Source organism: Streptomyces sp. cg40, from assembly GCF_050320165.1.
Classification (GTDB): Bacteria; Actinomycetota; Actinomycetes; order Streptomycetales; family Streptomycetaceae; genus Streptomyces; species Streptomyces hokutonensis.
The window spans coordinates 2405651-2462647 of sequence record NZ_CP190128.1; the positions used below are offsets into that span (position 1 = coordinate 2405651).

47 protein-coding genes and 4 pseudogenes (2 of these 51 only partly in view) are annotated in these 56997 nt (G+C 69.4%); 25 read left to right on the plus strand and 26 right to left on the minus strand.

What is annotated here, in order from left to right; all coding sequences use genetic code 11:
- The 4 genes from kdpB (ACQHII_RS10610) to ACQHII_RS10625 all read right to left on the minus strand — a co-directional run.
- Positions 1 to 74, minus strand: partial view of a potassium-transporting ATPase subunit KdpB gene (kdpB, locus tag ACQHII_RS10610; protein ID WP_427925283.1) — the start only. It extends 2029 nt beyond the left edge of the window; the window shows 74 of its 2103 coding nt (coding positions 1-74); it begins with the start codon at positions 72 to 74; its stop codon lies beyond the left edge, outside the window.
- Positions 75 to 103: 29 nt separating this feature from the next.
- Complete coding sequence (gene kdpA, locus ACQHII_RS10615; protein ID WP_427919052.1) at positions 104 to 1768, minus strand: potassium-transporting ATPase subunit KdpA; 1665 nt, start codon at positions 1766 to 1768, stop codon at positions 104 to 106.
- 8 nt (positions 1769 to 1776) lie between these two features.
- Positions 1777 to 1866 carry a K(+)-transporting ATPase subunit F gene (gene kdpF / locus ACQHII_RS10620; protein WP_037659531.1) on the minus strand — a complete coding sequence of 30 codons (90 nt, stop codon included), beginning with the start codon at positions 1864 to 1866 and terminating at the stop codon, positions 1777 to 1779.
- 257 nt (positions 1867 to 2123) lie between these two features.
- Entirely contained in the window at positions 2124 to 3965 is a 1842-nt protein-coding gene (locus ACQHII_RS10625; protein WP_427919053.1) for an APC family permease, read from the minus strand.
- Positions 3966 to 4246: 281 nt separating this feature from the next.
- Between ACQHII_RS10625 and ACQHII_RS10630 the strand changes: the two genes are divergently transcribed.
- Positions 4247 to 4792 (plus strand): hypothetical protein, encoded by a 546-nt coding sequence (locus ACQHII_RS10630; RefSeq protein WP_427919054.1) that lies wholly within the window; start codon positions 4247 to 4249, stop codon positions 4790 to 4792.
- A 28-nt stretch (positions 4793 to 4820) separates the two neighbouring features.
- Here ACQHII_RS10630 and ACQHII_RS10635 read toward each other — a convergent pair whose 3' ends face one another.
- Positions 4821 to 5624: a DUF4118 domain-containing protein gene (locus ACQHII_RS10635; protein WP_427919055.1), complete on the minus strand. Its 804-nt coding sequence runs from the start codon at positions 5622 to 5624 to the stop codon at positions 4821 to 4823.
- Positions 5624 to 8119 carry an ATP-binding protein gene (locus ACQHII_RS10640; RefSeq protein ID WP_427919056.1) on the minus strand — a complete coding sequence of 832 codons (2496 nt, stop codon included), beginning with the start codon at positions 8117 to 8119 and terminating at the stop codon, positions 5624 to 5626. Before ACQHII_RS10640 ends, ACQHII_RS10635 begins: the two co-directional genes overlap by 1 nt.
- Positions 8120 to 8356: 237 nt before the next feature.
- On the opposite strand from ACQHII_RS10640, the gene ACQHII_RS10645 reads away from it, so the two are divergent.
- Complete coding sequence (locus tag ACQHII_RS10645) at positions 8357 to 9931, plus strand: Na+/H+ antiporter (RefSeq protein ID WP_427925284.1); 1575 nt, start codon at positions 8357 to 8359, stop codon at positions 9929 to 9931.
- Positions 9932 to 9960: 29 nt separating this feature from the next.
- On the opposite strand, the gene ACQHII_RS10650 is transcribed toward ACQHII_RS10645, so the two are convergent.
- On the minus strand, positions 9961 to 10575 hold the full coding sequence (locus ACQHII_RS10650) for a DUF1707 SHOCT-like domain-containing protein (protein ID WP_427919057.1): 615 nt from the start codon (positions 10573 to 10575) through the stop codon (positions 9961 to 9963).
- Positions 10576 to 10666: 91 nt separating this feature from the next.
- Complete coding sequence (locus tag ACQHII_RS10655; protein WP_427919058.1) at positions 10667 to 12079, minus strand: hypothetical protein; 1413 nt, start codon at positions 12077 to 12079, stop codon at positions 10667 to 10669.
- A gap of 632 nt (positions 12080 to 12711) precedes the next feature.
- Between ACQHII_RS10655 and kdpB (ACQHII_RS10660) the strand changes: the two genes are divergently transcribed.
- From kdpB (ACQHII_RS10660) to ACQHII_RS10685, 6 genes are all read left to right on the plus strand, one after another.
- Complete coding sequence (kdpB, locus tag ACQHII_RS10660) at positions 12712 to 14865, plus strand: potassium-transporting ATPase subunit KdpB (protein ID WP_427919059.1); 2154 nt, start codon at positions 12712 to 12714, stop codon at positions 14863 to 14865.
- 343 nt (positions 14866 to 15208) lie between these two features.
- A complete protein-coding gene (locus ACQHII_RS10665) occupies positions 15209 to 16018 on the plus strand; it encodes an SDR family NAD(P)-dependent oxidoreductase (protein ID WP_427919060.1) in 810 nt (269 codons plus the stop codon).
- Between the two features lie 309 nt (positions 16019 to 16327).
- Complete coding sequence (locus tag ACQHII_RS10670; protein WP_427919061.1) at positions 16328 to 17677, plus strand: aminotransferase class I/II-fold pyridoxal phosphate-dependent enzyme; 1350 nt, start codon at positions 16328 to 16330, stop codon at positions 17675 to 17677.
- Between the two features lie 189 nt (positions 17678 to 17866).
- Positions 17867 to 19822 (plus strand): amino acid transporter, encoded by a 1956-nt coding sequence (locus ACQHII_RS10675; RefSeq protein WP_427919062.1) that lies wholly within the window; start codon positions 17867 to 17869, stop codon positions 19820 to 19822.
- A 116-nt stretch (positions 19823 to 19938) separates the two neighbouring features.
- Positions 19939 to 20457, plus strand: a complete 519-nt coding sequence (locus ACQHII_RS10680; protein ID WP_427919063.1) for a hypothetical protein — start codon at positions 19939 to 19941, stop codon at positions 20455 to 20457.
- Between the two features lie 149 nt (positions 20458 to 20606).
- Positions 20607 to 20888 carry a hypothetical protein gene (locus ACQHII_RS10685; RefSeq protein ID WP_427919064.1) on the plus strand — a complete coding sequence of 94 codons (282 nt, stop codon included), beginning with the start codon at positions 20607 to 20609 and terminating at the stop codon, positions 20886 to 20888.
- Between the two features lie 77 nt (positions 20889 to 20965).
- Here the strand turns inward: ACQHII_RS10685 and ACQHII_RS10690 are convergent, their stop codons facing one another.
- Positions 20966 to 21265 (minus strand): hypothetical protein, encoded by a 300-nt coding sequence (locus ACQHII_RS10690; protein ID WP_427919065.1) that lies wholly within the window; start codon positions 21263 to 21265, stop codon positions 20966 to 20968.
- Positions 21266 to 21391: 126 nt separating this feature from the next.
- Here ACQHII_RS10690 and ACQHII_RS10695 point away from each other — a divergent pair, with 126 nt between their 5' ends.
- Together ACQHII_RS10695 and ACQHII_RS10700 are read left to right on the plus strand one after the other, a co-directional pair.
- Positions 21392 to 21727, plus strand: coding sequence for an ArsR/SmtB family transcription factor (locus ACQHII_RS10695; RefSeq protein WP_427919066.1), 336 nt, complete (start codon positions 21392 to 21394; stop codon positions 21725 to 21727).
- 1 nt (position 21728) lies between these two features.
- Entirely contained in the window at positions 21729 to 22439 is a 711-nt protein-coding gene (locus ACQHII_RS10700) for a cation transporter (RefSeq protein ID WP_427919067.1), read from the plus strand.
- Positions 22440 to 22537: 98 nt separating this feature from the next.
- On the opposite strand, the gene ACQHII_RS10705 is transcribed toward ACQHII_RS10700, so the two are convergent.
- Entirely contained in the window at positions 22538 to 23635 is a 1098-nt protein-coding gene (locus tag ACQHII_RS10705; RefSeq protein ID WP_427919068.1) for a magnesium and cobalt transport protein CorA, read from the minus strand.
- A 63-nt stretch (positions 23636 to 23698) separates the two neighbouring features.
- Positions 23699 to 24724 carry a magnesium and cobalt transport protein CorA gene (locus tag ACQHII_RS10710; RefSeq protein ID WP_427919069.1) on the minus strand — a complete coding sequence of 342 codons (1026 nt, stop codon included), beginning with the start codon at positions 24722 to 24724 and terminating at the stop codon, positions 23699 to 23701.
- A 57-nt stretch (positions 24725 to 24781) separates the two neighbouring features.
- Between ACQHII_RS10710 and ACQHII_RS10715 the strand changes: the two genes are divergently transcribed.
- Positions 24782 to 25189, plus strand: a complete 408-nt coding sequence (locus ACQHII_RS10715; RefSeq protein WP_427919070.1) for an ArsR/SmtB family transcription factor — start codon at positions 24782 to 24784, stop codon at positions 25187 to 25189.
- 11 nt (positions 25190 to 25200) lie between these two features.
- On the opposite strand, the gene ACQHII_RS10720 is transcribed toward ACQHII_RS10715, so the two are convergent.
- The 8 genes from ACQHII_RS10720 to ACQHII_RS10755 all read right to left on the minus strand — a co-directional run bounded on the left by ACQHII_RS10720 (position 25201) and on the right by ACQHII_RS10755 (position 35865).
- Positions 25201 to 25881, minus strand: coding sequence for an MgtC/SapB family protein (locus tag ACQHII_RS10720; RefSeq protein ID WP_427919071.1), 681 nt, complete (start codon positions 25879 to 25881; stop codon positions 25201 to 25203).
- Positions 25882 to 25885: 4 nt separating this feature from the next.
- A complete protein-coding gene (locus ACQHII_RS10725) occupies positions 25886 to 27277 on the minus strand; it encodes a nitrate/sulfonate/bicarbonate ABC transporter ATP-binding protein (RefSeq protein ID WP_427919072.1) in 1392 nt (463 codons plus the stop codon).
- 43 nt (positions 27278 to 27320) lie between these two features.
- Positions 27321 to 29087 (minus strand): ABC transporter permease, encoded by a 1767-nt coding sequence (locus tag ACQHII_RS10730; RefSeq protein WP_427919073.1) that lies wholly within the window; start codon positions 29085 to 29087, stop codon positions 27321 to 27323.
- A 426-nt stretch (positions 29088 to 29513) separates the two neighbouring features.
- Positions 29514 to 30098, minus strand: a complete 585-nt coding sequence (locus ACQHII_RS10735; protein ID WP_427919074.1) for an FHA domain-containing protein — start codon at positions 30096 to 30098, stop codon at positions 29514 to 29516.
- Between the two features lie 107 nt (positions 30099 to 30205).
- Entirely contained in the window at positions 30206 to 31558 is a 1353-nt protein-coding gene (locus tag ACQHII_RS10740) for a vWA domain-containing protein (RefSeq protein ID WP_427919075.1), read from the minus strand.
- Positions 31453 to 31692 carry a zinc ribbon domain-containing protein gene (locus ACQHII_RS10745; protein ID WP_427919076.1) on the minus strand — a complete coding sequence of 80 codons (240 nt, stop codon included), beginning with the start codon at positions 31690 to 31692 and terminating at the stop codon, positions 31453 to 31455. The genes ACQHII_RS10740 and ACQHII_RS10745 overlap by 106 nt, the downstream gene beginning before the upstream one ends.
- Positions 31693 to 31695: 3 nt before the next feature.
- Positions 31696 to 34284 (minus strand): tetratricopeptide repeat protein, encoded by a 2589-nt coding sequence (locus ACQHII_RS10750; protein WP_427919077.1) that lies wholly within the window; start codon positions 34282 to 34284, stop codon positions 31696 to 31698.
- Between the two features lie 231 nt (positions 34285 to 34515).
- Positions 34516 to 35865, minus strand: a complete 1350-nt coding sequence (locus tag ACQHII_RS10755) for a hypothetical protein (protein WP_427919078.1) — start codon at positions 35863 to 35865, stop codon at positions 34516 to 34518.
- 663 nt (positions 35866 to 36528) lie between these two features.
- Between ACQHII_RS10755 and ACQHII_RS10760 the strand changes: the two genes are divergently transcribed.
- The 4 genes and pseudogenes from ACQHII_RS10760 to ACQHII_RS10775 form a co-directional block, all read left to right on the plus strand.
- On the plus strand, positions 36529 to 37650 hold the full coding sequence (locus ACQHII_RS10760; RefSeq protein ID WP_427919079.1) for an ABC-three component system protein: 1122 nt from the start codon (positions 36529 to 36531) through the stop codon (positions 37648 to 37650).
- The gene (locus ACQHII_RS10765) at positions 37647 to 38120 is read left to right on the plus strand and encodes an ABC-three component system middle component 2 (protein WP_427919080.1); all 474 of its coding nucleotides are present in this window, start codon (positions 37647 to 37649) and stop codon (positions 38118 to 38120) included. The genes ACQHII_RS10760 and ACQHII_RS10765 overlap by 4 nt, the downstream gene beginning before the upstream one ends.
- Positions 38113 to 39933 (plus strand): hypothetical protein, encoded by a 1821-nt coding sequence (locus tag ACQHII_RS10770; protein WP_427919081.1) that lies wholly within the window; start codon positions 38113 to 38115, stop codon positions 39931 to 39933. The genes ACQHII_RS10765 and ACQHII_RS10770 overlap by 8 nt, the downstream gene beginning before the upstream one ends.
- 384 nt (positions 39934 to 40317) lie before the next feature.
- Positions 40318 to 40515, plus strand: a pseudogene (locus tag ACQHII_RS10775) (CorA family divalent cation transporter); the annotation flags it as partial.
- Positions 40516 to 40572: 57 nt separating this feature from the next.
- Here the strand turns inward: ACQHII_RS10775 and ACQHII_RS10780 are convergent.
- From ACQHII_RS10780 to ACQHII_RS10790, 3 genes and pseudogenes are all read right to left on the minus strand, one after another.
- Positions 40573 to 40770, minus strand: a pseudogene (locus ACQHII_RS10780) (DUF317 domain-containing protein); the annotation flags it as partial.
- Positions 40771 to 40975: 205 nt separating this feature from the next.
- Complete coding sequence (locus tag ACQHII_RS10785) at positions 40976 to 41680, minus strand: response regulator (protein WP_427925285.1); 705 nt, start codon at positions 41678 to 41680, stop codon at positions 40976 to 40978.
- The gene (locus ACQHII_RS10790) at positions 41668 to 42951 is read right to left on the minus strand and encodes a histidine kinase (protein WP_427919082.1); all 1284 of its coding nucleotides are present in this window, start codon (positions 42949 to 42951) and stop codon (positions 41668 to 41670) included. Before ACQHII_RS10790 ends, ACQHII_RS10785 begins: the two co-directional genes overlap by 13 nt.
- Positions 42952 to 43135: 184 nt before the next feature.
- On the opposite strand from ACQHII_RS10790, the gene ACQHII_RS10795 reads away from it, so the two are divergent.
- The 3 genes and pseudogenes from ACQHII_RS10795 to ACQHII_RS10805 form a co-directional block, all read left to right on the plus strand.
- On the plus strand, positions 43136 to 43708 hold the full coding sequence (locus tag ACQHII_RS10795) for a hypothetical protein (protein WP_427919083.1): 573 nt from the start codon (positions 43136 to 43138) through the stop codon (positions 43706 to 43708).
- Between the two features lie 1010 nt (positions 43709 to 44718).
- Entirely contained in the window at positions 44719 to 45165 is a 447-nt protein-coding gene (locus ACQHII_RS10800; RefSeq protein ID WP_427919084.1) for a hypothetical protein, read from the plus strand.
- An 875-nt stretch (positions 45166 to 46040) separates the two neighbouring features.
- Positions 46041 to 46367, plus strand: a pseudogene (locus ACQHII_RS10805) (transposase); the annotation flags it as partial.
- 62 nt (positions 46368 to 46429) lie between these two features.
- On the opposite strand, the gene ACQHII_RS10810 reads toward ACQHII_RS10805, so the two are convergent.
- From ACQHII_RS10810 to ACQHII_RS10820, 3 genes are all read right to left on the minus strand, one after another.
- The gene (locus ACQHII_RS10810; RefSeq protein ID WP_427919085.1) at positions 46430 to 47152 is read right to left on the minus strand and encodes a response regulator; all 723 of its coding nucleotides are present in this window, start codon (positions 47150 to 47152) and stop codon (positions 46430 to 46432) included.
- Positions 47149 to 48276: a sensor histidine kinase gene (locus tag ACQHII_RS10815; protein ID WP_427919086.1), complete on the minus strand. Its 1128-nt coding sequence runs from the start codon at positions 48274 to 48276 to the stop codon at positions 47149 to 47151. The genes ACQHII_RS10810 and ACQHII_RS10815 overlap by 4 nt, the downstream gene beginning before the upstream one ends.
- A 219-nt stretch (positions 48277 to 48495) precedes the next feature.
- Positions 48496 to 49011, minus strand: a complete 516-nt coding sequence (locus ACQHII_RS10820; protein ID WP_427919087.1) for a hypothetical protein — start codon at positions 49009 to 49011, stop codon at positions 48496 to 48498.
- Positions 49012 to 49243: 232 nt separating this feature from the next.
- Here ACQHII_RS10820 and ACQHII_RS10825 point away from each other — a divergent pair.
- Positions 49244 to 49423 (plus strand): annotated as a pseudogene (locus ACQHII_RS10825) (NADPH-dependent FMN reductase); the annotation flags it as partial.
- A 166-nt stretch (positions 49424 to 49589) separates the two neighbouring features.
- Positions 49590 to 50138, plus strand: coding sequence for a ricin-type beta-trefoil lectin domain protein (locus ACQHII_RS10830; RefSeq protein WP_427919088.1), 549 nt, complete (start codon positions 49590 to 49592; stop codon positions 50136 to 50138).
- 367 nt (positions 50139 to 50505) lie between these two features.
- On the opposite strand, the gene ACQHII_RS10835 is transcribed toward ACQHII_RS10830, so the two are convergent.
- Positions 50506 to 51264 carry a hypothetical protein gene (locus tag ACQHII_RS10835; RefSeq protein WP_427919089.1) on the minus strand — a complete coding sequence of 253 codons (759 nt, stop codon included), beginning with the start codon at positions 51262 to 51264 and terminating at the stop codon, positions 50506 to 50508.
- 500 nt (positions 51265 to 51764) lie between these two features.
- On the opposite strand from ACQHII_RS10835, the gene ACQHII_RS10840 reads away from it, so the two are divergent.
- The 5 genes from ACQHII_RS10840 to ACQHII_RS10860 form a co-directional block, all read left to right on the plus strand.
- Positions 51765 to 53024 carry an MFS transporter gene (locus ACQHII_RS10840; RefSeq protein WP_427919090.1) on the plus strand — a complete coding sequence of 420 codons (1260 nt, stop codon included), beginning with the start codon at positions 51765 to 51767 and terminating at the stop codon, positions 53022 to 53024.
- Between the two features lie 32 nt (positions 53025 to 53056).
- Positions 53057 to 53839, plus strand: coding sequence for a M15 family metallopeptidase (locus tag ACQHII_RS10845; RefSeq protein WP_427919091.1), 783 nt, complete (start codon positions 53057 to 53059; stop codon positions 53837 to 53839).
- 92 nt (positions 53840 to 53931) lie between these two features.
- Positions 53932 to 55086 (plus strand): D-alanine--D-alanine ligase family protein, encoded by a 1155-nt coding sequence (locus ACQHII_RS10850; RefSeq protein WP_427919092.1) that lies wholly within the window; start codon positions 53932 to 53934, stop codon positions 55084 to 55086.
- Positions 55087 to 55350: 264 nt separating this feature from the next.
- Positions 55351 to 56223, plus strand: a complete 873-nt coding sequence (locus ACQHII_RS10855; protein WP_026178816.1) for a LysR family transcriptional regulator — start codon at positions 55351 to 55353, stop codon at positions 56221 to 56223.
- A gap of 167 nt (positions 56224 to 56390) precedes the next feature.
- Positions 56391 to 56997 carry the 5' portion of a hypothetical protein gene (locus tag ACQHII_RS10860; protein WP_427919093.1) on the plus strand. Its footprint extends 332 nt past the window's final position, so the window shows 607 of its 939 coding nt (coding positions 1-607); the start codon lies at positions 56391 to 56393; its stop codon lies beyond the right edge, outside the window.

Below are 56997 nucleotides of genomic sequence, written 5' to 3' on the forward strand. Positions count from 1 at the left end.
ACACGCCCCTCGGGGGACTTGTGCCCGGTGGGCACATCACTGTGCGGCGCCCGGGTCGGAGTGGCTGTGGACATCGAGTCCTCTGACTTCTCTATACGGGTACTCATGACGCCAGCCCCTCGGCCAGCGGACCCAGCGCCAGCGCCGGGAAGTAGGTCAGACCGGTGATGATCAGGATCGCGCCCACCAGCAGACCCGTGAACAGCGGCTTCTCCGTGCGCAGCGTGCCCGCAGTCTCGGGAACCGGCTTCTGCTCGGCGAGCGAACCGGCCAGCGCCAGCACGAACACCATCGGCAGGAAGCGGCCCAGCAGCATCGCAAGCCCGAGCATCGTGTTGTACCAGTCGGTGTTCGCGTTCAGGCCGGCGAAAGCCGATCCGTTGTTGTTCGCGGCCGAGGTGAAGGCGTACAGCACCTCGGAGAAGCCGTGCGCGCCGGAGTTGAGCATCGAGTGCGGCGGGGTCGGCAGCGCCATGGAGGCGGCGGCGAAGATCAGCACCAGGGCCGGGGTGATCAGGATGTAGCAGGCCGCGAGCTTCATCTCGCGGGTGCCGATCTTCTTGCCCAGGTACTCGGGCGTACGGCCGACCATCAGCCCGGCGATGAACACCGCGATGACCGCCATGATCAGCATCCCGTAGAGACCGGAGCCCGTACCACCGGGCGCGATCTCACCCAACTGCATGCCCAGGATGGTGATTCCGCCGCCCAGACCCGTGAACGAGGAGTGGAACGAGTCCACCGCACCCGTCGACGTCAGTGTCGTCGACACCGCGAAGATCGACGAAGCACCGACACCGATCCGGGTCTCCTTGCCCTCCATCGCACCGCCCGCCGCCTGCAGCGCCGGACCGTGATGGGCGAACTCGGTCCACATCATCAGGGCCACGAAGCTCAGCCAGATGGTGGCCATGGTCGCCAGGATCGCGTAACCCTGCTTGACCGAACCGACCATCACACCGAAGGTCCGGGTCAGCGAGAACGGGATCACCAGCAGCAGGAAGATCTCGAAGAGGTTCGTGAACGGCGTCGGGTTCTCGAACGGGTGGGCACTGTTGGCGTTGAAGTAACCGCCGCCGTTGGTGCCGACCTCCTTGATGGCCTCCTGCGAGGCGACCGCACCGCCGTTCCACTGCTGGTGCCCGCCCATGAACTGCCCGACCTCGTGAATGCCGGAGAAGTTCTGGATGGCACCGCAGGCCACGAGCACGATCGCGGCGACGACCGAGAGCGGCAGCAGGATGCGGGTGACGCCACGGATCAGGTCGGACCAGAAGTTGCCCAGCTCACCCGTGCGCGAACGCGCGAAACCCCGCACCAGGGCGACCGCGACGGCGATACCGACGGCCGCGGAGACGAAGTTCTGCACGGCCAGACCGGCGGTCTGCACGACGTGACCCATGGTCTGCTCGCCGTAGTACGACTGCCAGTTGGTGTTCGTCACGAACGACACGGCCGTGTTGAACGACTGCGCCGGATTGACGGAAGAGAAGCCCAACGAGCCCGGCAGGATGCCCTGGAGGCGCTGGAGCAGGTAGAGGAAGAGGACACCGACCGCCGAGAAGGCGAGGACACCGCGCAGGTAGGCGGGCCAGGTCATCTCGGTGTCGGGGTTGGCACCGATGCCCTTGTAGATCCACTTCTCCGCACGCCAGTGCTTGTCGGAGGAGTAGACCCGGGCCATGTAGGTGCCGAGCGGAATGTAGGCGAGAGCCAGTGCGCCTATGAGGGCGAGCAGCTGAAGCACGCCCGCGAGTACGGGACCCATGTCGTGACTCAGAACCTCTCCGGGAAGATCAGGGCGAGGACGAGGTAACCCAGCAGGGCGACGGCCACGATCAGGCCGACAATGTTCTCGGCGGTCACAGCTTCGTCACCCCCTTGGCGACGAGGGCCACCAACGCGAAACCCGCGATCGTGGCAACAACGAAGGCCAGATCGGCCATCGCGAACTCCTGGGGTGAGGTTCGATGAACAGGGACGAGTAGAGGAAAGCGCCTCTTTGGCCGGATCGGGTCACCCGTTTACGGCTCTCTTACGGCGATGCCCACGGCTTTGACGGAACTCTTACGACCCTTGATCCATACCAGCGGGTAGGGCGGGCGTAACGGTCGTTGCCCCGGCTACAGCAGCCGGAAGCGGAGTCGGCAGATCACCGCGTCCGTCTCCCGCCGTACGGCGTGCGCGACGACCGCGCCGCGCTGGTTCTGCAGCAGCCGCTGCCACAGCCGCTCCGGCTCCGCCTCCGGGATGAGCACGGTGACGCGTGTGCCCGGCTCGGCAGCGGTCACCTCACGGACGTAGGCGGCGATGGGGCGGCCCAGCGTGCGGCGTTGGCAGGTGAGCCGGACGAGGGGGATGCCCGGGTCCCAGGCGGCCCAGGAGCGCTCCAGGGCGTGCAGGGCGGCGCGGTCCTCCGGGTCCGGGTAGCAGACGGTCACCGCGCGGACCTCGTCGCCGAGGGAGGAGGCGGCCGTGAGGGCTTCGGAGGTGAGCCGGGTCAGCGAGGAGACCGGCACGATCACCAGCGAGCGCTCGCGGTGCGGGGTCTCCGGTATGCGGCCGAGGCCGAGCCGCTCGCCGATCTGGCCGTAGGCCCGGTGCACGGTCTGGAAGGCGAGCACGAGCAGCGGCAGGGCGATCACGACCAGCCAGGCGCCCTCCGTGAACTTCTCCACCGTGACGACGACGGTCGCCACGCCGGTGAGCAGCGCGCCGAACCCGTTCAGCAGTGCCTTGCCTTGCCAGCCTCTTCCCCGTTCCAGACGCCAGTGCCGGACCATGCCCACCTGGGCGACGGTGAAGCCGACGAAGACACCGATCGCGAACATCGGGACCAGGGTGTTGGTGTCGCCGCCGGAGAAGATCAGCAGCGCGGCCGAGACGAGGGCCAGGGCGAGCACGCCGTGCCGGTGGACCTGGCGGTCGGCCTTCAGGGCGAAGACGTGCGGCGCGTAGTTGTCGCGGGCCAGCAGCTTCAGCAGCACTGGGAGGCCGCCGAAAGACGTGTTCGCGGACAGCGCGAGCAGGATCATCGTCGCGAACTGGATGACGTAGAAAGCCCAGTTGTGGCCGAACGAGGCGTCCGCGAGCTGAGCCAGGACGGTGACGCCCTCGACCGGCTGGAGGTGGAAGCGGCCGATCAGTACCGACAGGCCGATGAGCATCAGGCCGAGGACGGCGCCGAGGGCGACCTCCGCGCGCTGGGCCCGCTTCGCGCGCGGGGCACGGAAGGAAGGGACGGCGTTGGCGATGGCCTCGACGCCCGTCAGCGCGGCACAGCCGGAGGCGAAAGCTTTCAGCAGGAGCAGTGCCCCCACAGTGGTGGCGTTGTGGGCGACCACCGAGGCGTGACCGGCGGCGGTCGCCGTGCTCACGGGGTGGGAGCGGAACAGACCGACGGCGATGAGGACGAAGATCGAGCCGACGAAGACGACCGTCGGCACGATGAACGCCTTTGCGGACTCCACGATCCCGCGCAGGTTGACGCCCGTGACCAGGGCGAGCACCGCCAGGCACAGCCACAGCCGGTCGTCGTAGAGGCCCGGGAAGGCGGAGGTCAGGGCCGCGACTCCGGCCGTGACGGCGACGGCGACGTTGAGGACGTAGTCCAGGACCAGGGAGGCCGCCGCGACCAGGCTTGTGCGCGCGCCCAGGTGGGTCTTCGCGACCGCGTAGGAGCCACCGCCGTCCGGGAAGGCCGCGATGACCTGCCGGTACGACGCCACCAGCACCGCCAGCAGACCGGCGATGGCGAGCGTGACCGGGAGGGTGAAGCCGAGCCCGTGCGCACCGGCGGCGGCCAGCACGAGGACGATCGCCTCGGGGCCGTAGGCCACCGACGCCATCGCGTCGAGCGACAGGGCGGCCAGGCCGGTGACGGCGGTGAGCCGGTGACGTTCGCCGGTATCAGGTGGCTCGTCGCCGGCGGGGACGGCGTTCGGCTCGGTGGTGAGGACGGACATGGGTGCGGGCTCCTTCTTGCCTCGGCCGCGCACGGTGGCTGAGGTGCGCGGCAGCAATCAGGTTCTGTCCGTTTCCGGCCTCCCGCGACGCTTCCTTGCGGCATCTTCGCGCCCAACGGGCCGACTTTGATGCGATCTTGACGGGCGTGTGACGTGGGCGACTGTCATGCAGTCCACCGGGCGACGCGTTCCATGACCGGGAAGCAAGGATTCGCTGGATCTCCGTCAGAGCCGTATCAAGGCGGGCCGATCGGGCTTTCCGGTTCACTACCGTCGGCGCCATGGGACGCCGTGACGACATGCGCGGAGAGCCGCCCGACGGATCCGGTGAGGCGACGAACGACCCCGAGTGGACGCGGGACCTGTGGAGCACCGTCCGTTGCGCCGGCGTACTGCTCGCCCTCCTTCTCCTGGTCGACTGGAGCTCCGGTCGACTCACCCTGTGGCGTGCCACGGTGTGGTTCGCTCTCGCCGGGCTGCTGTTCGTCGTGCTGTGTCCCGACCGGGTGTCCGCGGGCGGGAACTGGCTGGCCTCGCGCCGCCTGGTGCGGGAGCGGCGGGTGCGGACGGATCTGCTGGTGTCGGTCCGCTGCCTGGACGGCATCTCCCAACGGGTCCTGCTGCGGGACGCGTTCGGTGGCCGCGTCGAGATCGACCCCGAGGTCCTGGTGCGCAATCCCCAGCTGTGGTGCCGCCTGGACGAGGGCGCGCGGAAAGCCGCCGCCGACGGGATCCTGCTGTGCGGCACGACCGTCCTGCGGCAGATCTCCCGCCGCGTGGACCGCGAGACCGCCCGTGCCGTGTTCAAAGCCTCCGGCCTGGAGTGAGAGTCAAGCCTCCGGACCGGAGTGAGCGTCAGCCCCTCCTGACCGGTCCGGACGTGTCCAGCGCCGATCCGGCCTGATCGGCCAGTGTCACCGCCACGAGCCGGGCCTGGAGCGGGGGTACCGGTCCCGGGCCGGGAGTGAGCATGAAGCGGCCGAGGTAGTGGCCGTTGCCGTAGGCGCGCAGCTCGATGTCGCCCTCGGGCCAGCCGGCGGTGTCCAGGTCCCACGGGCGCCTGCCCACCGTCACGCCGCCGTCGTTGCGCAGCCGGGGCGGCTGGCCCAGGAGGGTGCCGTACTCGAAGCGGCACGCGCGCAGCCCGAGGAGGTCGGTGAGTTCCCGTCGGACGTGGTCGACCACGGTGTCCGCGGAACCCGACGACTGCGCCAGCTCGGCTGTCCGGTGGATACGGGAGAGGTGGGCCGCGTCCATGACCGTGATGACCTCCAAATGGCGGGCGCGGGCCGCCAGTTGGGACACGATCAGGCCGACGACCAGCAGGAGCACCGCCGTCTCCACGTCGGCGGACGCCGTGATGTCGAAGGTCTCGTACGGCCGCGTCAAAAAGAAGTCGAACCAGGCCGCCGCCGACAGCGCCGCGAGCACACCGGCCGTACGGCTGCCCAGCGCGGCCACCGCGACGACCATCACGACGAGGACGAGGGCGGCGTTCGTGTGCGACAGGTCGGTGCGGAACGGGACGAGTGCGAAGGCCGCCAGGAAGGGGCCGGCGAGGCCCGCCGCGAGGGCGAGCCGGTCCCGCGACGGCCAGGTGTGGGGCGTGGTCCGGGGCCTGCTCCGGTGCAGTTTCCACGTGCTTGTCATCGTGCTCATCACGCACCTCCCACGGTGTGCTCCGTCGGTTCGGCATCCACGCTCTGCGCGGCGAGCGGCAGCGACACGACCATCGTGAGTCCGCCGCCGGGGGTGTCCTCGGGGGTGAGGGTGCCGTTCATGGCCTCGGTCAGACCTCGCGCGAGGGCCAGTCCGAGACCGAGGCCGGTGGTGTTGTCGGTGTCGCCAAGCCGCTGGAAGGGCTCGAAGAGCCGTTCCCGGCCATCGGCGGGGAGACCGGGTCCCCGGTCAACGACCCGCAGTTCCACCCACCCTGCCAGAGCGCTGGCGGTGACCAGCACCTTCTTCCCGGGCGGTGTGTGACGGTCGGCGTTGCCCGCCAGGTTGGCGAGCACCCGCTCCAGCAGCGGCGGATCGACGAGGACCGGCGGAATCGCCTCCGCGCCCACCACGTCCACTCCAGGCACGTCCGCGAGTGCCATGGGCAGCACCTCCTCCAAGCTCGTCGCCCGCAGGTTCAGGGTGAGGGCGCCCGCCTCCAGGCGGCTCAGGTCGAGGAGGTTCTCCACCAGGCGGTTGAGCTTGGCCATGGACTCGTCGGCGGTGGCGAGGAGTTCGTCCCGGTCCTCCGGGGAGAACTCGACGTCCCGGCTGCGCAGCGAGGTGACGGCGGCCCAGCCCGCGGCGAGCGGGGTGCGCAGGTCGTGGCCGACGGCCCGCAGCAGTGCCGTACGCAGCCGGTCGGCGGCCTTCACCGGCTCGACCTCGGCGGCTGCTTCGGCGAGCCGGGCCCGCTCCACCGCCGAGCCGACGTGTGCGGCGAACGCGGCCAGCACCCGGCGCTCGGACGACGACATCGTGCGTCCGCGCAGGGTGAGGAAGGCGCCGGGGCCTGCCGGGACGGCCGTGACGCCGGCCGCGTCGGGCGGCTCCTCCACCAGGTCCGCCGACTCCATGCCGAAGGTCTCGCGCGTCCGCTCCAGCAGGGCCGGGATCGTCGCCTCGCCCCGCACGATGCTGCCGGCCAGGGACGACATGGTCTCCGCCTCTGCCGTCGCGCGGGCGGAACGGCGCGACAGGCGCAGGGACCGGTCCACGACCGCGGCCACGGTGGCTGCCACTACCGTGAAGACCGCCAGGGCCAGCAGGGCGTTCGGGTCGTCCAGGGTGAAGGCGCCGATGGGCGGGATGAACCAGTAGTTGAGCAGCAGCGAGGCCGTCACCGAGGCGATCACCGCGGAGGTGACCCCGCCTATGCAGGCCACGCCCACCACGGCGAGCAGGAACAGCAGTGCCTCACTGGTGAGGTTGAGAGTGCCGCGCAGTTGGGCGAGGGCGATCGTGAGGAGCACCGGCAGCACCAGGCCGGCCACAGGGCCGGCGATCAGCCGGGCCGTCGACAGCGTGCGCCGCCGGGACGGGAGCAGGGTGCCGCGTCCGGCCCGCTCGTGCGTGACCCGGTGCACGTCGATGTCACCGGAGAGTTCGGTGACCGTCTCCCCCGTGCCGGGCCCGGTCAGGAACCGTGCCAGCCGGCCGCGGCGGCTCGTGCCCAGCACGAGCTGCGTGGCGTTCTCGGCGCGGGCGAACTCCACCAGGGTCGTGGCGACGTCATCGCCGACCACCGAGTGGTAGCTGCCGCCCAAGTCCTCGACAAGCCTGCGCTGCCGGGCCAGCGAGGCGTGCGAGACCCCGGCGGCCAGTCCGTCGCTGCGGGCCACGTGCACGGCGAGCAGATCACCGCCCGCGGAACGGTCGGCGATGCGGGCGGCCCGCCGGATGAGCGTGTCGCCCTCGGGGCCGCCGGTGAGTGCGACGACCACCCGCTCCCGCGTCTCCCACACCCCGCCGATACCGTGCTGCGAGCGGTACTCCTGCAACGCCTCGTCGACCCGGTCGGCCACCCAAAGCAGCGCCAACTGCCGTAGCGCGGTGAGGTTTCCGGGCCGGAAGTAGTTGGCGAGGGCCGCGTCGATCTTCTCCGGTGCGTAGATGTTGCCGTGCGCCATCCGCCGGCGCAGGCCCTCGGGCGGTATGTCGACCAGTTCGATCTGCCAGGCGCGCCGTACGACCTCGTCCGGGACCCGCTCGTGCTGCGGCACCCCCGTGATCTTCTCGACCACGTCGTTGAGGGACTCCAGATGCTGGATGTTCAGCGCGGTGACGACGTCGATACCGGCGTCGAGCAGGGTCTCGATGTCCTGCCAGCGTTTGGGGTTGCGGCCGTCGCCGGGGACGTTGCTGTGCGCGAACTCGTCGACGATCACGACCTGGGGGCGGCGGGCGAGGACCGCGGCCAGGTCCATCTCCTCGAACCGTCCGCCGCGGTAGGCGCAGGACGTCCGGGGGACGGCCTCCAAGCCGTCGAGCATGGCCTCGGTGAGCGGGCGCCCGTGGCACTCCGCGAAGCCCACCACCACGTCGGCACCGCGCGCGGCGCGGCGCCGCCCCTCGTCGAGCATGCGGTAGGTCTTGCCGACCCCCGGGGCCGCCCCGAGGTACACCTTCAGTAGTCCGGGCCGTACGTCACTCATCGCCGCCGACGCGCTCCGCTCACTTGGTCAACTCCCCTGCACGCAAGGGCTCCTCCTCCCAAGGAAGCCGCTTCGCGGGGCGGTCCGCGCGACTGTTAGCGGTTCCTTGTCGCCGGTTCCGGAGAACTTGACACTGTCTTGACGTGCCCTGGCACCGATAGGGTGTGATCAGGTGTGCCGGGAAGTCTGGTCGGCCGGGGAGCCATGGCGGTTCTCCGTGAGCCCCAGGGGGACGGCATGCGCGGCGTCGGTACGGTTCTCGCTCTCGTGGTACTCGCCACGATGGTCGCCACGTTCGCGCGCAGGTGGCGCATTCCCGCCCCTTCCCTGCTGGTCGTCGCCGGTCTGGCGGTGGCGCTGCTGCCCGGTACCCCGCATATCGAGATCAGCCCCGAGATCATCGGTCTGGTGGTGCTGCCGCCTCTGCTGTATTCGAGCGCGGAGGACATGCCCTGGCGGGAGCTGCGCGCGGTGTGGAAACCGGTCGGGATCCTCGCGATAGGGCTGGTCCTGGCGTCCGCGGCAGCCGTGGCGGCGGTCGCCGCGCTGGTCACTCCCCTGTCCTGGCAGATGGCGTTCGTGCTGGGCGCGATCCTGGCCAGCACCGACCCGGTCGCCGTCACCGCCCTCGGCCGTCGCCTCGCCCTACCGCCCCGGGTGCAGGTGCTCGTACAGGCGGAGAGCCTGTTCAACGACGCGACCTCGCTGGTGCTGGTACGGGTGGCGGCGGGCATCGCCGTGGCGTCCGCCGCCGCGAACTGGGGCGCGGCCGGGGGCGAGTTCCTGCTGCTCGCAGGCGGCGGCACGGTCATCGGAGCCGCGGTCGCCGGAGTGATCGCCCTGATCCGGCGCCGTACCGAGGACCCGGTGCTGGAGACGGTGATCGCCCTGGTCACCCCGTACGCCGCCTACCTGCTGGCGGAGGTCGCGCACACCTCCGGAGTGACGTCCTGCGTGGTGGCCGGTGTGGTCCTCGGCGGCCGGGGCGACCGGCTCACCAACGCCCGCATCCGCCTCCAACTGCACGCCGTCTACGGCACCGTCGTGTTCCTTCTGGAGAGCGTGGTCTTCAGCCTCATCGGGCTGGCGCTGCCCGACCAGGTCCAGGCCCTGGCCCACGGCGACCGGGCGTGGCCGCTGTACGCCCTCGCCGTCGCCGCCACGGTCGTCGCCGTACGCCTGCTCTGGATCGCGCCCCTGTCGGCGGTCGTCCAGCGCAAGGGCGGTCTGGGCCGGGTGAACTGGCGGGTGCCGATGGTGCTGACGTGGGCGGGCACCCGCGGGGTGATGCCGCTGGCCGCCGCGCTGTCCATCCCGGAGGTCATGAAGGACGGCACACCACTGGCCGACCGGCCGCTGGTCCTGGTCCTGACCACCTCGGTCGTGGTCGTCACCCTCGTCGTCCAGGGCTTCACCCTCGCCCCGGTCGTCCGCCGCTCCGGCATCGCCCTGGAACCCGACCACACCGCCCGCGAGGAGACCGAGGCCCGCTCCCGTCTCGCCCACGCCGGCCTGGCCCGTCTGGAGGAACTCGCGGAGTTGGAGGTCGTACCGGACGTCGCCCTCGACCGGCTGCGCCGTGGCCTCAACGCCCGTCTCGACGACGCCCGCGACCGCCTCACCGAGCAGAACGGCACCTCGGCCGCCACCGAATCCGCCGACCTCGTCTACCGTCAGCTGCGCCTCGACCTGATCGCCGTCGAGACAGTGGAACTCCAGCGCCTCTACGACGCCCACTCCATCAGCGACACCACCCGCCGCCGGCTGCAGCGCTCCCTCGACCTGGAGGAGGCTCGGCTGACGGATGCGTAGGCGGACGCGTGGGGCACCGACTTCGCCCGCTATTTCGCGTCCGACGCCTCCACCCGCACGCTCCCGCCATGCGTCGATCCCGTCACCGTGATCACATGCGTCACAGCTACCCCCGGCACCGCGTGCCGCGAGGCGTTGTCGCGGACCCGTCCGCCGTACGTCGAGATCCCGCTCAGGTCCACCGCGATTCCGGGTGGCACCGTCAGCCGCACACTTCCGCCGTGCGTCGATACGCGGAGCGTGCTCTGCCCGCCCTCCGGCAGCCGCGCCAAGGTGTAGTCCAGCCGCGCCGAGCCGCCGTGCACATTGATTTCGACGACGCGCGGCACCGTCCACGCGCCCTCCCGGAGAAGCTTCTCGCCGTGCACCTGCCATCGCTCCACCTCCCCGTCCGTCGACGCGGGCACGGGGACGGCCGGCGGAGCGGGGGCCGCGACCGGCAGGTCCTCGGTGAGCGGAGCCAGATCCGCGAACGTGCGCGCGGTGAGCGCACGCTCGACCCGCTCCTCCAGCTCATCGATGTCCAGCCGGCCGTCCGCCGCCGCGTCCCGGAGGATCTCCACCATCCGGTCGCGGTCCGCGTGCGAGACGCGCAGCAGAAGCGGATCGCGTTCGGCCCGGCCGCTCGGTTCCTCGATGCTCATGGCCATGTACCTTACGACCCGGCCCGCGCCCCGGGCGAGCACGAACAACCGGGCCCGGCCGCCGACTTGGCGGTCTCACCGGTCGGCACGGTCAGCGGAACTCGGCCAGCCGGGGCCGCAGTCCGAGAGCGGTGAGGACGACCGCCGCGAGCAGCAGCCCGGCTGTCCAGGGGAGCAGGCCGCCGACCGTCGAGCGGCCCGCGTCCACCGAGGACGTGAAGTGGGCGCGGTTGATGCCCGCCACCTTGTCCAGCGCGGTCATCCACGCCCCGAAGTGCGCGTTGGACGTGCCCGGCTCCCACCCCATGCAGAACTCCACCGCCTCCTGTTCCTTCCCGGCGGCCAGCAGCGCACGGATCTTCCGGTCGTCTCGCTGGTAGACGGCGTACGTTTGCACCGTCTTCTCCGCCGCGGCCCGCTCGCCGGGGAAGGTGACGTTGTCCAGCTCGCGGCGGAACTGGCCGGTGAAGCGCAGGTCGTGGTGGTCGGTCTCGTACGCCTGCCAGGTGGTGGCGAGTTCCGAGTCGTACGTCGTCAGCGTGGCGCCCTTCAGGCCGTAGAGCTGCTGGGACTTGGCGAGGAACGCGTCGGCATACTGCCCGCGGCGCTGCGGGTCGAGCAGATAGCGGCTCTCGTCGGCGTTGGCGTCGTAGGCGATCGCGCGGGCGCGGGAGAGGGCGACGACCGAGTCGAAGGCGTCGTGACGGGCCACGCGCAGTTGTTCCGCGGAGGCGGACAGCAGCTGCGTCCCGAGAAGCACCGCGAGCAGCGTGCTGACGGTGGCGGCCAGCGCTCCCGGGTTCAGGGTGCGCCCGAAGCGGCGGGACAGGTACCACTGGAGGCCGCAGAGCACGGCCAGCAGCAGCGCGCCGAGGGCGAGAACGACGGCGCGTTCGGTGCCCAGGCCGGAGCGGGCCGAGGAGTACTCGGTGTCGAAGGCCGCGTTGTTCGAGGCCACCAACGCGCGTGCGGCGGGCAGGAGTTGGGTGCGCAGCAGGTCGGTCGCGCGACGGTAGTCGACCACGGCGCCCGCCTTGCCACCGTGGTGGCCGTCGTTCTCCAGAGCCCGGCCGATCAGCTCCTGGTACTCGGCGAAGCCGTCGGTCAGCGACTCCACCGTCTTCTCGTCGGTCCGACTGCCCTGCGCGGCGACGGCAAGGGTCCGCAGATCGTGCCCGATCTCGCGCCGGGCGTCGCCGTAGAAGCCGACGGCTTTCGTGTACGGCGTCTGCAGGCGCCCCTTGCCCGCGTCACCGTTGGACAGCAGGAGGTTGGCGGCCTGGGCGTCCATGTCGTTCAGGGCCAGGTCCAGGTCGGCCGCGCTGGTGGTGCGGGGCGCGTCGTGGCCGGCCACGCTGCTCCAGGTGCCCAGGGCGATGAGTCCGGCCACCAGCATCAGTACGGCGAGCGCGCAGGCGAGCAGGACCGTGGCCGCACGCAGAAGGCGCAGCCGCGCGGGCACCGATGCCCAGTAGCGGCGGCGCAGAGCGGCCCGCGCGGCCACGGCCCGCTGCCTCGGGAGGTGCCCCGGACCGCCCGTCCGCGACGCCCCTCGCCGCCGCGGTCCGGGGCTGCCTCCCGGCGGGGCGACCACCGGCTCCGGCGACTGTTCGCCGGCCTCCGGCCCATGTAGGTGCGATGTACCGGCCGTGATGGTCACGGTCCCTCCCACGTCACGCCATGGACGGTCGCCCGTCCCCCCGTTGGTGATCAGTCTGCGACCGGATCCGGTCGCCGGCGGACGACGTTGACGCCCCTCTGACGGTCCGCCAGGTTTGTTTGACGGGGCCTTGACGGCGCTCGCGGCGGACCCGTATGAAAGCCGCAAATTCCGCGCCGAGCAGGGTTGTTCGGCCCTGACTCGCGGATAGGTTCCTGTGGTCCGCCGCCGAGGCCGGGGCGTCAACGGCCTCACCGGCTCCGGAGTCTCCGCTCCGAACGCGGCTCGCGGCGGCCAGGTGCGTGTCCCGAAGGCAGGCACCGCGTGTGACGTCCACCGTCTTCCCGCGCCGACGTCCGCGCACCACCGTGCGGTGCCGGGGCCCCGGCACCGCACGGACCCGCGCTCCGCGAACCGTCCAGCGACCAGTCCGTCGGCATGCCGTGACGCATGCCGCGCCGAGCCACGAAGGTGTCATGCATCCCGCCGCGCCCGAGCAGGCCCCGCCGTCCCGCCCCCAGCGCACCACCGGACCCGCACCGGGAGGAGGAGCCCGACGCCGCGCCCCGAGCGGTGCCTTCGAACCCGCCCAGCTCGTCAGGTCCCTCCCCGAAGCACTGCGCAAACTGCACCCGAGGACCCTGGCCAGGAACCCCGTGCTCTTCGTGGTGTCCGTGGGAGCCGCGCTGACCACCCTGTCCGCGCTGCTGCACCCGGCCGTGTTCACCTGGATCATCAGCGTCTGGCTGTGGCTGACCGTGGTCTTCGCCAACCTGGCGGAGGCCGTCGCGGAGGGCCGGGGCAAGGCACAGGCCGAGTCGCTGCGCAGGGCACGTACGGACACGGTGGCACTGCGCCTGCCGGCCTGGCGCTGGGGCACGGACCTGCGCAGCGCCCGCACCGAGGCGGTGGCCGCCACCGAACTCAAACCACTCGATGTCGTGCTCGTCGAGGCGGGCGAGATGATCCCGGCGGACGGCGACGTGGTCGACGGGGTCGCGGCCGTGGACGAGTCCGCGGTCACCGGCGAGTCGGCGCCCGTGATCCGGGAGTCGGGCGGCGACCGCAGCGGCGTGACGGGCGGTACGACGGTCCTGTCCGACCGGATCGTCGTACGGGTCAGCGCCCGGCCCGGGCACAGTTTCCTGGACCGGATGATCGCCCTGGTCGAGGGCGCCGCCCGACAGAAGACCCCGAACGAGATCGCCCTGAACATCCTGCTGGCCTCGCTCACGATCATCTTCCTGCTCGTCGTGGTCACCCTCCAGCCAATGGCTGAATACGCGAACGCGGCCCAGTCGACGACCGTGCTGGTCGCGCTGCTCGTCACCCTCATCCCGACCACGATCGGCGCTCTGCTGTCCGCGATCGGCATCGCCGGCATGGACCGGCTCGTACAGCGCAACGTGCTGGCCATGTCCGGCCGCGCGGTGGAGGCGGCGGGCGATGTGAACACCCTGCTGCTCGACAAGACCGGCACCATCACCCTCGGCAACCGCGAGGCCGCCGCCTTCGTCCCGCTGCCCGGCATCGACGAGGCACAGCTCGCGGACGCCGCCCAGTTGTCCTCGCTGGCCGACGAGACACCCGAGGGCCGATCCGTCGTCGTCCTGGCCAAGAACCGGTACGGCCTGCGCGCCCCCACCGAGGGCGACCTGGCGAACGCCCGGTGGGTCCCCTTCAGCGCGCAGACCCGGATGAGCGGGGTCGACCTGCGCTGGAGCAACGGCGCGGTCTGCGCCATCCGCAAGGGGGCCGCCCAGCAGATCGTCGAGTGGGTGGCGATCTACGGCGGCCAAGTCCCGCCCGAGGCGAGGCAGTACGCGGACGCCGTGGCCGCCGGCGGCGGCACTCCCCTGCTCGTGGCCGTGCACGACTGGGACGGTCCCAGAGTGCTCGGCCTGATCCACCTCAAGGACGTCGTCAAGGACGGCATCCGCGAACGCTTCGCGGAACTGCGCCGCATGGGCATCCGCACCGTGATGATCACCGGCGACAATCCGCTGACCGCCCGCGCCATCGCCGAAGAGGCGGGCGTGGACGACTACTTGGCGGAGGCGACACCCGAGGACAAGCTCGCGCTGATCAGGCGCGAGCAGGAGGGCGGCAAGCTGGTCGCGATGACCGGCGACGGCACGAACGACGCCCCGGCCCTCGCGCAGGCGGACGTCGGCGTCGCGATGAACACGGGCACGTCGGCCGCAAAGGAGGCCGGCAACATGGTCGACCTCGACTCCAACCCGACCAAGCTCATCGAGATCGTCGAGATCGGCAAGCAACTCCTCATCACCCGGGGCGCGTTGACGACCTTCTCCATCACGAACGACGTCGCCAAGTACTTCGCGATCATCCCGGCCATGTTCGCGGGCTCGTACCCGGGCCTGGAGTCCCTGAACGTCATGGGCCTGCACAGCCCGACCTCCGCGATCACCTCGGCGATCATCTTCAACGCGCTGATCATCGTGGCCCTGATCCCGCTCGCGTTGCGCGGTGTGCGCTACACCCCCTCCTCTGCCCATGACCTGCTGCGCCGCAATCTGCTCGTCTACGGCCTCGGCGGCCTGGTGCTGCCCTTCGTCGGCATCAAGCTGATCGACCTGTTGATCTCGGGGGTGCCCGGCCTCGGCTGAGCCGCGTCGCCTAACCCTTCGCCTCGGCCGTCAAGGGCACGTATGCTCATGTCAGAAGGGCATCAGAGAACGGCGGCCGGGCTTGCCCGCCCTGAGGTACGACTTCCATGGAGGACGTGAACAGCGCCTGGCTCCTCTTCGACCGGCCGCCGAGTCCCGCTCGGCCGCCCCGTCGTGCGCCGCGCTGTGCGGAAACACTCGCGTCCGTGTCCCGCTGACGCATTCCGCATCCCCGGGGCGCCGTGATGCCACACGGCGCCCCGCTTCCTGCTCTTCACCCCCGCACGTGACGCCACCCCCTCGGTGAGGCGGTGTGCCACGTGCCGCAACCCCGGATGGAATCATGTCCGACATCACCCTTTCGTCCCGTACCGTGCTCGTCACCGGCGCCACCTCCGGCATCGGACACGAGACCGCCCGGCAGCTCGCCGAGCGCGGCGCCACCGTGCTGCTGCACGGCCGCACCGCCGAGGAGGCCCGCGCCGCCGCCGACCGCCTGATCGCCACAGCGGGCGTCGACGCCAGCCAACTGCGCACGTACGCCGCCGACTTCACCCGGCTCGACGAGGTCGAACGCCTCGCCCACCAGGTGAACGCCGACCACCCGCACCTCGACGTGCTCGTCAACAACGCGGGCATGGCCGCGCCCGAGCGCCACACCGTCACCACCGACGGCAACGAGATCGCCTTCCAGGTCAACTTCCTCGCCCACTACCTGCTGACCTGTCTACTGGAGCCGGCCCTGACGAGCGACCGGGGCGGTCGGGTCGTCAGCGTCTCGTCGGCCCTGCACCGCACGGCCTCCATCTCGTGGGCCGACCCCAACCGCGCCCGCCGCTACTCCCGGCTGGCCGCGTACGCCCAGTCCCAGTTGGCCCTCACGATGTTCGCGGCCGACCCGCGCGTCACCGCGGTCTCCGTGCACCCGGGCGTCTGCGACACCGCGCTGCTGCCCCTGTACGCCCACGAGGGCGTCTCCCCCGCCGAGGGCGCCACGCACGTGGTCCGGCTGTGCGACCCGGCCATCGAGATCGTCAACGGCGCCTACTACGACCACGATGAGCGGGTCGACCCTGCCCCGGCAGCGACGGAGGACCGCACGGTCAAGCGCCTGAACAAGCTGGCGGACCTGCTGGTCGGCCGTAGCGCTTGAAGGCCCGCCGGAAGAAGAAGACCGACCACCGCAAGGGCGCCCAGAGCTGATCGGCCGTCGTACGCGACAGGGGCGGGCGACGAGGAACAGCGAACCCTCGGCCGCCCGCCCCACTCGTACCGCTTCCGCGTAACTCCCTCCCGCGTCAACCCAACGTTAGAAAACGCTTCCAGTCGATCAAGAACGCGTCAGCGCACAGCCGTTGGCGGCACTCGGCGCCATAGCGTCGACGTGGGCCCACCGTCCCGGCGAGACCCGCCCGGACAGCGAGGACCCGCACCTCCCCCACCACAGGAGTAGACGCGACACATGACCACCACCGCGCCCGCCACCCCCACCCCCACCCCGACCGCGCCGGACGACAGCCGTCGGGCCCATGCCCGCGCGAAGGACATCATGCGGTTCCGGACGGTGTCCGGCCCCGACCTGACCACCAGAAACGACGCCTATCTCGCCTGGCAGCGGGACCGCGAACAGGCGGATCTGTGGCCGTACTTCCGCCGCTACGACACGGCCCTGACCACCCGGGCCACCGCGGTGTCCGACACCGGCGTGGTCACCCACGGGCCCAACTTCGGCGGCCAGGACTACCTTTCGCTCACCGGCCACCCCGCCGTCCTCGACGCCGCGCACCAAGCCCTGAGCGACTACGGCCCGCTCACCGCCGGCTCCCCCGCCCTGGGCGGCGCCAACCCGATCAGCAAGGCCCTGGAAGCCGGCCTCGCCAAGGCCCTGCACACCGACCACGTGGCGTTGTTCCCGACCGGCTGGGCGTCCGGCTTCGGCACCATCCGGGCACTCATGCACCGCCGCGACCACATCCTCCTCGACAAGCTCTCCCACGACTCGCTGCGTCAGGGCGCCGCCGCCAGCGGGGCCACGGTGGAGTTCTTCCGCCACCTCGACAACGAAGCCGTACGGCGCCACCTGAAGGGCATCCGCGCCACCGACACCACCAACGCCGTCCTCGTCGTCACCGAGGGCGTGTTCTCCATGGACTCCGACACCCCACACCTGGCCGAACTCCTTGGCATCTGCCGCGAGTTCGGCGCTCAACTGATGGTCGACGTCGCCCACGACTTCGGCGCCATGGGTGAGTCCGGCGGCGGACAACTGGAGGTGCACGGGATCCTCGGTCAGGTCGACTTCGTCGTCGGGGCGTTCTCCAAGACGTTCGCCACGACGGGCGGCTTCCTCGCCACGCCCTCCGCGTCCGCCCGGGAGTACGTGAGGATGTTCGGCGGTCCGCAGACCTTCTCCAGCGCCATCACCCCCGTACAGACCGCCGTCGCCCTCGCGGCGCTGGGCGTCGTGACCTCACCGGAGGGCGCGCGGCGCCGGGCGGCGGTCGCGGCCGTCGCCACCCGCCTGCGCGAGGGACTCACGGCCCGTGGCCTGGAGGTCATGGGTGACGTCGTCTGCCCGGTCGTCCCGGTCCTCATCGGCGACACCCCCACGGGCCGTACGGCCTCCGGCCTCATCGCCCGCGCCGGCCTGATCGCCCACCTGGTCGAACAGCCGGCCGTCGCCTCCGACGCGGCCCGCTTCCGTATGCAGGCCATGGCGGACCACACGGACGACGACATCGACACCGCGATCGACATCCTCGACACCTGCATCCGCGAGGCCCGGCAGAGCGGCATCGCCTCGCCCTGCTGATCGCTCACACCCACCGAGCGGCCGGTCGGATGCTCCCGCAGCGCTTCGCCCGGCCGCTCTTAACGGGGTCTTGACGCGTCTGGACCACACTCCCGTGGGCCCACGCGTCACTCTCTGCTTACGCTGGTGCCGCCGTCCGTGTGATGGCCCGAGCCCCCACGCTGAGCTGCGCACCAGGAGAGCCCGTCGATGGTCACCACCGAACAACCACCGCCGAGCCGACTGCGGACGTGGATGCTGGAGGGCCTGTCCGACATGGGCAGGAACGGCGGCCACACCGGTCCGCACGCCGAGCCGGAGCCCGCGCACAAGGGCCAGCGCTGGTGGCGCGTGATGTGCCTGACCGGCGTCGACTACTTCTCCACCCTCGGCTACCAGCCGGGCATCGCGGCCCTCGCCGCCGGACTGCTCTCGCCGGTCGCCACCTTGGTGCTCGTCGTCGTCACCCTGGCGGGCGCCCTTCCGGTGTACCGGCGGGTGGCGGAGGAGAGTCCGCACGGCGAGGGCTCGATCGCGATGCTGGAGCGGCTGCTGTCGTTCTGGAAGGGCAAGCTGTTCGTCCTCACCCTGCTCGGCTTCGCCGCGACCGACTTCCTGATCACCATCACCCTCTCGGCCGCCGACGCCTCGACCCACCTGATCGAGAACCCGCACCTGACCAGCACCCTGCACGGACAGCAGATGGTGATCACCCTGGTCCTGGTCGCCCTGCTCGGCGCGGTGTTCCTCAAGGGCTTCATGGAGGCCATCGGTGTCGCGGTGGTCCTGGTCGCGGTGTACCTGGCGCTCAACACGGTCGTCGTGATCGTCGGCATGTGGCACGTGCTCACCGAGGGACACGTGGTCACCGACTGGACCAGCGCCCTGACCACCGAGCACGGCAACGTCTTCGCGATGATCGGCGTCTCCCTGCTGGTCTTCCCCAAGCTGGCGCTGGGCCTGTCCGGCTTCGAGACGGGCGTGGCCGTCATGCCGCACGTCGAGGGCGACGAGGACGACACCGAGGAAAACCCCAAGGGCCGTATCCGCGACACCAAGAAGCTCCTCACGGCCGCCGCCCTGATCATGAGCGTGTTCCTGATCGCCACCAGCTTCATAACGACCGTGCTGATCCCGGAGAAGGAGTTCAAGTCCGGCGGCCAGGCCAACGGCCGCGCGCTCGCCTATCTGTCGCACGAGTACCTGGGCAACGCCTTCGGCACGGTCTACGACGTCTCGACCATCGCCATCCTGTGGTTCGCCGGCGCCTCCGCGATGGCCGGCCTGCTCAACCTGATGCCGCGCTACCTCCCCCGCTACGGCATGGCCCCGCACTGGGCGCGGGCCGTCCGCCCGATGGTGATCGTCTTCACTCTCGTCGCATTCCTGGTCACCTGGATCTTCGACGCCAGCGTCGACGCCCAGGGCGGCGCCTACGCCACCGGCGTCCTGGTCCTGATGTCCTCCGCCGCGATCGCGGTCACCATCTCCGCCCGCCGCGCCCAGCAGCGCAACTGGACCATCGGCTTCGCGGCCGTGTCAGCCGTCCTCCTCTACGTCACCGTCGCCAACGTCGTCGAACGCCCGGACGGCGTCAAGATCGGCGCCTGCTTCATCGCCGGCATCATCCTGGTCTCCCTGCTGTCCCGACTGGCCCGCGCCTTCGAACTCCGCGTGACGAGCGTGCAGTTGGACGACATGGCGGAACGATTCATCCGCGACATGTCCCACCGGCGCATCCGCTTCCTCGCGAACGAGCCCGGCCGCCGCGACAAGGCCGAGTACCGCGACAAGATCGAGCAGATGAGGGCCGACAACGACCTGCCGGAGCAGGAGGACTTCATCTTCGTCGAGGTCACGGTCACCGACGCCTCCGAGTTCGAGTCCGGCATGACGGTACGCGGCGAGGTCCTCCACAACCGCTACCGCGTCCTGACCCTGGAGTCCTCCTCCGTCCCCAACGCCCTCGCCGCGCTGATGCTCCACGCCCGCGACACCACCGGCTGCATCCCGCACATGTACTTCGAGTGGACCGAGGGCAATCCGTTCGCCAACTTCCTCCGCTTCTTCCTCTTCGGCCAGGGCGAGGTCGCCCCGGTCACCCGAGAGGTCCTGCGCGGGGTGGAGCCGGACCGCAAACGCCGACCGCGCGTCCACACGGGCTGAGGACGTCGTCGGCCACCGACACCCGCGTCAGGATCCCGTCAAGAATCGCCCGCTCGCCGCTAGGACCCCGTCAGGGGCAATCGCCGGACCCCGCACGGGCGCCTAGCGTCAACGACATGCGACGGAGCGGACCGGCAGGCTCGGCCGGCGACCGCCACTGGCGTGGCAGCGCACGGCTCGCGGTGAGCTGCGCCCTGTTGTTCTGCGCCATGAGCGTCCTGGTCGACTGGGACGCGGGAAGCCTGACGCCTCTGCGCGCCCTGCTCTGGGTGACCTTGTCGGCCGCCGTGTGCGCGGTCCTGCTGCCGCCGCGGGTGACCGCGGGCCCCGGCTGGCTGGCGGTACGCACGCCCTGGCGCAGGCAGGTGATCCACACGGACGCGCTGACCGCCGTACGGCAGTACGCCGGCGTCTCCTCCCACCTGGTCCTGCGCGACGCCCACGGTCACAGGCTGGAACTCGATCCCCGCATCCTCGCGGCCAACCCCCTGCTCTGGCACGAGCTCGACACGGGCGTCCGCCGGTCCCTGGAACGCGGAACGCTGCGCCTGGGAGCGGACGTCATGGAGCGGCTGGGGCATCACATCGACGTCGACACGGTCCAGGCGGTGCTTCGGGCATCGGGACTTTCCTGAACCGCGCCTGGGCCTGCTCACCGACGCAGCGCCGACACGCCGGGCGCCGCTCGAAGAGATGGTCGCGCCGGCGGAGTTCCTCGGGAAAACTGCCCTCCGATTCATAGCTGCCCATAGCCCCTCATGCCCCCGAGGCCACGGAGAGTCCCATGACGACCGAACCCACCCCGTCCTATCCGTCCGATGTGGCCGCACTGCGCGAGCGCGTCGATCGCGGAGACCCGGACGCGGCGGACGAGTTGATCGAACTGGCCACGGAGTACGGCGATCTGGAGGAACTGCGGCGTCTCGCGGACGCAGGCAACTCCACCGCGACGGACCAGCTCATCGAACTCGCCGTCGAACAGGGCGACCTCACCGAACTGCGACGTCTGGCAGACCAGGGCAACACAACCGCCGCCGAGGTTCTCGGCGAACTCGTCGACGAATGACCCGAGTCACGCCACCATGACGAGGTCGTGTGGCCGCAGGAGCCGGTCCAGCACGGCGACAGTCGACGGCGGATGCATCACCCTGTGAGCAAAACGCGGCGCAGGTCAGTCACGCTCGGCGCCCCTTCGGTCAGCCCGTCCGTGCCCCGGTACAGGCGGCAGGAGACGGAGGCGACAGCCCCCGGTACGGCGAAGGGATCGACGCCGTCGATGAGGACGGTCGGGGAACCAGTCATGCCGAGCGTTGCGGCCTGCGTCTCGTCGGACACCTCGACCACGGTCACCTCTGCGGCCCTGCCGGCGAGTGCCTGGTCGATCCGCTCCCGTGCCATCGGCGCGTTAGGGCAGTCGGGCACGGTCAGAAGCGTGATGCGCATGGGTCCCGTCCTCCCAGTTCACTGCGGATGCGACCGACGGTAGACCTTCCAGGTCAGCGCGCCCCGCACTCCTCCCAGCAATTATCCACGGTTTCCTGAATTCAGGATCACGTGTACTTTCATCCTGTGCTGACTGTTGCTTCCGACATCGAAGTCCTGGCCCGCTTCGGCCGCGCGCTAGCCGACCCGATCCGCTGCCGCCTCCTGCTCACCCTGCGCGCGGCCCCGGCCTATCCGTCCGACCTCGCCGAGGCTCTGGGCGTCTCCCGCACCCGCCTGTCGAACCACCTGGCCTGCCTGCGGGACTGCGGCCTGGTCGTCGCCGTCCCCGAGGGCCGCCGTACCCGCTACGAACTCGCCGACGAGCGTCTCGGCCACGCACTCGACGACCTGCGCACGGCCGTCGTCGCGGTCGAGACCGAACGCACCTGCCCGGACGCCGAGGAGAAGGGCTGCTGCTGAGATGACCGCCAAATCCCTCGGCCCGTCCCCGGCCCGCCGCGACGCGCTGGCGAAGCGCATACGGCTGCTGGTCGCGGCGACGATCACCTACAACGTCGTCGAGGCGGTCGTCGCGATCACCGCCGGCACGATGGCGTCCTCCACCGCGCTGATCGGCTTCGGCCTCGACTCGGTCATCGAGGTCTCCTCCGCGGCCGCCGTCGCCTGGCAGTTCTCCGCCACCGACCACACGGTCCGCGAAGCCCGCGAGAAGACCACCCTGCGGATCATCGCCGTCTCCTTCTTCGCCCTCGCCGCCTACGTCACCGTCGATGCCGTCCGAGCGCTGACCGGAACCGGCGAGGCCGAACCCTCCACTCCCGGCATCGTCATCGCCGCCCTGTCCCTGCTGGTCATGCCGTTCCTGTCCGCCGCCCAGCGCAGGGCGGGCCGTGAGATCGGCTCCGCCTCCGCCGTCGCGGACTCCAAGCAGACCCTGCTGTGCACGTACCTCTCCGCCGTCCTCCTCGTCGGCCTGCTCGCCAACAGCCTCTTCGACTGGACCTGGGCCGATCCGATCGCCGCCCTCGTCATCGCCGTCATCGCCGTCAGGGAAGGCCGCGACGCCTGGCAGGGCAAGGGCTGCTGCGCCGTACCCGCCGCCACGGCGCTGCCCTCCGCGAAGGCGGAAACGGATGCATGCGGCTGCCGGCCCGGCTGTGCCTGCTGCTGACTTCGCGAGGCTGTGGCGGGACGGACGGATGACAAATGGTCAGCTGTCGGCCGATGCCACCGTGGCGAAGGCGCGTACAACGTCGTGCACTTCGCCCCTCACAGCCAGCCGTTGCGCTTGAAGCCTCGGTGGAGGAGGAAGCACGCGGTGGCGATGACGGTGAGGACCAGGGGGTAGCCGAAACGCCAGCGCAGTTCGGGCATGTGGTCGAAGTTCATGCCGTAGACGCCGCAGATCATGGTGGGGACGGCAATGATCGCGGCCCAGGCGGTGATCTTGCGGGCGTCGTCGTTCTGGGCGACGGCGACCTGGGCGAGGTGGGCCTGGAGGATGGAGTCGATGAGGGCGTCGAAGGCGGTGATCTGTTCGGTGACGCGGGTGAGGTGGTCGGCGACGTCCCGGAAGTACGCCTGTATCTCCTTGTCGATGGAGTTGCGCGGTTCGGTGGCGAGGCGGTCGAGGGGACGGGCGAGAGGAATCACGGCCCGCTTGAGTTCGAGGAGTTCGCGCTTGAGTTGGTAGATGCGGCCGGCGTCGGCGCCTCGGGAACCGCGCGCGGAGAAGACATCGGTCTCCACCTGGTCGATGTCGTTCTGGACGGCGTCGGCGACCGTGACGTAGTCGTCGACGACGTGGTCGGCGATGGCGTGCAGGACGGCGGAGGGCCCCTTGGCCAGGTGCCGGGGATCGGCTTCCAGGTCCTCGCGCAGGGGGCCGAGCGAGCCGTGCCGGCCGTGGCGGACGGTGACGACGAAGTCGGGGCCGGTGAAGACCATGATCTCGCCGGTGTCCACCACCTCGCTGGTCGCGGTCAGTTCGGCGTGTTCAACGTAGGTGACGGTCTTGAACACGGCGAACAGGACGTCGCCGTACTGCTCGACCTTCGGGCGCTGGTGGGCGTGAACTGCGTCCTCGACGGCGAGCGGGTGCAGGCCGAACAGTTCCGCCACCCCGGCGAACTCCTCCTCGCTGGGCTCGTGCAGCCCCAGCCACACGAATTCGCCCCGGTGCCTGCGAGCGTGCCGGACGGCCTCCTTCACGGAGTCCGTTCCCGGCCGGCGGACACCGTCGCGGTAGACGACGCAGTTGACCACGGTCGAGCCGAGCGGGGAGCGGGCCGGGTGGCTCAGGTCCACGCGGCGGCGGCTGCGCCGCGCCAGGTTCGCGACTTTGCGCAGGTTGCCGACCATGGACATGCAGGAGTCTCCTTCACCGAGCGTCGGACCCGGACAGTGTGTCAAAGGGCGGCAGGACGGACGTCAGAGCCACCGCTTCTTGCGGAAGATCAGGTAGACAACCGTGACGAGGACGGCGGTGGCGCCGAGCATCAGCGGGTAGCCGAACAGCTGGCGCAGTTCCGGCATGTGGTCGAAGTTCATGCCGTAGACGCCGGCGATGGCGACGGGTATGGCGATGAGCGCGGCGGCTGCGCTGATGCGGCGCATGTCGTGGTTCTGCCGGACGCTGGTCTGCGCGAGGGCCATGGACAGGGCGTTGTCGACGAGTTCGGTCAGGGCCGCGACGCGTTCGGCGGCCTGGGCGAGGTGGTCAGCGACGTCGCGGAAGTAGGCGGCCAGTTCCCGGTCCACGCCGGGGACGCGGCGTTCGGCGAGGTCGCGCAGCGGCTGGGTCAACGGGGCGACCGTGCGCCGCAGTTCGAGGAGTTCGCGCTTGAGCTGGTAGGTACGGCCGACGTCGTGGCCGGCGTCCGGGGAGAAGGCGTCGTTCTCGATCTCGTCGGCGTCGGTCTCCAGAGCGGTGACGACGTCCAGGTACTGGTCCACGACCGAGTCCGCGACGGCGTGCAGGACGGCGACAGGACCGTGGGCGAGGCGCTCGGGATCGGCCTCCAGGCGGCTGCGGACGGCGGTGAGCGGCTCGGAGGGGTCGTGGCGGACGACGACGATGAAGTCGCGGCCCGCGAAGGCCATGATCTCGCCGGTACCGACGATGTCGGTGGTGGGGGTCAGCTCGTCGTGTTCGAGGTAGACGGCGGTGCGCAGGACGAGGAAGAGGGTGTCGTCGTAGCGTTCCAGCTTGGGCCGCTGGTGGGCTTCGAGGGCGTCCTCGACGGCGAGGGGGTGCAGGCCGAAAGCGCGTGCCACGACCTGGAGTTGGTCGGCGGTCGGATCGTGCAGGCCGATCCAGACGAAGGCGCCGGGTGTGGTCCTGGCGACGTCCATGGCCTCGCCGAGCGGCAGTTGGCCCGGTCGGCGACGCCCGTACTCGTACAGGGCACAGTCGACGACGGAGATCGGCTGAGGAGACGTGTCGTGGGCCGTCATGGCTCACCTCCTTGCGGGGCGCGGGTGTCGTCCGTGCCACCGGGTTAGCATATTTGCATGGAAGCGCAAGTAGCGTCATGGGACGAGGAGCAGGCCGAGCGGTCGGTGGCGGTGCTCAAGGCAGTGGCCGACCCCTCGCGCTACCGGCTGCTGTGGGCGCTGACCGAGCGGGAGCTGCCGGTCAGCCGTCTGGCGGAGCTGATCGGCGCGCATGTCGCGGCCACCTCCCAGCACCTGGCGAGGCTGCGGGCGGCGGGGCTGGTCGACTCCCGGCGGGAGGGCACCCGGATCTACTACCGGGCAGCCGGTCGTCAGGTGCGGGCGCTGCTGGAGAGCGCCGTACTGGCGGGGGACGCGGTCGGGGCTCCGGAGGACGCGGCCGAGGCGGGTGAGGCGACGGCGCCTGTCGCGCAGGAGCACCCGGCCGGGGCACGAGTACGTCGCCGCCCGGTCGCCGAGCACTGAGACACCCCTCGTCATACGGTCCGCCAGAGGGCGGAGACGACGGCCGGTTCCATGCTGATGCGGGCGACCGCGCTCTCCACCTGCGTGCTGTCGGCACCCTCGGAGGTGATCTCGGCCCGTATCCGGACCTGGCCGTCCGCACCGCCGCGGCTCGCGGCGACCGCGTGCAGGCGGCTGTCCGGACCGGAGAGCGACTTCACGAGCAGGGTCCGGATGTGGGCCTCGTCCGAGGCCACGACCACGGCCTCCACCTCGTACGGCGTCGGCACCTCGTCGCCGGATCCGGGCTGCCGGTCCAGACGCTGCGCGAGGCGGCGTACGGCGGTGTTGACGGCGACGATCGCCGCCGCCCCGGCGAGCGCGTAACCCGGCAGACCGGCTCCGGCGAGGGAGCCGACGGCGGCCGAACACCACAGCGTGGCCGCGGTGTTCATGCCGGAGACGTTGACGCCGTCGCGCATGATGACGCCGGCGCCGAGGAAGCCGATGCCGGAGACCACCTGCGCGGCGATCCGGCTGGGATCGCCCGAGCCGAAGGAGCTGGACAGCAGGACGAACAGGGCTGAGCCGGTGGCCACCAGGGTGTGGGTGCGCAGACCGGCCATCCGCTGGCGCCACTGCCGCTCGATGCCGATGAGCGCGCCTGCGGACAGTCCGGCACCCAGGCCGACGGCGAAGTGAAGGTTGTTCATCGGTCTACCCCCTGCGCGGAGCGTCGTTCTCGTCGAGCCGGTACTCCTGCGGCTCGGCGTCGTAGGAGTACAGCTCGGCGTAGCGGCCCCAGTCGGTGGCCGTCTCCAGTTGGGCGGTGACCTGTTCGCTGGTGAAGTGATGGGCCAGGAGGTCCCGGAAGAAGCCGGCGCGCAACACCCGACCGGGGTTCTGGCGCAGGCTGCGGGTGACGAGCTGGACCAGCGGCGCGTGACCGAGGACCGCCTCGGCGAAGATCTTCTTCGACTCCTGGACGTCGGCGCCCGCGAACCGCTGTCCGGTGTCGGTGAGCAGCAGGTCGTCGCCGGTGAGGGTGGTGAAGGCCAGCAGATCGAGGGCGTCGACCTGGGGCAGGAGGTCGTCGATCTCCAGGCCGAGGTCGTCGGCGAGATCGACCAGATCGCAGCGGCCGCCCCGGTTGAGCACCATCTCCGCCAGACCGGACAGGCCGTCCACACTGGCCTGCGGGAGCGGAGTGTTGGCCGGGGTGCGCTTGTCCAGCTCGACGGACTCCGTGCGGCCGGGGGTACGGCCTTCCTTGTGGCGTCCGGTCATGGTGCGGTAGACGCGGTCGATCAGGTCCTCGAAGGCGGCCGAGTTGCGGTCGCGGGGGCGGTCGAGGCCGACCTCGAAGACCTCGCGGATCGTGCCGTAGGGCCGGGCGCCGAGGACCACGATCCGGTCGGCCATCAGTACGGCCTCCTCGATGTTGTGGGTGACCAGCACGATCGCGCGGGTCGGGAACTGCCCCGACTCCCACAGCTCCATCAGCTCGCCGCGCAGGTTCTCGGCGGTCAGCACGTCGAGCGCGGAGAACGGCTCGTCCATCATCAGCACGTCCGGCTCGACCACCAACGCCCGCGCGAAGCCGACGCGTTGGCGCATGCCGCCCGACAACTCCTTCGGGTACGCCGACTCGAAGCCGTCCAGGCCGATGAGGTCGATGGCGTGCCGGGCCGCGTCCGCGCGCTCGGCGGCGCCGACACCCTTGGCCTCCAGGCCGAGTTCGACGTTCTGCTGCACGGTCAGCCACGGCAGCAGCGCGAAGGTCTGGAACACCATCGCCGTACCGGGGTTGGCGCCGGCCAGCGGGGTGCCCTTGTAGGAGACGGTGCCGGAGCTGGTGGGCACCAGCCCGGCCAGGCAGCGCAGCAGCGTCGACTTGCCGGAGCCGGACTTGCCGAGCAGGGCGACGACTTCACCGGCGCGGACCTGGAGGTCGATGCCGGACAGGACGGGCAGTTCGCCGTCGGCTCCGGCGTAGGACTTGGTCAGGCCGACCGTCTCCAGCAGTACGTCGCCGTCGGCGGGGCGGGTCCTGTCGTAGGCCGGGGTGTTGCGGTCGGCGCGCAGGCCGCGCAGGGCGTTCAGCACCATGACGTGCTCCAAGTTGCTTGAAAATCAGGGAAGTTCAGATGGATCAGAGGGAGTAGCGGGCCTCGGCCAGCCGGTACAGGCGGCGCCACAGCAGCCGGTTCAGTCCGACGACGTACAGGCTCATCACCGCCACCCCCGCGATCAGGTGCGGGTAGTCGCCGTGCTCGGTGGCCTTGGCGATGTACGCCCCCAGGCCGGTGGCCGTGAGCGTGGTGCCGCCGAAGGTGACGACCTCGGAGACGATCGAGGCGTTCCAGGCGCCGCCGGACGCAGTGATCCCGCCGGTGACGTATGAGGGGAAGATCCCCGGAATGATCAGCCGCTTCCAGCGCTGCCAGCCGGTGACCCCCAGGTCGTCCATGGCCTCGCGCAGGTCGGTGGGGATGGACATGGCGCCGGCGATGGTGTTGAAGAGGATGTACCACTGGGCGCCCAGGGCCATCAGCAGCGTGCCGCCGATGTTGATGGACATGCCGGTCTTCAGGAAGAACCAGACGGCGAGCGGGAAGAGGAAGTTGGCGGGGAAGGACGCCAGGACCTGGACCACGGGCTGGGCGATGCGGGTCAGCCGGGGCGAGAACCCGATCTTCACGCCGATCGGCACCCAGATCACCGTGGCCAGCGCGACCAGCACCAACACCCTTGCCAGCGTGGCCAGTCCGAGCAGCAGCGGCTCAGCGAACACGCCGAGGCCGGTGCGGTCGTAGAGGTAGCGGCCGAGGTCGATCAGGCCCCATACGATCAGCCCGCCCGCCACGAGTGTGAAGACCAGGTCCCCCGTGCGCTGTCGCGCCGGGTCGACGGCCAGCGGCCGGTCGTCGGTGCCGAACAGCCGTCCCGCGCGGCTGAGTCCCCGTCCCACCGGGCGCAGCACCCGGCCAAGCAGTTGCGGCCAGTGCGAGCGGCGCAGGAAGTCGAGGACGACGGAGCGCTGTACCTCGCTCGCCTCGGACTGCTCGTTCTTGAACTTCTCGGCCCAGGCGGTCAGCGGGCGCCAGAACAGGAAGTTCACGCCGATGACCATGACGGCCATGGTGAGGATGGCCCAGCCGACCTTGCCCAGGTCGCCGTCGGTGATGGCGGCGCCCGCGTAGGAGCCGACGCCGGGCAGGGCGTACTGCTGGTTGTTGACGCTGATGGCCTCCGAGGCGACCAGGAAGAACCAGCCGCCGCCGAAGCTCATCATGCCGTTCCAGACCAGGCCGATCATCCCGGCGGGGACCTCGACCTTCCAGAACCGCATCCACTTCGTGAAGCCGAACGACCGTGACAGCTCGTCGAGTTCACGCGGGAGGGAGGTGAGGGAGTAGTAGAAGCCGAACGTCATGTTCCACGCCTGCGAGGTGAAGATCGCGAAGATCGACGCGCACTCCAGGCCCAGCATCGAGCCGGGGAACAGGGCGATGAACCCGGTCACGGCGACGGTGAGGAAGCCGAGCACGGGGACGGACTGGAGGATGTCCAGCGCCGGGATCAGGATCCGCTCCAGCCGGCGGCTCTTGGCGGCCGCGTAGGCGTAGCCGAACGTGAACACGACCGACAGCGCCAGCGCCGCGAACATCCGCAGCAGCGAGCGCGCCGCGTCGTAGGGCAGTTGCGACGGATCGGTGTCGACGTGGACGTTCTGGTGGGTGCTGAAGGCGACGGTGGTGCCCTGGCCCACGCGCAGCACGGCATAGAGGAGGACGAGCACGGCGGCGGCGACGGCCGCGTCCACCCAGGAGAACTGGGAAAGGCGCCGGGGCAGCCGCGCGACGAGGGGTGTGCGCGTCGCCGACTCGGCAGACTTGGTGTCTGTACGGAACGACATCACGGAAGACCTCCGCCCACACTCTGGGCACGCCGACATGACCTGACCGCGACGGACGCGCCGACGGCAGGGCAGGGCTCACCCACGCAGCATGGGAAAGACAAGTAAGGATGGAGTGTGTGCGCGTGATCGGCCACCGCCGCCTCTTCGAGACGGGGGCCGCGTCCGGCGCGGGAGAACCAGGGCCGAGAGCCGTGGTCGACTGACGTCAGCGAGTGCCCGGGAGGCAGCGCGGACTAGGAGGGTCGGCACCCATGGCTGCCTCCGATCCGTGATATGGCTGTGCCCCGACGCCTCGACGTGCGCACAGGACCCGACCCCAAGAGTGTGCCCCTTGTTGCGTCATTACGCAAATAAGGCCGGGCTGTCCCTCCGCGGCCCAAGCACAGGCCGACGCCGAGGATCGTCGGCCCCTGCGGACGCGGTTCAGTTCCGGTGGATCGTGATTGTCGTCCAGAGTCCGACGTGCACGCGGTCGCCGTCCGTCAGCGGCACCGGCCGGTAGGGAGCGATGGGGTCCTCCGTGCCGTTCACCGTGGTGCCGTTGGTGGAGCCCTTGTCGATGAGGGTCCAGGTGGAGTCGGGCTGCTGGATGAGGATGGCGTGTTCGTGGGAGACACCCGGGTCCTCGGGGTCACCGCCCAGGTCGATGAAGGGGGTGTGACCTGTGGACCGGCGGCGGCCGATGGTGATCATGATGTGGGTGAGGGGGATGTGCAGGTCGGGGGTCGGGGTGGGGACGTAGTGTCCCTGGTCCTCCGGCTCGCTGCGGGCCATCACCTTGGCGAAGTATTCGTGGTCGACGTGGACGGTGGCGGTCCAGTCCGGCGAGCCCGCGGGGACGTCCTTGTGCGGGGTAGGCGGTGAGGAAGGCGATGGAGGGACGGTGACGGTGTCTGGCTGAGTGGCGAAGTCGTAGCGGCACTCTTCGCAGAAGCGCGCCTGTTCCCCCCGGGGCGTGCCGCAGTCGGGGCAGCGTTCGGCGGCGGCCGGGACTGGTGCCGAGGACATGCGGTGGCCGCACACCTCGCACCAGTCGTCCGTTTCGGACTGGTGGCCGTTCGGGCAAGTCGGCATGTTCGTTCGTTCTCTCTCCGCCCCTCGGTGCAGGGAGCGCACTATTTCTTCTTCACCCGTACGGTTTTCGTCGAGCGTGTTTCCAGTGTCATCTCGTCGACGCCGGCCACCTTGGCCTTGAGCCGTACCGTGCCGGACGCGGCGTCGACGACATCCACCACCTTGGCGAGCAGCTTCGCGGTGTCGTCGTTGCCGGAGGCACTCGCGAGCTGGACGGCGCGGCCCAGCTTGGCGGTCGCCGAGTCGAAGTCGCCCTGCTTGCGGGCTTCCAGGCCCTCCTGGATGACCTGGGCGAGTTCGGCCTGCCCGGTGTAGTGGGCGACCTGAGGGTTGATGCGAGTGGAAGCGACCATGTCGTCGGTCCAACACGCGCGGATGAAGCCCTGGGAGACCGCCTCCGTCGTACCGTCGGGCTGGGGAACCACGAGGAAGACCCGGGCTGCGAGCATTTCCTCGCCGACTTCCGAGTGGGGAACCCGGATACACACGTGGTAGTCCCGGGACTCGTCGCCCCAGGAGCCTGTCGGGTAGTCACCGGCGCGGGGGTCGGTCTCGGCGCGGCGGAGGGTCAGGTCCTCGACCGTGGGGGCGACCTGCTTGACCCACTTGACCTCGGAGCCCTGCGGGGTCCAGACGCGCAGTGCCACATCGGCGACGCCCTTGCCCATCGCGTTCTCCATCATCTGCCGGAAGTCGTCGGTCAGGCCGGACGGGTCGGCGACGATGTCCACGGAGCCGAGCAGGGCCGAGGAGATGTCGGTGAGTTCCTTCACCTCCCAGTCGGTGCCGACGCCTCGGGTGTCGCAGGTGAAGCGTCCGGCACAGGCGGCGAGTACGGCCCGTAGCGCGCCGGGCTCCTCGTGTTCGTTGCGGCCGTCGGTGAGCAGGATGCCGTGGCGGATCGGGACGTCGGCCGTGGCGAGCAGTTCGTCGGCGAGCCACAGCCAACTGCCGATCGCGGTACCGCCGTCCGCACCGAGGTTGAGCACCGCCTGCTTGGCCTGGTGGCGGGTGGAGGAATCGGCCACGGCGAGTTGGCCGTCCGCGGGGTAGACCTCGTGGGCCATATGAGTACCGGCGATCACGGCGAAGGCAACGCCGTCGCGGATGGTGTCGATCGCGGCAGCGGTGGCGTCGCGGGCGTTCTGCATCTTCGCCGGCGGGTTGTTCATCGAACCGGAGCAGTCGACCATGACGACCACGGCCGCGCCCGGTGCGGTCCCGGGTACCCAGGCCGTGTTCGGGGTCCCCAGCGGCAGGCCGCCGAGGGTGCCGCCGCCGGTCGCGGTCACGGTGACGATCGCGTTGACCTCACGGCCGCCCTCCGGAAGGAACTCGTTCTGGTAGATGTCGACGGCGAACTGCGGCACGTCCGACTTGGAGAAGACAGCCATCGCTTGCGCTCCTTGAGCCTGCTTCGGGTGGGTTCGTGTTCCGCGGACGTCAGTTCCGTGCCGCACGCGCCGCAGAACCTGTCGTCGGGCTCCAGAGGTTCGCCGCAGGCGGGGCAGACGGTCGGTCGCCGCATGGGTCACGCCCACGTCCAGGGGCGGAAACGGTTGGCCCGTTCCACCAGTTCGGTCGCTGAGGTGTCCTGCTGGGCAAGCCGGGCCAGCACACGGTAGGAGCGCTCCATGCCGAAGCGCAGTTCGCGCTCGGTCAGGCCGCAGTCCAGCAGTCGGGTCCCGGCGGCCTCCTGGCCCGCGCCGGGGCTGCCGGAGAGAATCCAGTCGAGTGCGGTGCCCAGTACTTCGGCGGAGAGCTGTTCGATCCGGTCGGCGCCGATACCCAGCTCCCGCAGCTCATCCACCTGGGCCGCTGCCGCGCGCAGGTCATCCAGCAGCGGTTCCCGCGGAGACCGCTCGCGCAGCCGGGCGCGTATCGCGGCGACCCGGGCCGCCGTGAAGTGGATCGACGCCTCCGGCACCGACTCCAACGCCGCCACGGATCCGACCCGTTCACCCGAGGCCAGCAGCACGCGGGCGAGACCGAAAGCGGCGCTGACGTACCGCTCGTCGGTCGTCCACACCAGCCGGTAGTACTCGGCGGCCCGGTCGAGTCGGCCCAGCATCTCGGCGCAGATGCCCAGTGCCAGCTTCGGCGCGGACTCGCCCGGAAAGGCGTCGTACACGGCGTCGAAGGACACTGCGGCCGTCTCGTGGTCGCCGGTCGCCAGCGCGGTCAGCCCCCGGTGCCACACCACCCGCCAGTCATCGAGGTCGTCGTCGGCCAGCGCGGTCAGCATGCGCGAAGCCGCGTCTACGTCATCCATCTCCAGCCGCGCCCGCAGGTCCCGCAGCCGGATCTCGACCGAATCGACGGGCGCTGTCCGCAGGGCCGTGACCAGCTCCGCCGGTGCCGCGGCTGCGAGGCCCGCCAGGAACTTGGCGTTGGGGTCGGTCGGGTCCACCAGCGGCACCGGCAGTGCGAGGGAGGCGGCACGGGCGTCGAGCCGCGCGACGGTGGGACCTGCTCCCGTGCCGGCCGGGCCGGCGGCCTGTACCGAAGCGGCGTGAACCGTACGGGGAGCGGGCGGAGTAGAGCCGACGGCGGCGTTGGCCGGTGCGCCGACCGGCGCCGGTTCCGGACCGAACTCCCCTGCCCCACCCGCCCGTTGCCCCGGCAGGGAAACTGCGGCACTGTTCACCGGCCGACGCGGCACACCGCGCCGCAGCGGGAACACGTGCGCGCCGAGCGTGGACGCGTCGCCGGCCAGCGGAGCGACCAACTTGTCCTCCACGACCCGGAGTTCCTGTCCGAAGATGCTGGACAGGGCGGGGCGGGGCTTGCCGGTCTGCGAGGCCACGATCTCGCGCAGGACGCCGAGGAGTTGGTCGGCCATTTCCTCGGCGGAGGCGAAACGGTTGCCGGGGTCGGGGTCGGTGGCCCGGACGAGGAGCCGGTAGAAGGACTCGTACCGCGCGAAGACAGGGATGTTGTCGGGGCCGGGAAGGCTGTCGATGAAGACCGTCGTGTAGCCCTGGAAGTCGAACGTGAGGAGGGCCAGGGCGCGGGCTACCGTATAGAGGTCGGAGGCGACGGACGGGCCGAACTCGGCGACCTCCGGCGCCTGGTAGCCGATGGTGCCGTAGATCGCGGAGTCCTCGTCGTCCATCTGCCGGACCGCGCCCATGTCGATGAGCTCCAGCCAGCTCTCCTGCTGGATGGCGTTGTCGAGCTTGAAGTCGCAGTACAGCAGCCCGCGGTTGTGGAGGTGGCCGAGGGCTTCCAGTACCTCGACGGCGTACGCGATGGCCTGCTCGACCGGCAGCGGCTCGCGCTTGCCGTCCGGGCCGCGCCGCTCCTCGGCGATGTCCTTGAGGGACTTGCCGCCGACGTACTCCATGACGATGTAGCCGTCCAGCGAACCCGTGCGCTGGTCGAGGTGTTCGACGAAGTTGTAGATACGGACGATGCTCGGGTGCTTGATCTCGGCGAGGAACCGCCGCTCCGAGACGGCGGCGGCCAGCGCGTCCTCGTCACCGGTGTCGAGCAGGCCCTTCAGGACCACCCAACGGTCGTTGACCGCGCGGTCGACGGCAAGGTAGATCCAGCCGAGTCCGCCGTACGCCAAGCAGCCCACGACCTCGTACTGGCCGTGGACGACATCGCCCGCCCGCAGCCTGGGGGTGAAGGAGTACCGGTGGCCGCACTTGGCGCAGAACCCGTCCGCGCGCGCCGGGTGGTCACCGCGGCTGCGCCCGACCGGCGCACCGCAGTCGCTCTTGCCGCAGTACCGGTTCCGCTCCGATACCTCGGCGTTCTTCAGGACCGTGGTGGCCGGGTCGGGACGGGGGATGGAAGGCACGGTCACCAGGCCCGCGCCGAGCCTGGCACGGGCCTGGCCGCTGCCGCCGGCACCGGAGGTGCGCACGGTCACCGACTGACCGGCGCCTTTGCCCGTGACGACGTGGGACAGCCGCCCCAGCACGGAAGGGGGCGAGGCCGAGGTGTTCCAGGAACGGCTGCGGCTCGGGCCCTCGCTCCTGGACGAGGCCCGGGCGCTCCCGGTGCCGGCTCGCTGCGGTACCGGCGCGCGTCCGCAGACGTCGCAGTACAGATCGCCGCCGCCGATGTCCTCCATGGTCCCGGCGCAGCCTGGGCGTCGGCACTTGCTCATGGTGTCCACCCTGTTCCCCGTGTTCCCCGTCGAATGTTCATGGGCGGATTCATCGCCCCTCCCGGGGGCCGCGGGCTCCGCAGGCCCAGGACCGGTGCGTGTCGTGCCCGCACCCCGCGGTCGAGGAGATCCGGGCCGACCGGGACTTCGCCAGCCGATTCATGGACCGGTCCACCAGCGGCATCCCGCGGCGCGCGCTCCGAGGCCAGGAGCAAGATCTCGGACACGCTCTCAGCCCTTCGCGGGGAACTCGGCCAGGGGACGGCGCAGGCCGACTACAGCCAGGGCGGCGATGACGATCGCGGCGCCGGCGAGACCGACCGGTCCGGAGAGCGCACTGCCAGCGCCTTCCGAGGAAGCCTGTTCGTAGGCACTGGTGTTGATGCCGATCAGCTTCTGCAGTGCCGTGTCGAACTGGCCGAACGCCCAGTTGGAGTCGCCCGGGGCGTAACTCACGCAGAACGCGATCGCACCGGTCACGTCCCCGGAGGAGGCGAGGGCACGGATCTTGCGGTCGTCCTTCTCGTACACCTGGTAGCGGGCCACGACGGTCTCGGCCTGTTCGCGCTCGCCGCGGAAGGTGATGTTGCGGAACTCGTCGCCGAAGAAGCCGATGAAGCGCAGGTCCTCGTTGTCGGCACGGTAGGCGTCCATGGCGGTGGCGGCCCGTGCGTCGTAGGTGTGGATCGTGGCTCCGGGCAGGTTCATGAGCTGCTGGGTCTTCTCGAAGAAGTGCTGTTCGTGTTCGGCGGCGTTCGGCTGGTCCAGCAGATAGCGGGACTCGTCGGCGTTGGCGTCGTAGGCGACGGCGCGGGCGCGGGTGAGGGCGACGACCGAGTCGTAGGCGTCGCGGCGCGCGGTGTGCAGGTAGTCCTGCTGGGCGGATATCTGCGTGGCCGCGGTGATGGAGACGCCGAGGGCGATCAGGATCGCGACCGCGAGGGCCGGATTCACGATGCGCCGGAACCGGAAGGTGAAGAAGAGGTGGAGGAGGACGAGGAGGGCGACCAGCAGCAGGCCGGCGGCGAGGACACCGATCCGGGCCGAGGACAGTCTGTCCGTGGTGCTGGCGTAGGTCGTGTTGAAGGCGATGTTGTTCGCCGTGACCAACTGGTCGGCCTCCGGCAGCAGTCGGGTCCGCATCAGCTCGGTGGTGGACCGGTAGCCGGCCAGCGTGGCGGGGTCAGTCTTCCCCGCGGCGAACGCCTTCTGCTTGCTGAGGAGCAGCGCGTGCGAGGCACCCTCCTCGTATTGGCCGAAGTCGGCGATGGCCTGGGCTACGGACGCCTCGGCGACGGGGTCGCCCTGGGCCGCGACCGAGAGATCGCGAAGATAGACGCCCGCCTGGCTGCGCCGCTGGTTGTAGATCTTGGCGGCGGTGCTCCGGTCGTCGGCGAGGTCCGCGTTGGTGCCGAACATCAGCTGGTTGGCCAGCTGGGCGTCCATGTCGTTGAGCGTGAAGTAGAGGCCGGTGGCGCTGGTGATTTGGGGTGCGGAGTGGTTCCGGATGTCGGACCAGGCTGAGCGCGCGAACAGCCCGGTCACGACGAGCGCGATCATGAGCAGTGCGGAGACGCTCAACGCGGCACCGCGCAGGAGTCTCAACCATTGGGGGACGGTCGTAGGAAGATGGCCACGCCACAGTCGCGGTGATCTGAGGCGCGGCCTTCGTATTCCGCGCAGCGGTCGGCGTATCCGACTGTCAGGGGAAACACGCGACTCGCGGTGTCTCCCCCTGGGCGGCCGGAGCGGGTCGGCCCCCGTCGGAGCCGACGTCCCGGGCGGTGCCGCGGGGCGCTGTTCCGTGGCGCTGATGTCCGGCATTGCGTTGAGTCCCCTTCGCGCTGCGGAGCGGCCTGCGCCGCGCTTTCCGCGAGGGCCACTCTTGCGTTTCGCGCACGAAGTAGTCCTGTCTTGTCGCACCTTTGACGCCGTGTCATCGGAATCTTGACGCCGGGGGCGGATGGGAGCGACGGGGCGTGTGGGACGCCGGGTTCCTGCTCCGTTGTCTGGGCGCCGCGGACCACCACGGCGACGCCGCCCTGGTTGGGATGGGGGGACGCTCTGCACGCCGCCGTCATCAGCGGCACGCGCTCGGGGGCACCCTCACCGAGGAACTAATCGTTTAGATCGTATCCACGACACGAGGGGATCGGCAGTCTGCTAAATGCGGTCTTCTCGTGATCGAACCCTGGTGGTAGAACTCGTTGTGTCTATCTGGGCGCCGCAAGACGGGGGGTAGAAATGACAGAACTGCCATGTCGTGAAGAGCAGTTGCCCCCGGCTGCCGATACGGTCTCGCCGTACACCATTCCGGCGCAGGCTGTAGCACCAAATCCGTTCGATACCCGGACTCCGCTACAACAGGTGTTCTTCTGGAGCCCCGTCCAGTGGGAGGAGTTCACCTGCGAGTGGGTCAGGCTACGGGCGAAGGAGGAGGGCTACCTCGGCGTTGAGATCATCGGCGGCAGTAACGACCGCGGTGCGGACGTGGTCGCTTTCCAGACCGAGCAGAAGCTCAATGGCCCCTGGCACTGCTACCAGTGCAAGCGGTACGAACGGGAGCTGACGCTGGCGCAGGCGCTTCCGGAGATGCTCAAGCCCTTCGTCGCAGCGGTCGAGACGTCCCGCACTCTGCCGACCCGGTACTTCTTCGTCGCCCCCAGAATCGCCCCACGGCTGGTGGACGCAGTGCTGACGCCCCAGGACCTCAAGCAGCGCTTCCTGGAGCATCTGAACGGGCGGCCTCAGCACGTGCGCGAGCTGGACCCCGGCACCCTGGCCCGGGCACGGGAGTTGGCTGAGGCAACAGACTTCACGATGTTCTGGACCGTCAACCTGGCCACGATGCTGGAGCTGTACGCCCAGACACCAATGTTTCCTGCCCGGTTCAACCTGCCGCCCACCGGCAAGCCCGACAAACTCGTGCCCCCGGAGCAGCCCGACACCGCGCTTGAGGCGCGGTTCCTAGAACAGCTGCTGAGGGTCTATCAGGAATATTTCGACGACCGCATCCATACGCTGGCCGACGCCTTCGCCCACCGCGAGACGGGCCCCCATCTCGGCAGACAGCGTGAAGCGCTGTACGCGGCCGAAGCGCTGCGGATGTTCGCACGTGACAGTGTGCCCGGCGAGGTCTATCAGGAACTGCAGGCAGACGTCCTGGTCATGCTTGTTGAGGTCGCGATGCGGCGGTTCCCCACGGGGTTCGACCGCCTTCAGAGCGTGCTGGAGCGGGCCGGAGTGGTCCAGACCCACTCCCCAATGCTCCACCCGCACTTCAAGAATCTCGAACGCATAGGCATGTGCCACCAGTTCGCCAACGACGACAAGCTGACCTGGTGCCGGGAGGAGGCGGCAGAGTGAACCCTCTAAACGGCCCCGTCGAGGTCGCCATGCGCGCCCTGGTGCTGCTCGCCGATTCATACCCAGAGCCGATCGACCTGTCGATGCTCACCGTCTTGGACCACGCGATGCTGCACAGCGGCCAGTTCCAAGGTCCCCCGAGCCTTCATCCGCATCTGCCCGCACAGCCCGGAGAGTTGGGACTCCGGCGGCGTCTCCTGCACGAAGGGCTCGCTGTACTCACCCGCTCCGGACTGGCCGAGGTCGAAAGTACCGACCAGGGCTTGGTGTACCGAGCCACCAACCGCGGCTCCGGGTTCGTCGGCATCCTGGAGGCCCCCTATGCCGCTCAGCTGCAGGATCGGGCGCGCTGGGCGGTTCGGGAGTATGCGCCTCGCACCGACGCCCGCCGCGCCATGCGTAGCTTCGTGGCCTCCTGGAACGAGGATTTTTTGACAGGTCTGCGGGAGGGAGGCGCGACCCGTGGCTGATCTTAGCCTGACCCATTTGACCTGGGCCGGCTCCGCCCTGCCCACCGCGCAGGTCACCTTCGGCCCCGAGTTGACGATCATCTGCGGAAACTCCAACACCGGCAAGACGTTCATCGTCAACTCCATCGACTACATGCTCGGAGGCCGCCGCAACACTCCGTCAATCACCCGCGCCGCCGGTTACGGCCAGATTCTGCTTGGCCTGAAGCTGCCCGATGGCAGCCCTCTGACTCTGGTCCGCAAGCCCGGTTCCAACCACATCCATGTCCATCAAGCGGATCTGCGGAACCTGACCCACGCCACACCAGACGCGGTGGTTTCCGCACGGCGGGCCAAGCACGACATCTCCAAATACCTGCTGGAGGTGCTGAGCCTGGACGCGACCTACATCCGCACCAATGAGCAGGGCAGTACAGCCCTCCTGCAGCTGCAGGACATCGCTCACCTGGCCGTGGTCACCGACGGTCGGATCGACGATGAGACCCCGCCATGCCAACGCGGACGCGGGCAGTCCTCGCGTACTGCGGGACGCTCGGTAATGCGGCTGAGTCTGACCGGGGACGACGAACCTCCCGCGAACCTGTCCAATGCCGCCCAGCGCCGGGTCCAGCGCGGCAAGATCACCCTCATCGATCAACTCGTCGTGGACCTGTCGAACAAAATCAGTACCCCCGGAAACGCCGAAGCGTTGCGGCGAATCCTGGGGCGCCTGGACACGTCCGTCCGCGAGGCAACCCGATCCCACCACGCGGAAAGCGAACATCAGGCAGCAGCGATTGCGGCCCGCGCCCAACTCAACGAGGACGAAGCCCGGTTGACCGCCCGCCTCAGCGAGATCAGCGATCTGCTGGGCCGCTTCGACCTTCTGCAGCGACAGTACGAGTCCGATCTGGCCCGCCTGGCAATGGTCAGCGAAGCCGGCAACCTGCTGGGCTACTTCCAGACCGGACGCTGCGTCTTCTGCGGCGCTGAGCCAGAACACCAGACCGCCCACCACGGTCTAACCGAGACTACCCAACTCCACCAAGCCGTTCAGGCCGAGGACCACAAGACCCGCGTACTCCTCGCCGACCTGAGACTGACCATCACAGACCTGGACGGACAACGCGCTGAACTTGCGAGCGAAATTGCCGATATCCGCGCCCAGGAAGCGTCGGCGGAGGCAACCATCACCGATATCACGCGGCGCCTGGAGCCTCTGAACGATGCCCTGGAGCAACTCTTGGAACAGCGCGCTACCGTCCAGCGCGACCTCGAACTCTTGGCCCGCATCGAGGAGCTGGACGAGCGCCGCGTTGCACTCACCGGCGAGGCAGCCCCTGCGCGCCGCGCACCCTCCTACATCCCCGCCAGTATTCAGAACGCGTTCAACGCCGAGCTGCAGGCCATCCTCGACGACTGGCACGTTCCCGGCGTCGATGCCGCCACCTGGGACACCTACAGCGGGGAGGTCAGGGCAGGCGGAAGCGACCGTTCGTCCCATGGACGCGGCTTGCGCGCCCTCCTCCACGCCGCGTTCTCCACCGCCCTGGCCCGGTACTGCAGCGAACACCGCATGCCCCACATGGGTTTCCTGGTCTTGGACTCGCCTCTGGTCACCTTCGGCCAGCTGGAGCCCGGTGACGAAATGGTGCCTCTTTATGTCAAGGACTACTTCTATCGATACTTCCTCCGCTTCCCCGTGCAGCGGATCATCGTGGAAAACTCCATCCCGCCCGACGACGTCATCGAACAGGCCCATGTCGTCTTCTTCGGCACCCGCGGCCCAGGGCGCCCCGGCTTCTTCCCAGATCGCCATCGCACAGCGAAATGACCCGCTGCCCCTGAAGAAACACCTCTGGGCTCTGGCGCAATCGGCACGCGCCGCCCCCGAAGCGTGACCCCAGAGAGGTTAGGGGCCAAACTGCAGTCGAACCGGTCACACGACCCCTCCCCCGTTCTGTCACAGCACCATCGAGAAAGCGGGGTCGGAGGTAACGGAAGGTGAGGGATATTTGCCGCGCCGAGCAACAACGGTGGCATCACACCAGGCCCCCTCCGACTCGTGCTCTGGGGAGAATCTGGGGAGTATGGGCGGCGTTGGGGAGCGCGTGGGGAGATTCGCCTGCGTAACGCGGAGTGTCCCTGAAAGACGCTGAAAGAGTCATACGTGCAGGTCAGAGGCAACCGGAGCTGCATCACCGCAGGTCAGCGCCTCCAGGTAGACAACTTCAAGAAGATCTCGTCGTGGGCGGCGATTCTGTTCGCACCGACGCTGGTCGGCACGATCTACGGGATGAACTTCGATCGGATGCCGGAGTTGCACTGGGTGCTTGGGTATCCGTTCGCGATCGTGCTGATGGCGGTCGTATGCACCAGTTTGTACGTCATCTTCAAGCGGAAAGACTGGCTCTGAGTCATCGCCCGAGGAGGCGCTTCCGCGCGGCAGTGGGGCCCTGATCGCAGGCGTTGTCGGAAACCAGCCGAAGTACAAACGGCCGTCCTTCGAGCTGACGTGCACGCCCCCCCGGTCGTCCACGACCAGATGGCAGTCCTAGGCAGTGAACTGGTCCATGACGAGCGTGGGCTCGCCCGGACCAAGCTGCCACTCACGCCGGCGCCGGGAATCGACGGTAGTCGAGAATCCGGGGCTCACGGGAGCCATGGTCACGAGCAATCACCTTCCTGACCTGCCGTTTTCCCGGAAGGTGATCTACGTTGACATGTCGGCGCACATGTTGGCCAGCCTTTCTCGCTGAGCCTGGAGGAGTCTCACTGATCTGAGTGGGGCGGACTCGAATCTCATGTCCGGCGGCTGTTGTCGAGGGTGCGGTCGCCCACTGGAGTGACCTGCGTCCCGTTCAAGATGGCTTGTCTCACGGTAGGCCAGTGGGGCTGCCGCTGGTTCCGCCAGGAGGGCGAAGCCGGCGATCAATTGACGGACCGTTCAGGAAACGCAGGACGGCGAGGACGCGCCTGTGATGGCCATCCGCGGGGGGCAGGTCGAGCTTGGCGAAGATGTTGTTGATGTGTTTGGCGACCGCGCTGTCGGTGACGACCAGGTCTTCGGCGATGGCGGTGTTCGAGCGGCCTTCGGCCATCAGGGCGAGTACCTCTCGCTCGCGCGGCGTCAGCCGCTGCAGCGGGTCGCTGTCACGGCGCAGCAGCAACTGGGCGACGACCTGCGGATCCAGTGCCGTGCCGCCGGCCGCCACCCGCCGTACGGTCGCGGCGAACTCCTCGACGTCGGCGACGCGTTGCTTGAGCAGGTAGCCCACCCCGCTGGTGTTGGCGGTCAGCAGGTCGGCGGCGTACCGCTCCTCGACGTACTGGGACAGCAGCACGACGGCCGTCGTCGGCCACTGCCGACGGATCGCCAGCGCCGCGTGCACGCCCTCGTCGGTGAAGCCGGGCGGCATGCGGACGTCGATCATCGCCAGGTCGGGCCGGTGTTCCCCGACCGAGGCCAACAGCGCCTCGGCGTCGCCCACTTCGGCCGTGACCTCGAAGCCCGCCATCTCAAGCACCTTGACCAGCCCCACCCGCAGCAGCACGGAGTCCTCGGCGATCACCGCTCGCACAGCGGCTCCCACGGCAGCTCCGCGGCGACCGTCGTCGGGCCTCCGGCGGGGCTGCTGATCCGTAGGACGCCGTCGACGGAACCAACGCGCCCGGCCAGCCCGGTCAGGCCGGTGCCGGCGGCCATGTCGGCGCCACCCACACCGTCGTCGGTGACCTCCACCCGCACCACATTTCCGGTCCGCCGTAGGCTCACGTCCACGCGTGTGGCGCGGGAGTGCTTGGTGACGTTGGTCAGCGCCTCGGAGACGACGAAGTACGCGACCGATTCGGTGCGGGGCGCCGCTCGCTCGTTCAGGTCGACGTGGAGGCGTACGGGCACAGCTACCCGGGCGGTCAGACCGGACAGCGCCGCGTCGAGGCCGCGATCGTCGAGCACCGCGGGATGCAGTCCCCGTACGAGGTCGTTCAGTTCGCTGATGGCCTCCTTCGCCTCACGGTGCGCCTCGTCGATCACCCTGAGCGCCTCGTCCGGCAGGTCCGTGAGCGTCGCCCTGGCCAGCCCCAGATTGACCGCGAGGGAGACCAGGCGCTGCTGAGTGCCGTCGTGCAGATCGCGTTCGATCCGGCGGCGCTCGGCGTCGGCCGCCTCGGCCAGGTCGGCGCGTCGGGCGGCGAGATCCGTGACCCGCCGCTCGAGTCGCTGCGCACGGCTGGGCCCGAGCAGCGCCCGCGCCGCGCGCGTCTCCACCCGGGTCACCGCTGTGGCGAGCGGGGGCGCCGCGGCGAGGAGCAGCACGCCCCCCGCAGTGACGTATGCCGCCTGGATGAGTCCCGTGTGCGTGGCCCACATCCACCCGTAGACGGTGGCGCACCCGATGCCGGTGCCCCATACGGCCAGGACCAGCACTTCCGCAGCGGCGAGAAGCGGCCCAAGGAGCGTGTGATAGGCGGCTTTCCGCCAGGTCTGCGCGGAAGTGAACAGCCGGAGCAGGTGATGCGGCCTCAGGCGCTGTCCCGCCGCCGCTGCCGAGGCCGGCAGGGAGCGAGGGATGTCCGCTCCGAGCAGTTCTTGATGACGCCACCTTTGAACCGCCGTCAGCGGCGGCGCGACCAGGAGGAGCAGGAGGACGACGGCGACCAGCCCGGGAACGATGTCCCAAGGCGCGTGCACCGATCCGACGACCGGCTTGGCCCCGAGCCACAGCCACGCCGGTACCGCGGCGAGATGCGGCACCACGCCCGCAGCCAGGAAGGCCGTGTCCTGCCGGGCCGTCCTGACCCGTCGTCGCAGTAGACGGCTGGGCGGCCCGAGTACGGAGGGGAGCGTCATGGACCGACCGTAGAGCTCCAGTTGGGGCGGGGACCATCCACCTGTCCTCAGGTTCGATGGTGAAGCCCGCACCACCCCGAAGCCGGATCCGTCCGTTACTGACCTTCGCGCGCCCCGCAGCCACGCTGTTTCCACAAGGCCGCAGACCCGCTGCGGTACCAACAGCGACGGGGTAGAAGACGCCATGGACGCACCACACGCGGAAGATCCGGGAGCCCACCGTGAGCAGGCGCCGCAGCAGCCGCGGTCCGCGGGGCGGACGATCACCGAACTCCAGGAGACGGCAGTTCCGTACGACGCGGAGGCGACGCCCGGCCCTGGGCCGTCGCCACGACGCAAGTGGCCCGGGGGCGAGCCCCGTTACCTCGGCCTCGCGCTCGTCGGCTGCGGCGTCGCCATGCTGCCCTGGCTCGTCGTCCTCGCAAAGACCCTGCCGGCCACCACCCGTGTCCGGCACTGGTCGACCGCCTGGGTGGGGCTCGACGCCCTCGAGGCACTCGGTCTGGCCACCACCGGCCGGCTGCTGCTGCGCCGGGATCCCCGCTGCGCTCTCACGGCCACGGCCACCGCCGCCCTCCTGGTCACCGATGCCTGGTTCGACGTGACAACCTCGGCCGCGGGCACCGAGTTCACCACGGCCGTCGCGATGGCCGTCGGCATCGAGCTGCCCATGGCGACGTTGTGCACGGTACTCGCGGTCCGCTCGCTGCGGCGCCCGTCCCGGGACCCGGGCCGAGGTGTCCGGACACGCTGGTGACCGAGAGGCCGAAACAACGGTTCGGCGGGCGATCCGCGGCCGTCACCCCCGGACGATGGGTTCGGTCCCGTCCTCATGGTTCGCGAACTGCCACCTTCACCGCGAATTCTTGAGGCAGGCGTCTCGCTGTCCTGACGAAGCCAGCTCAACAAGCACCGCCCTCGCCATGATCGATGAGACGCGTGCGCGACGGTGGCCACATCACTGCCAGGACGCCTCGTCTCGCTGCGGTGAGTCGCAAATCGACGTGTCACCCCGCAGGTCGGCGGTCCCGTCTCTGAAAGATCTGAAGAGACGGGACTCGGAGGACCGGCGGCCCGAGCTGCCCGGTGCGGTCCGTCGAGGAGGCGCCACGACACACTGCCCGGTCGTTGCCGACCAGTACAAGCCCGGGAAATGGCGTGAACCCTATGACCATCGAAACGGCCGTACCGGAACCGCGTCCTCGAACCTGACCGACACGCAGTCCAGCAGCGGACGCCGTCGACGCTCGCGCCGGCCTTCCATGCACGACACCTCGACGTACGGCACGGTCCCGCCCGCCTCAGCCGGTACAACCATCCGGCACGCCCAGCGTGCTCACCCCGCACGATTAGGTTCGCTGTCAAAAAGCCGAAACGACTGGGTTCGTTGTCAAACGCCTCGATTGGATGTGTAGGTTCTCGGCGCTCGCATCGGATGCCGCCTTCACGAGTCGTGGCTGAAGCGGGACTGCCTCGCGCTCACGGAACTTCGATCCCGCAATGATGCGGATCGCCTCCCAGCCGTTCTGTCTGTACTGGCGTGATGGTTCGCGTGAGCGCCGGCACACCCGGACTTTTTCGTGCGTCGCGCGGATGGCTCGTCCATGGTCGTCGATGTCCGTTCCGAGGTCTTCTCGCAACCGGGACCGCTGGGGCCAGGGCCCGATGCTGCCGGCGACCGGCCCGCGTGGGCCAGAAGCAGCAACTTGTGATTCCGATGGTTGCCGGGCGATCTCGGCGGTAATGTCGCCCCGATGGGGGGCGTGCATGGGAGTATTGCCCATCCCGGACGGGACCGGGGCGGACGGCGATGCCGGGCTCACAGCCTTCGGGCTCGCCTATATCTGTGGGCATTTCGCCGAGATCCGCACCGATCTCGGCGATGACAGTTCCGATCCTGACACGCCGTTGCAGCGCTTGCTGGCGGCGGTCCAGCCACACACTGGGCAGTCGGCGGCGTTATCGGGTGCCGACCCCTCCGGGTTGGAGGCTCTGGTGGATGCGGTTCATCTCGCCGTGGTCCGTGCCACCGGGGACGCCTGGGGTGTGTATGGCCAGGCCACCCGCCACGCCACGCTTGCCGGGGTTGCGCCTGTCGAGATCGTCTATCGGTGTCCGCTGGGCGTGTGTGCCGGGAGGCTGCGCGAGGAGGTGACCGGCCCCGCCCGCTGCGAGGTCGGCGGCGGGCCATTGCGGCGCGAACGGCTGTCCTGAGATGTCGGTCATCCTGGGCGAGCTGGGCAAGAAGTTGACCGAGCGCTGGCTCACCCTTCTCGTGCTCCCTGGCGCCCTCTACCTCGCGGTGTCTTACGCAGCCGTGACGCTCGGCCACAGCCAAGCGCTCGATGTGCAGCGGCTCATGACCGAGATCACCGACCGCGCCGCAGATCCGGCCGTGAAGACGGCCGGAGGCCAGATCACCCTGCTCGCGGCCGTCCTCGGCGGAGCGGCGGCGCTCGGCCTCGCGGCTCAGGCCCTGGGCACCCTCGCCGAACGCCTCGTCCTGGCGGCGGGCTGGCAGGCATGGCCCGCCCCGCTGAGCGCCCTTGCCCGTCGCGCCGTGGCCTTTCGTGCCGGACGGTGGGCCCGCCTGGACGCCGTCGTTCGCGCAGAGCAGCGCCGTGCTCTCGCGCCTGCCCCCGCCGACCGGCCCGACCCGCAACGACGGCTGCGCGCGGCTCACAGGCGCTCCCGAATTTCCGTCGGACCACCTGAGCGGCCGACCTGGAGCGGCGACCGGATCCAAGCCGCGGCCCTCCGCCTGGACCGCGACCACCATCTGGACCTCTTCGGCGTCTGGCCACAGCTGTGGCTGGTCCTGCCCGATCCAGTCCGCACCGAGATCTCCTCCGCCCGATCGGCTCTGACGCGGGCAGCCAATATGGCGGCCTGGAGCGTTCTGTACGCGCCCCTGGCCTGGTGGTGGCCGGCGATTCCGCTGGCGGCCGTCCTCATGCTCATCGCCCGACACCGGATCCGTTCGACCATCGACGCCTACGCCGGGCTGGTCGAGGCCGCAGCCAAGGCCCACGCCACCACCTTGGCCGCCCAGCTCGGCATCGACCACACCGGTCCTCTTTCGAGGGACCCTGCTCGACAAGATCCCCGCCGTGGCCGATGCCGTCGGCCGCCCCAGACACCGGCCCGACGCGCTCCCCGCCGACCGCGGCTACGACCACGACAAGTACCGGCGTCTGCTCTGGGCCCGCGGCATCCGCCCGGTCATCGCCGAACGAGGCACGGAACACGGCTCCGGCCTCGGCATCTTCCGTTACGTGGTCGAGCGCACCATCGCCTGGCTGCACGGCTTCCGCCGCCTGCGGATCCGATGGGAACGACGCGACGACATCCACGAAGCCTTCCTCGGCCTCGCCACCTGCCTCATCACCCACCGCCACGCCCAACGCCTTTGTTAGGACCTCTTAGCCGAACCGGGACGGCGGCGGGCCATTGCCCGCCGCCGTCCGTCGTGGCGTCTTCAGTCCCAGGGCTCGGCCAAGTTGTTGCGATAGGCGTAGCCGACGGCCTGGGCACGGTCGGCTGCGCCGATCTTGGTGAAGATGCGGTTGATGTGCGTCTTCACCGTGGCCGGGCTGACGACGAGCCGGGCACAGATCTCCGCGTTGGACAGGCCCCGGGCGATGAGGGTGAGCACCTGGGTCTCGCGCGGGGTCAGGCCGTCGGAAGGTGCGGGGGTTTGCGGCGTGTGGGCCTGTTTTCGCTGCGCGGCGGGCGGTGCGACCTCGCTGGTCTGCACGGCCGCGACCAGGCGGGCCTGTACCTCGGGATCGAGCCAGATGCGGCCGTCGTGGACGCTGGTGATGGCGTCCTCTATCGCGTCGTCGTCGGCGTCCTTGGTGAGATAGCCCCGCGCTCCCGCCTGTAGTGCCGGGAAGACGGAGTCGTCGTCGGCGTAGGTGGTCAGCACGAGTACCTTGCAGCCGGGTACCTGCTCACGCAGTGCCGCAGTGGCCGCGACACCGTTGAGGACCGGCATGTTCAGGTCCATCAGTACTACGTCCGGGGCCAGTTGTCCGGCGAGCAGCACCGCTTCCGCACCGTCACGGGCCGCGCCGACCACCTCGATGCCGTCCAGCATGTCGATCAGCAGGACCAGGCCCTTGCGTACGACCTGCTGATCGTCCGCGACCAGCACTTTGATCTTCTCGCCGTCAGATGCCGCCTTGCCGGGCTCCGTCACGCGGGTATCTCCATCCGTACTTCCCATCCATGCGCTGTCGGCCCCGCGTGCAGGGTGCCGCCGACCCCGGTCACGCGTTCGCGCATGCCGGTCAGCCCCAGGCCGGAGCCTTCGGCCACTGCCGCCCGGACCGGTCCCGGCCCGGTGCGGCGGTCTTCGACGGTCAGGATTGTGGCCCCGGGCTCATGGACGAGCGTGACCGTGGCCTGTGCGTCGCGTGCGTAGCGGACCGTATTGGTCAACGCCTCCTGCACACCGCGGTACAGGGCTTCACCAACGTCGGGCTGCAGCTCCCGGTGCGGCCCGATCACGGACAGCGTCACGTCGAGCTCCAGGTCCACCCGATAGCGTTCGACCAGTTCGGGCAGCCGATCGAGAGAGGGCACGCGCTCGCCGCGCAGCGCCCGCACAGCCCGGCGCGCATCGGCCACACCCTCCTTGACCAACTCACCGGCCCGGTCCAGCAGCCCCCGCAGATCCCCGCTCGCCTGGTCGCGCCGGGCCATCCGCCGGGCGGCCTGCATCTGCACGGCCAGTCCGGACAGGGTATGGGCGAGCACGTCGTGCAGATCCTGGGCGATACGGGTGCGTTCGGCCAGCGCCGCCGCCTCGGTCTCCGCCTCCCGGGCGTCCTCGAGCTGGGCCAGCAGCACGGTGACGGCCACCTCGTTGATGATCGACTGCCGTACCACGATGCCCACGACGGCCAGGATCACGCCGAACAGGACCTGATGCAGGAAGTTGTCGGTACCGCCGTCCAACCCGGCGGCCGCCGCGCCGGTCAGAGCGCCCATGACGACGACCGCGAGCACGGTGGCCGCCCGTCGCTCCAGGATGAGGAAGGCCGTCAGGACCACGACGGACGGTGGCAGGGTAGACATCGAGCCGGGCTGCAGGATGCCCAGAGCGAACCCGAAGCCGTCCACCAGCACGCAGAACACCAGGCAGCGGGCAGGACGACCGGCGAGGGGCCACAGGTTCGACGCGACCGCGGCCATGGGCAGCAGACAGCCGACGAGCACCAGGGTTACTGCCAGGTGCCTGCCCCTGACGCCGGGGGCGGGGGAAGCGTGCAGGGACTGGACGGCGATGGCGGCCATGACTCCCCACAGCACGGGCTGCATGCGCCGGCCCCTGCCTTCGCGTCGCTCCCGGGCACTGGCAAGAGCCACGGCCAGCCGTGGACTGACCGGGCCCGTCGGCTGAAGTGTGTCCGTCACTTCTGAAGAATAGGTGCGCGCTGCGCCCCTGATCGCAAAGCTCGGCCCGGGCCCGGGCCCGCGAACGCGGAACCGGGCCAGGGCGGAGTGTGTTGCGAGCGGCGGTCTGCCGGGCGCCACGCTTCAGGCCACGGCGGGGGTGACAAGGGGGGAGGTAAGCCGGTAGGCCCGGACGCGCACCACCACCAGGCGGCACACCACCTGAGTGACGGCCATCAGCAGCAGCGCGGCGGTCCAGGCGGCGGCGCCGGTGATCAGGTTGTCGCGGCTGAACTGCGCAATGGTGTGAGCGCCGCTGTGCTCGGCCCAGTACACGAAGGCCGAGCGCGCGCCCATGCCCAGCACCCACAGAAGGGCGGCCAGCCACCCGGCTTTGGAGTACGCGGCGCCGTCCTCGGTCAGGCTGACGCGGGTGGCCAGTCCACTGGCCAGTCCGAGCACTATGCCCATCGTGACGCCGAAGAGGTCCAGCTGGACGTCGTGGCCCTCGGTCGGGAAGGAATGAAGGTAGTGCGCGGCCGCGGCGCTGACGGACACCAGCGGCAGCAGGAGCGTGCGGGGCGTCAGACGGCCGCCGCGCATCTGCGGAATCACCAGAAGGATCAGGGCGGCGGAGATGAGGTAGTCAGTCGTCGTCATGGGGAGGAGCTTGCCGCCCGCGGCGCCGCACGGCCTCGGCCCGCGGGTTGACTCCTGGTTTGATACCTGGCGTCAACCCACGGGTTGACGCGCAGAACAGCCGTTTCACCTACGAGCCCGTGTACCTCGCCGAGGTAGCGCTGCCGTTCCTGGACGAGCCGCGCAACCCGCCCTCGGTCAGTACGAGTACGAGCGCACGCGCCGCTGAAGCCGGACGGCCAGCGGCTGCGACGGGTCTCTCCTCGTCTTCCCGCAGTACAGCTGGGGCTACCCCGCGGTTCTGAAGAACGCCCTCGGCTTCCTCTACACGGAGTGGCGCGACAAGCCCGCCGCCGTCGTCAGATGCGACACCCGCGGCGGCAACCGGGCCGTCGCCCAGCTGCGCGGTGTGCTCCAAGGGCTGCACATTTGAGGGGCGAAAATACAGAGAATGAGGCACTGCGGCGGGTACGAACGGGCACGGTCGCCACAGGGCTGCGGTCGTCCCGGTGACCGGCCGACGATCATGTGAAGCCAGTGACGTCAGCACGCCGACAGCTGATGTCACAGGGTTCGAACCCCTGCCGTTCATCCATGGCTTGGAGCTCCAGTACCAGACCTCCTACGGCGGCGGCTGGACGGCAGCCACGGCGGCCAACTCGACCGTGCCGACCACCGTGAAGTCGTCCGACCTCGGTTGCTCGGATCTGTCCTACGCGGTGCTGACGGCGAACAGCGGATTCTCCTTGACCAACAAGAAGAACCCGACGGGCCCCATCAGCAACTCCGCCGGGATGTGTGTGGACAACCGCTCGGGGAACACCACGAACGGCAACCCGATCCAGCAGTATTGGTGCAACGACACGAACTCGCAGCAGTGGACGCGGAACCTCAACGGCACGCTGACGGTGGAGAACAAGTGCATGGCCGTCAAGGGCGGAGGCACGGCCGACGGCACCGCCGTGGAGCTGGACGACTGCGACGGCTCCGGCGGCCGGACCTGGCAGACGCGCGCCGACGGCACGATCTACAACCCGCAGTCCGGCAAGTGCCTCGATGCCACCGCGAATTACACCACCGCCGGCACGCAGCTCCAGATCGCGAGCTGCACCGGTGCCGTCAACCAGAGGTGGAACCTGCCCACCTGACACTGCGTCGAGGGCTGCCTGCCGAGGCGTGCTCACGCACCCGGTAAGCCGCCCTGTGATGGGATCCCTCGAAGTCTCCGGTGGGGGCCGGACCTGCTCGGACAAGGACGCGCGAGGGCCCAGGGCACCGGACGCGACGATGTTCCCGCCTCCCGTCCGTCTCTTCCGCCGCCCCCTGCCCTCCAGGCGTCCAGAAGCGCGGCCCGGACCGCCTCCTCCGACTCCTCCGGTTCCGTGTCTTCGCCGGAAGTCGCTGCTCGCTCGTCCATGTTTCGTCTCTCCATCGGTCTGTTCGCCTCGGTCGGCAGTGGGCGGTCCGGGCTGTCGCATCGAGCTCCGGGTCCGTAGGAGCCGTTCAGTCGTCACTTCAGTGCCTGCCGCGCTTCGCCGGCCCAGGCGTTTCCCGGGCCTTTTCGACGACGCCCATGAACGTCGTGCGCCCCCATTGGGTCGTGCAGTCGACCGACAGTCCACGCCGTGCGAGGCGCTCGTCGAGCCGTACGATCCTGCCGTGCAGCGCTCGGCGGCTCATCGGTTCCCCGGCGGTACCGAGCAGCAGGCACAGGTCGTGGCAGCACCAGGGCCGCGAGGCGGAACAGAGGACCTCGAACAGCACCTGCTGGGAGTGCTGTTGGAGGCCGACCTCACGGAACGCTGGCGAATCCTCGGCTTGCCGCTGCCGCGTGGGTCTCATGTCCAGCCATCGCCGCTCCGCGGTGATTCTGCTCGCGAGTTCCCTGGGCGGCGAGTCGCGGAGGAGGACGTTGGCGGCGCCCGCCAGGAGAAGCCCTACGGAATCCGTGTGATCGGGTACGAGCACGACCACGGATGAGATGTTGCTGAGCGCGCGCACGCGTTGCTCAAGACCGTCGCTCCACTGCGCCCCGGGTACGTCCAGGACGGCGAGGCGAGTGCCGGCCTCGTGCAGCAGCGCGCCGTAAGCCCGCTCGGAGCCCCAGGTGTGAGTTCGGGCGGGCAGCACATGCTGACTGCGCAGGGCGCGGAGCAAGGACGCCGTCCGCTCGCGCTGAAGCGTGAGCACGGTGCTCACGGGATAGGTGACTTCCTCCTCTTCCATCTCTTCCATGAGGCCGATGGGACCGTGGCCGATGCTGAGGTCGGTCATGTTCGACGTTCGCCCTCCGGGGTTGCGGAGCCTGGACCTGAGCCCGGAGGCATTGGCGAGGGCCGGCCTTCTCGGACGTCAGCGGGTCGGCGGGCGAGCGGCAGAGGCGGACCCGGCCCGCCTGCCGATTCTCGGTCAGGCTCCGCCGATATCGCCGATACCGACTCGGGCCGTTCTGATGCCGGATCGGCATGTGCCCAGCTCCCCGACACGCCATTCGCACAACTGCCGTGCCGCAGTGTCTGTTCGGCCCCTGTCGAGGTCCTGTTGGTACCCGATGCGCCACGGCAGCCGTGAACACGTCACCCGGACCCCTACGTTGGTCCACGTCGGCCTCCCCCGGTCCCCCTCGGTGGGAGGCCGCGCCGATGCCCGTCGAGTCGCCTTCGGCGTCGGAGTCATGGAGAGCGCGGCCTGTCGACAGGCCAAGTGACGTGCGCCCTGTGGGTTGCCGCTCGCCCTTCCCGTTCCGCCCTTCCCGTACAGAGAGCCGAACAACGATGCTCGAAGAGCTTCATGTCCAGTCCGAGGCAAGGGACAGGCGGCCCGGCAGGCGGGCCGACCATGCGGTTTCTCGCCGAAGGTCGGCCGTCTTCTTATCCGCCGTGCTGACGACGTTCCTTGCCGCCTCCAGTGCGCCCACTCCGCTCTACCGCGTCTACCAGGAGAGTTGGCACCTCTCCTCCGGCACGGTCACCGTGGTCTACGGCGTGTACTGCCTGAGCGTCCTGGTCGCGCTCCTGACCGTCGGGGCGCTCTCCGATCATGTCGGCCGGCGGCCGGTCATCGGCGTCGCTCTCGCCCTCGAAGCACTGTCCATGCTGCTCTTCCTGCAGGCCGGCGGTGTGACCTCGCTGATCCTCGCCCGGACGCTCCAGGGGCTGGCCACGGGTGCCGCGACGAGTGCGCTGGGTGCCGCCCTGCTCGACGTGACCAAACGGTGGGGGCCCCTGTTCGTCAGCGTCGCTCCGCTCATCGGCATGGCGTCGGGGACGCTCGGCACGAGCCTGCTCATGGACCTGATTCCGGCTCACCTCGGCAGTGTGTACACGCTGTTGTTCAGCGCGCTGGCCGTGCAGATGCTGGGGCTGGCCTTCATCCCGGAATCGAGGCCGGAATCGAGGCTGCCGAGGCCGGGAGCCTGGCTTTCGGTGCGACCGCGGATCCGCGCTCCCCGGTCCAGCCGCCGAGCCCTCCTTGTCACCGCACCCGTGTTCGTGGCTGTCTGGGCTCTGGGCGGTTTCTATCTGTCCCTCGGACCCGATCTGGTCCAGGGCATCACCGGATCGGCGTCGTCGACCGCCGACGGCCTGATCGTGTCCCTGCTGACCGCCAGTGCGGTGCCCGCAGTGCTGCTGACCCGACATACCGACGCCGGCCGAACGGCTTTGGGCGGCTCCCTGCTTCTGACGACGGGGGTGGCCGTCACGCTGCTGGCCGCACACCGCGACTCCTCCACAGCTCTGTACGTGGGGACCGCGGTGGCCGGTGCGGGATTCGGCCCGGCGTTCCAGGGCGGCGTCCGTCTGGTGACGGCGAACGTCCTCGCGACGGAACGGGCGGGCCTGATGGCCGCCATCTACACGATCACTTATACGTCGATGTGCGTTCCGGTACTGGTCACGGGTTTACTCGTCGGCGAATACGGTCTCCTGCACTGCACCTTGTTCTTCGGTATTTTCGTCATGGCGCTCTCGCTGACGCCGTTCGCGGGTCTGGGGAAATTCTCCGCCCATATATCAAGTAGGGGTACGGCATAGTGAAAATCAAAAACGCGCGCAGACGCGCACCCATGCTGCTGGCATTTCTGGCGACCGTCCTCGGCACAGTTGCGAGCACCTCGGTCACCGCACAGGCTGCCGACACGGACAGTAAGGCGCCCGCCGATTTCGTGGCGCTCCACGACGTGGCCCCCGCGATTCTGCAGGACATCCGCTACGCCACCCCCCACAATTTCATCGGCACGCCGATAAACGGCTATGTCGAACCGCTGTGCATCGTCACCGCCCCGACGGCGCAGGCCCTGGCGAAGGCCGAGCGCCACTTCCTGGCGCAGGGCTACACGCTGAAGGTCTACGACTGCTACCGGCCGCAGCGCGCGGTGGACCAGTTCGTCGACTGGGCGCAGGACCTGACCGACCTGACGATGAAGGACGAGTTCTATCCGCAGGTGGACAAGGCCAACCTATTCACCGACGGGTACATCGCGGCGAAATCGGGACACAGTCGCGGCAGCACGATCGACCTCACGCTCGTGAAGCTGCCGGCCCACCCGACGCGTCCTTACGTCCCCGGAGAAAAGCTTGAGCCGTGCTACGCGCCGGCCGCGCAGAGGTTCCCGGACAACTCGATCGACATGGGCACCGGATACGACTGCTTCGACACGCTCGCGCACACCCTCGACCCGCGCATCGTGGGAGTCCAGCACAGCAACAGACTGCTGCTCAAGGACGAGCTGGAGTCACTCGGATTCGTGAATCTCGCCGAGGAATGGTGGCACTTCACCTTCGCCGCCGAGCCCTACCCGTCCACCTACTTCGACTTCCCCGTCTCCCGATCCTCACTGACCGGCTGACCGGACAACCGAGACCTTTTTCGGTCCACCGACGTGCGGTGCCGTCCTTCCGACCGGGAGGGCGGCGCCGCTCAGCGAAGGAAGCAGAAACCATGACCGAACGATCCGCCTCCCCTCCGTCCGGATCCCGCCGCAGGCCGCTGGTGATACTTCTCTTCGGTGGCCGGAGCTCCGAGCACGGCGTCTCCGTCGTGACCGCAGGGGCCGTACTGCGAGCCATCGACCGGACGAAGTACGACGTCCTGCCTGTCGGCATCACCCGGGACGGCCGGTGGGTCCTGACGTCGGACGATCCTGGGCGCATGGTGATGGTCGACCGGCGGCAGCCCACGGTCGAGCAGCTCGCGGACACGGACCGGGGCAACATCGTGGTCTCCGTCGACCCGACCGATCGGACAGTCGTCTGCGGCGAACGCGGCGCGGCGCCGAAGGTCCTCGGCGAAGCGGACGTGGTCTTCCCCGTACTCCATGGACCGTACGGCGAGGACGGCACTGTGCAGGGCCTGCTGGAGCTGTCCGGCATCCCCTACGTCGGCGCGGGCGTTCTCGCCTCGGCGATCGGCCAGGACAAGGAGTACATGAAGAGGGTGTTCAGCGCGTTCGGTCTGGCGGTCGGGCCGTACTTGGTGATCAGGCCCCGCGAGTGGCACTCCCACGCGGCGGGCGCCCGCGCGCGGATCAGTGGCTTCGCCGACGCGTACGGCTGGCCGCTGTTCGTGAAACCCGCACGCGCCGGCTCTTCGATCGGTATCACCCGGGTCGACGGCAGGGAGGGGCTGGAGGACGCGATCGCGGAGGCGCACCGACACGACGCGAAGATCATCGTGGAGGCCCTGGTGCAGGGTCGCGAAATCGAGTGCGGCGTGCTCGAATTCCCCGATGGACCGCGGGCCAGCGTGCCGGCCGAGATCCCGGTGCCCGACGCACACGCGTACTACGACTTCGAGGCGAAGTACCTCGATTCCACCCCCGGAGTGGTGCCCGCGGCACTGACCGACAGCCAGACCCATGAGGTGCGCCGACTGGCACTCAAGGCGTTCGAGGCGGCTTCCTGCGAGGGCCTGGTCCGCGCGGACTTCTTCCTCACCGAGGACGGACAATTCGTGATCAACGAGATCAACACCATGCCCGGTTTCACCCCCGTCTCGATGTACCCGCAGATGTGGCAGGCCAGCGGCATCGGGTACGGAGACCTGGTGGACCGTCTGCTCCAGGCGGCGCTGCGGCGGTCCACCGGCCTCAGATGATCGGAGGCTCCCAGCCCGCAATGGGAGTACCGGCTGCGCCGGGCCGACTATTCGCCTGGTCTTTCGTGCGGAAGGAGTCCGGTTTGAATGGACGTCACCGGAGACTTCGGTGGCCACTTTATGTCAGCCAATCATGGCCGTGGATGCCGAGTGGCGCCAATGCCGTTTCGCGAAGAAGTTATGCCGGTTGGGCATCACCAAAGCCCAAGGAGTTTTTCCGGCAGGCAGTTCGACAGGAAAAGCAGCGTGGCTAACATGGCCGTCATGGATATCGATCTCCGGCGTCTCCGCTATTTCGTGACGGTTGCCGAAGAGCTCAGCTTTGTGCGTGGCGCCGAACGCCTGAACATGACGCAGCCCGCGCTGAGCCGGCAGATCCGCGCCCTTGAAGACGATCTTGGAGCGTCGTTGCTCCAGCGCGGCCCGCTGGGTACGGCGCTCACACCGGCCGGTGGTCAGCTGCTGGAGGACGCACGACCACTGCTCGCGGCATCGCTGGCTTTACAGCGGCGGGTCCGCCTCGCCAGCCGTGAGGGGCACCACTTCACCATCGGTTTCATGCCAGGGGTCATAGTCACGCCGATCGTCAGGCAGTTCCGGGCGCTGGCGCCGGAGGTCAATGTGCAGGTGCTGCACACGGCGCCCACCGACCAGGTCGACTATCTGCTCGACGGCCGTGTCGACGTCTGCTTCGTCCGGCTGCCGCTGCCGGTCGACACCTTCGAGATTGTTCCCCTGTTCCCCGAACCGCGCGTCGCGGCACTCTCCGACGAACATCCGCTGGCGCAGGCGCAGATCGTCGACATCGCGGAGCTGACGCCGTACCGCTTGCTGCAGGACTCCGATGACGTACCGGAGTGGCGTGGAACCGGCTTCCACGCGGCAGCGGTGCGCGACCGCCGGGAAGCAGACCGGCCCACCTCGATCGAGGAGAGCCTGGAAGCTGTCGCGTCCGGCACCGGGTTCATCGTCGTCCCGGCCGGCCTCGCCGATTTCTACCGTCGCCCCGACATCCGCTACGTCCAGCTCGCGGGGGTCGCCCCGCGCATGGTGGCGCTGGCGTACGCCAAGAACCGGAAGATGCCGTCCATCGACCAGTTCGCCAAGATCGTGATCGCGGCGCTCGGTTCGACGTAGAAGCGTCAACGGCCGACAGGCATGACCTGGGGCTTCCAGGCGTCATGCCCGATCGGCATGACGGTTCGGGCAATCGGCATTGGCGTGACAAGTCGTGGGCCGCAAGGCTCGGTTGAAGGCGTAACCCTCTGCCCGACGGAGGGCCCGAACATCGAGAAGGTTTTCATATGCCGAGCACTGAATGGCGCGAAGTCTTTCTGCCCGACGAGAGCACCCGGCACGCCGACCAGGCGCGCGTTTTCACTGAACTGCAACGCAAACGTCTGAAGAAGCAGGGCCACGGGAGAGCTCTGCATCGCAACGGAGTAGCCGCCCTGAAGGCTGTCCTCGCAGTGGAAGGAGATCTTCCCGAATATGCGCGGCAAGGGATTTTTGCCACTCCTTCTGCCTTTGAAGCACATGTTCGGCTGTCCAATGGAAACTTCTCCCTCGACCGGGCTCCGGACATCCGCGGTTTCGCGATCAAGGTGCTCGGCGCCTCTACGCCGTCGTCCACCGGCGTCGAGCAGAACTTCACCCTGGTCAGTCAGGAGACCCTGAAGGTCAGCGGTAGTGCGGACGTCGTCGGGATCGTCGATCTCTCCACGAGTGCGCCCGGCGCCGCGCTTCGAAAGGTCGCTACGAAGCCGCAGCTCACACGCAGCGCTGTCGTGAACTTCCGGGACATGGCGAAACCGTTCAGCGGATTCGCCACGCATGACTTCTTCAGCATCATGCCCATCACGTTCGGCGACTACGCCGCGCGGTTGAAGCTGTGCGCCGCCTCGACAGCGG

What these genes read in the sequence shown, in the direction of transcription:
- kdpA (WP_427919052.1), bottom strand. Translation starts at nt 1,768, where the DNA reads ATGGGTCCCGTACTCGCGGGCGTGCTTCAGCTGCTCGCCCTCATAGGC.
- ACQHII_RS10625 (WP_427919053.1), bottom strand. Translation starts at nt 3,965, where the DNA reads ATGTCCGTCCTCACCACCGAGCCGAACGCCGTCCCCGCCGGCGACGAG.
- ACQHII_RS10630 (WP_427919054.1), top strand. Translation starts at nt 4,247, where the DNA reads ATGGGACGCCGTGACGACATGCGCGGAGAGCCGCCCGACGGATCCGGT.
- ACQHII_RS10635 (WP_427919055.1), bottom strand. Translation starts at nt 5,624, where the DNA reads ATGAGCACGATGACAAGCACGTGGAAACTGCACCGGAGCAGGCCCCGG.
- ACQHII_RS10640 (WP_427919056.1), bottom strand. Translation starts at nt 8,119, where the DNA reads ATGAGTGACGTACGGCCCGGACTACTGAAGGTGTACCTCGGGGCGGCC.
- ACQHII_RS10645 (WP_427925284.1), top strand. Translation starts at nt 8,357, where the DNA reads ATGCGCGGCGTCGGTACGGTTCTCGCTCTCGTGGTACTCGCCACGATG.
- ACQHII_RS10650 (WP_427919057.1), bottom strand. Translation starts at nt 10,575, where the DNA reads ATGAGCATCGAGGAACCGAGCGGCCGGGCCGAACGCGATCCGCTTCTG.
- kdpB (WP_427919059.1), top strand. Translation starts at nt 12,712, where the DNA reads ATGCATCCCGCCGCGCCCGAGCAGGCCCCGCCGTCCCGCCCCCAGCGC.
- ACQHII_RS10665 (WP_427919060.1), top strand. Translation starts at nt 15,209, where the DNA reads ATGTCCGACATCACCCTTTCGTCCCGTACCGTGCTCGTCACCGGCGCC.
- ACQHII_RS10670 (WP_427919061.1), top strand. Translation starts at nt 16,328, where the DNA reads ATGACCACCACCGCGCCCGCCACCCCCACCCCCACCCCGACCGCGCCG.
- ACQHII_RS10675 (WP_427919062.1), top strand. Translation starts at nt 17,867, where the DNA reads ATGGTCACCACCGAACAACCACCGCCGAGCCGACTGCGGACGTGGATG.
- ACQHII_RS10680 (WP_427919063.1), top strand. Translation starts at nt 19,939, where the DNA reads ATGCGACGGAGCGGACCGGCAGGCTCGGCCGGCGACCGCCACTGGCGT.
- ACQHII_RS10685 (WP_427919064.1), top strand. Translation starts at nt 20,607, where the DNA reads ATGACGACCGAACCCACCCCGTCCTATCCGTCCGATGTGGCCGCACTG.
- ACQHII_RS10690 (WP_427919065.1), bottom strand. Translation starts at nt 21,265, where the DNA reads ATGCGCATCACGCTTCTGACCGTGCCCGACTGCCCTAACGCGCCGATG.
- ACQHII_RS10700 (WP_427919067.1), top strand. Translation starts at nt 21,729, where the DNA reads ATGACCGCCAAATCCCTCGGCCCGTCCCCGGCCCGCCGCGACGCGCTG.
- ACQHII_RS10705 (WP_427919068.1), bottom strand. Translation starts at nt 23,635, where the DNA reads ATGTCCATGGTCGGCAACCTGCGCAAAGTCGCGAACCTGGCGCGGCGC.
- ACQHII_RS10710 (WP_427919069.1), bottom strand. Translation starts at nt 24,724, where the DNA reads ATGACGGCCCACGACACGTCTCCTCAGCCGATCTCCGTCGTCGACTGT.
- ACQHII_RS10715 (WP_427919070.1), top strand. Translation starts at nt 24,782, where the DNA reads ATGGAAGCGCAAGTAGCGTCATGGGACGAGGAGCAGGCCGAGCGGTCG.
- ACQHII_RS10720 (WP_427919071.1), bottom strand. Translation starts at nt 25,881, where the DNA reads ATGAACAACCTTCACTTCGCCGTCGGCCTGGGTGCCGGACTGTCCGCA.
- ACQHII_RS10725 (WP_427919072.1), bottom strand. Translation starts at nt 27,277, where the DNA reads ATGGTGCTGAACGCCCTGCGCGGCCTGCGCGCCGACCGCAACACCCCG.
- ACQHII_RS10730 (WP_427919073.1), bottom strand. Translation starts at nt 29,087, where the DNA reads ATGTCGTTCCGTACAGACACCAAGTCTGCCGAGTCGGCGACGCGCACA.
- ACQHII_RS10735 (WP_427919074.1), bottom strand. Translation starts at nt 30,098, where the DNA reads ATGTCCTCGGCACCAGTCCCGGCCGCCGCCGAACGCTGCCCCGACTGC.
- ACQHII_RS10740 (WP_427919075.1), bottom strand. Translation starts at nt 31,558, where the DNA reads ATGGCTGTCTTCTCCAAGTCGGACGTGCCGCAGTTCGCCGTCGACATC.
- ACQHII_RS10745 (WP_427919076.1), bottom strand. Translation starts at nt 31,692, where the DNA reads ATGCGGCGACCGACCGTCTGCCCCGCCTGCGGCGAACCTCTGGAGCCC.
- ACQHII_RS10750 (WP_427919077.1), bottom strand. Translation starts at nt 34,284, where the DNA reads ATGAGCAAGTGCCGACGCCCAGGCTGCGCCGGGACCATGGAGGACATC.
- ACQHII_RS10760 (WP_427919079.1), top strand. Translation starts at nt 36,529, where the DNA reads ATGACAGAACTGCCATGTCGTGAAGAGCAGTTGCCCCCGGCTGCCGAT.
- ACQHII_RS10790 (WP_427919082.1), bottom strand. Translation starts at nt 42,951, where the DNA reads ATGACGCTCCCCTCCGTACTCGGGCCGCCCAGCCGTCTACTGCGACGA.
- ACQHII_RS10795 (WP_427919083.1), top strand. Translation starts at nt 43,136, where the DNA reads ATGGACGCACCACACGCGGAAGATCCGGGAGCCCACCGTGAGCAGGCG.
- ACQHII_RS10800 (WP_427919084.1), top strand. Translation starts at nt 44,719, where the DNA reads ATGGGAGTATTGCCCATCCCGGACGGGACCGGGGCGGACGGCGATGCC.
- ACQHII_RS10815 (WP_427919086.1), bottom strand. Translation starts at nt 48,276, where the DNA reads ATGCAGCCCGTGCTGTGGGGAGTCATGGCCGCCATCGCCGTCCAGTCC.
- ACQHII_RS10820 (WP_427919087.1), bottom strand. Translation starts at nt 49,011, where the DNA reads ATGACGACGACTGACTACCTCATCTCCGCCGCCCTGATCCTTCTGGTG.
- ACQHII_RS10835 (WP_427919089.1), bottom strand. Translation starts at nt 51,264, where the DNA reads ATGACCGACCTCAGCATCGGCCACGGTCCCATCGGCCTCATGGAAGAG.
- ACQHII_RS10840 (WP_427919090.1), top strand. Translation starts at nt 51,765, where the DNA reads ATGCTCGAAGAGCTTCATGTCCAGTCCGAGGCAAGGGACAGGCGGCCC.
- ACQHII_RS10845 (WP_427919091.1), top strand. Translation starts at nt 53,057, where the DNA reads ATGCTGCTGGCATTTCTGGCGACCGTCCTCGGCACAGTTGCGAGCACC.
- ACQHII_RS10850 (WP_427919092.1), top strand. Translation starts at nt 53,932, where the DNA reads ATGACCGAACGATCCGCCTCCCCTCCGTCCGGATCCCGCCGCAGGCCG.
- ACQHII_RS10855 (WP_026178816.1), top strand. Translation starts at nt 55,351, where the DNA reads ATGGATATCGATCTCCGGCGTCTCCGCTATTTCGTGACGGTTGCCGAA.